Source organism: Streptomyces sp. NPDC043680 (genome assembly GCF_056436685.1).
In genome coordinates this window covers 57,672-113,437 of the sequence record NZ_JBWKCE010000015.1, presented here as the reverse complement: position 1 = coordinate 113,437, position 55,766 = coordinate 57,672, and the positions used below count along the sequence as shown (strand labels likewise).

At 73.8% G+C, this 55,766-nt stretch carries 49 protein-coding genes (2 of these 49 cut by a window edge); 22 read left to right on the top strand and 27 right to left on the bottom strand.

Annotated features, from left to right (window positions below):
* A protein-coding gene (locus AC0666_RS25725) for a class I adenylate-forming enzyme family protein (protein ID WP_478708370.1) crosses the window boundary here: on the bottom strand, positions 1 to 774 show its 5' end (the start). Its footprint begins 900 nt before the window's first position; 774 of the gene's 1,674 nt are visible here — the first part of the coding sequence; its start codon is at positions 772 to 774; its stop codon lies beyond the left edge, outside the window.
* Positions 759 to 1,532: an SDR family oxidoreductase gene (locus AC0666_RS25720; RefSeq protein WP_468585934.1), complete on the bottom strand. Its 774-nt coding sequence runs from the start codon at positions 1,530 to 1,532 to the stop codon at positions 759 to 761. The genes AC0666_RS25725 and AC0666_RS25720 overlap by 16 nt, the downstream gene beginning before the upstream one ends.
* 82 nt (positions 1,533 to 1,614) lie before the next feature.
* On the opposite strand from AC0666_RS25720, the gene AC0666_RS25715 reads away from it, so the two are divergent.
* The 4 genes from AC0666_RS25715 to AC0666_RS25700 all read left to right on the top strand — a co-directional run bounded on the left by AC0666_RS25715 (position 1,615) and on the right by AC0666_RS25700 (position 6,082).
* On the top strand, positions 1,615 to 2,964 hold the full coding sequence (locus tag AC0666_RS25715; protein ID WP_478708369.1) for an exo-beta-N-acetylmuramidase NamZ family protein: 1,350 nt from the start codon (positions 1,615 to 1,617) through the stop codon (positions 2,962 to 2,964).
* 76 nt (positions 2,965 to 3,040) lie between these two features.
* On the top strand, positions 3,041 to 4,447 hold the full coding sequence (locus AC0666_RS25710) for an alpha/beta fold hydrolase (protein WP_478708368.1): 1,407 nt from the start codon (positions 3,041 to 3,043) through the stop codon (positions 4,445 to 4,447).
* Positions 4,448 to 4,595: 148 nt separating this feature from the next.
* Positions 4,596 to 5,219, top strand: coding sequence for a hypothetical protein (locus AC0666_RS25705; protein WP_468972229.1), 624 nt, complete (start codon positions 4,596 to 4,598; stop codon positions 5,217 to 5,219).
* A gap of 155 nt (positions 5,220 to 5,374) precedes the next feature.
* On the top strand, positions 5,375 to 6,082 hold the full coding sequence (locus AC0666_RS25700; RefSeq protein ID WP_478708367.1) for a 3-keto-5-aminohexanoate cleavage protein: 708 nt from the start codon (positions 5,375 to 5,377) through the stop codon (positions 6,080 to 6,082).
* On the opposite strand, the gene soxR is transcribed toward AC0666_RS25700, so the two are convergent.
* Complete coding sequence (gene soxR / locus AC0666_RS25695; protein WP_468585930.1) at positions 6,063 to 6,506, bottom strand: redox-sensitive transcriptional activator SoxR; 444 nt, start codon at positions 6,504 to 6,506, stop codon at positions 6,063 to 6,065. The genes AC0666_RS25700 and soxR overlap by 20 nt on opposite strands.
* Positions 6,507 to 6,611: 105 nt before the next feature.
* Here soxR and AC0666_RS25690 point away from each other — a divergent pair, with 105 nt between their 5' ends.
* Positions 6,612 to 7,073 carry a MaoC family dehydratase gene (locus AC0666_RS25690; protein ID WP_468972225.1) on the top strand — a complete coding sequence of 154 codons (462 nt, stop codon included), beginning with the start codon at positions 6,612 to 6,614 and terminating at the stop codon, positions 7,071 to 7,073.
* A gap of 19 nt (positions 7,074 to 7,092) precedes the next feature.
* Here the strand turns inward: AC0666_RS25690 and AC0666_RS25685 are convergent, their stop codons facing one another.
* The 3 genes from AC0666_RS25685 to AC0666_RS25675 form a co-directional block, all read right to left on the bottom strand.
* Entirely contained in the window at positions 7,093 to 7,749 is a 657-nt protein-coding gene (locus AC0666_RS25685; RefSeq protein ID WP_468972224.1) for a TetR/AcrR family transcriptional regulator, read from the bottom strand.
* 85 nt (positions 7,750 to 7,834) lie between these two features.
* A complete protein-coding gene (locus AC0666_RS25680; RefSeq protein WP_468585927.1) occupies positions 7,835 to 8,125 on the bottom strand; it encodes a YiaA/YiaB family inner membrane protein in 291 nt (96 codons plus the stop codon).
* A gap of 59 nt (positions 8,126 to 8,184) precedes the next feature.
* Entirely contained in the window at positions 8,185 to 9,336 is a 1,152-nt protein-coding gene (locus AC0666_RS25675) for an acyl-CoA dehydrogenase family protein (protein ID WP_478708366.1), read from the bottom strand.
* 97 nt (positions 9,337 to 9,433) lie between these two features.
* On the opposite strand from AC0666_RS25675, the gene AC0666_RS25670 reads away from it, so the two are divergent.
* Entirely contained in the window at positions 9,434 to 10,081 is a 648-nt protein-coding gene (locus AC0666_RS25670) for a TetR/AcrR family transcriptional regulator (RefSeq protein ID WP_361715217.1), read from the top strand.
* A 73-nt stretch (positions 10,082 to 10,154) separates the two neighbouring features.
* Here AC0666_RS25670 and AC0666_RS25665 read toward each other — a convergent pair whose 3' ends face one another.
* From AC0666_RS25665 to AC0666_RS25630, 8 genes are all read right to left on the bottom strand, one after another.
* The gene (locus tag AC0666_RS25665) at positions 10,155 to 11,234 is read right to left on the bottom strand and encodes a Zn-dependent alcohol dehydrogenase (RefSeq protein ID WP_478708380.1); all 1,080 of its coding nucleotides are present in this window, start codon (positions 11,232 to 11,234) and stop codon (positions 10,155 to 10,157) included.
* A gap of 26 nt (positions 11,235 to 11,260) precedes the next feature.
* Positions 11,261 to 12,673, bottom strand: a complete 1,413-nt coding sequence (locus AC0666_RS25660; RefSeq protein ID WP_468972220.1) for an aldehyde dehydrogenase family protein — start codon at positions 12,671 to 12,673, stop codon at positions 11,261 to 11,263.
* Positions 12,674 to 12,773: 100 nt separating this feature from the next.
* Positions 12,774 to 14,273, bottom strand: coding sequence for a CitMHS family transporter (locus tag AC0666_RS25655; RefSeq protein ID WP_478708365.1), 1,500 nt, complete (start codon positions 14,271 to 14,273; stop codon positions 12,774 to 12,776).
* Positions 14,274 to 14,346: 73 nt separating this feature from the next.
* Positions 14,347 to 16,599: a molybdopterin-dependent oxidoreductase gene (locus tag AC0666_RS25650; RefSeq protein WP_468972216.1), complete on the bottom strand. Its 2,253-nt coding sequence runs from the start codon at positions 16,597 to 16,599 to the stop codon at positions 14,347 to 14,349.
* Positions 16,600 to 16,787: 188 nt separating this feature from the next.
* A complete protein-coding gene (locus AC0666_RS25645) occupies positions 16,788 to 17,408 on the bottom strand; it encodes a TetR/AcrR family transcriptional regulator (RefSeq protein WP_468972287.1) in 621 nt (206 codons plus the stop codon).
* 36 nt (positions 17,409 to 17,444) lie between these two features.
* A complete protein-coding gene (locus tag AC0666_RS25640; protein WP_468972286.1) occupies positions 17,445 to 18,764 on the bottom strand; it encodes a hypothetical protein in 1,320 nt (439 codons plus the stop codon).
* Between the two features lie 65 nt (positions 18,765 to 18,829).
* The gene (locus AC0666_RS25635) at positions 18,830 to 19,675 is read right to left on the bottom strand and encodes a cupredoxin domain-containing protein (protein WP_478708379.1); all 846 of its coding nucleotides are present in this window, start codon (positions 19,673 to 19,675) and stop codon (positions 18,830 to 18,832) included.
* A gap of 179 nt (positions 19,676 to 19,854) precedes the next feature.
* On the bottom strand, positions 19,855 to 21,942 hold the full coding sequence (locus tag AC0666_RS25630) for a right-handed parallel beta-helix repeat-containing protein (RefSeq protein WP_478708364.1): 2,088 nt from the start codon (positions 21,940 to 21,942) through the stop codon (positions 19,855 to 19,857).
* 136 nt (positions 21,943 to 22,078) lie between these two features.
* On the opposite strand from AC0666_RS25630, the gene hmgA reads away from it, so the two are divergent.
* Both hmgA and AC0666_RS25620 read left to right on the top strand, forming a co-directional pair.
* Complete coding sequence (hmgA, locus tag AC0666_RS25625; RefSeq protein WP_468972213.1) at positions 22,079 to 23,398, top strand: homogentisate 1,2-dioxygenase; 1,320 nt, start codon at positions 22,079 to 22,081, stop codon at positions 23,396 to 23,398.
* Positions 23,399 to 23,452: 54 nt separating this feature from the next.
* A complete protein-coding gene (locus AC0666_RS25620; RefSeq protein ID WP_361715196.1) occupies positions 23,453 to 24,202 on the top strand; it encodes a GntR family transcriptional regulator in 750 nt (249 codons plus the stop codon).
* Between the two features lie 51 nt (positions 24,203 to 24,253).
* Here the strand turns inward: AC0666_RS25620 and AC0666_RS25615 are convergent, their stop codons facing one another.
* Positions 24,254 to 24,418 (bottom strand): hypothetical protein, encoded by a 165-nt coding sequence (locus tag AC0666_RS25615; protein WP_361715193.1) that lies wholly within the window; start codon positions 24,416 to 24,418, stop codon positions 24,254 to 24,256.
* A 139-nt stretch (positions 24,419 to 24,557) separates the two neighbouring features.
* Here AC0666_RS25615 and AC0666_RS25610 point away from each other — a divergent pair, with 139 nt between their 5' ends.
* Complete coding sequence (locus AC0666_RS25610) at positions 24,558 to 25,685, top strand: type ISP restriction/modification enzyme (RefSeq protein ID WP_468972284.1); 1,128 nt, start codon at positions 24,558 to 24,560, stop codon at positions 25,683 to 25,685.
* A gap of 301 nt (positions 25,686 to 25,986) precedes the next feature.
* Here AC0666_RS25610 and AC0666_RS25605 read toward each other — a convergent pair whose 3' ends face one another.
* A complete protein-coding gene (locus AC0666_RS25605; RefSeq protein ID WP_468972211.1) occupies positions 25,987 to 26,715 on the bottom strand; it encodes a TetR/AcrR family transcriptional regulator in 729 nt (242 codons plus the stop codon).
* Positions 26,716 to 26,783: 68 nt separating this feature from the next.
* On the opposite strand from AC0666_RS25605, the gene AC0666_RS25600 reads away from it, so the two are divergent.
* The 3 genes from AC0666_RS25600 (at position 26,784) to AC0666_RS25590 (ending at position 29,878) form a co-directional block, all read left to right on the top strand.
* Positions 26,784 to 27,749 (top strand): ATP-binding cassette domain-containing protein, encoded by a 966-nt coding sequence (locus tag AC0666_RS25600; RefSeq protein WP_478708363.1) that lies wholly within the window; start codon positions 26,784 to 26,786, stop codon positions 27,747 to 27,749.
* Entirely contained in the window at positions 27,746 to 28,534 is a 789-nt protein-coding gene (locus AC0666_RS25595; protein ID WP_468972207.1) for an ABC transporter permease, read from the top strand. Before AC0666_RS25600 ends, AC0666_RS25595 begins: the two co-directional genes overlap by 4 nt.
* Positions 28,535 to 28,657: 123 nt before the next feature.
* Positions 28,658 to 29,878, top strand: a complete 1,221-nt coding sequence (locus tag AC0666_RS25590) for a CaiB/BaiF CoA transferase family protein (protein ID WP_468972205.1) — start codon at positions 28,658 to 28,660, stop codon at positions 29,876 to 29,878.
* A 36-nt stretch (positions 29,879 to 29,914) separates the two neighbouring features.
* Here AC0666_RS25590 and AC0666_RS25585 read toward each other — a convergent pair whose 3' ends face one another.
* On the bottom strand, positions 29,915 to 30,184 hold the full coding sequence (locus tag AC0666_RS25585) for a hypothetical protein (protein ID WP_030870537.1): 270 nt from the start codon (positions 30,182 to 30,184) through the stop codon (positions 29,915 to 29,917).
* Positions 30,185 to 30,455: 271 nt separating this feature from the next.
* Here AC0666_RS25585 and AC0666_RS25580 point away from each other — a divergent pair, with 271 nt between their 5' ends.
* Positions 30,456 to 32,132, top strand: a complete 1,677-nt coding sequence (locus AC0666_RS25580) for a serine/threonine-protein kinase (protein ID WP_478708362.1) — start codon at positions 30,456 to 30,458, stop codon at positions 32,130 to 32,132.
* 6 nt (positions 32,133 to 32,138) lie between these two features.
* Here the strand turns inward: AC0666_RS25580 and AC0666_RS25575 are convergent, their stop codons facing one another.
* Positions 32,139 to 32,945, bottom strand: coding sequence for an SGNH/GDSL hydrolase family protein (locus tag AC0666_RS25575; protein WP_478708378.1), 807 nt, complete (start codon positions 32,943 to 32,945; stop codon positions 32,139 to 32,141).
* 206 nt (positions 32,946 to 33,151) lie between these two features.
* Here AC0666_RS25575 and AC0666_RS25570 point away from each other — a divergent pair, with 206 nt between their 5' ends.
* Entirely contained in the window at positions 33,152 to 34,249 is a 1,098-nt protein-coding gene (locus tag AC0666_RS25570) for a DUF5925 domain-containing protein (protein ID WP_468585915.1), read from the top strand.
* Positions 34,250 to 34,413: 164 nt separating this feature from the next.
* A complete protein-coding gene (locus AC0666_RS25565; RefSeq protein WP_468972201.1) occupies positions 34,414 to 34,956 on the top strand; it encodes a heme-binding beta-barrel domain-containing protein in 543 nt (180 codons plus the stop codon).
* A gap of 52 nt (positions 34,957 to 35,008) precedes the next feature.
* On the opposite strand, the gene AC0666_RS25560 is transcribed toward AC0666_RS25565, so the two are convergent.
* The gene (locus AC0666_RS25560) at positions 35,009 to 35,386 is read right to left on the bottom strand and encodes a GntR family transcriptional regulator (RefSeq protein ID WP_478708377.1); all 378 of its coding nucleotides are present in this window, start codon (positions 35,384 to 35,386) and stop codon (positions 35,009 to 35,011) included.
* An 80-nt stretch (positions 35,387 to 35,466) separates the two neighbouring features.
* On the opposite strand from AC0666_RS25560, the gene AC0666_RS25555 reads away from it, so the two are divergent.
* The 3 genes from AC0666_RS25555 (at position 35,467) to AC0666_RS25545 (ending at position 38,148) form a co-directional block, all read left to right on the top strand.
* Positions 35,467 to 36,411, top strand: a complete 945-nt coding sequence (locus AC0666_RS25555; RefSeq protein WP_468972200.1) for a GNAT family N-acetyltransferase — start codon at positions 35,467 to 35,469, stop codon at positions 36,409 to 36,411.
* Entirely contained in the window at positions 36,408 to 36,902 is a 495-nt protein-coding gene (locus AC0666_RS25550) for a ribonuclease FAU-1 family protein (RefSeq protein ID WP_468972198.1), read from the top strand. The genes AC0666_RS25555 and AC0666_RS25550 overlap by 4 nt, the downstream gene beginning before the upstream one ends.
* A gap of 232 nt (positions 36,903 to 37,134) precedes the next feature.
* On the top strand, positions 37,135 to 38,148 hold the full coding sequence (locus AC0666_RS25545) for a lytic polysaccharide monooxygenase (RefSeq protein WP_468585911.1): 1,014 nt from the start codon (positions 37,135 to 37,137) through the stop codon (positions 38,146 to 38,148).
* A 38-nt stretch (positions 38,149 to 38,186) separates the two neighbouring features.
* On the opposite strand, the gene AC0666_RS25540 is transcribed toward AC0666_RS25545, so the two are convergent.
* The 3 genes from AC0666_RS25540 to AC0666_RS25530 all read right to left on the bottom strand — a co-directional run bounded on the left by AC0666_RS25540 (position 38,187) and on the right by AC0666_RS25530 (position 43,817).
* A complete protein-coding gene (locus AC0666_RS25540; RefSeq protein WP_468972194.1) occupies positions 38,187 to 39,053 on the bottom strand; it encodes an esterase/lipase family protein in 867 nt (288 codons plus the stop codon).
* Positions 39,054 to 39,192: 139 nt separating this feature from the next.
* Entirely contained in the window at positions 39,193 to 40,194 is a 1,002-nt protein-coding gene (locus AC0666_RS25535; protein WP_361715155.1) for a DNA polymerase Y family protein, read from the bottom strand.
* Complete coding sequence (locus AC0666_RS25530; protein ID WP_478708361.1) at positions 40,191 to 43,817, bottom strand: DNA polymerase III subunit alpha; 3,627 nt, start codon at positions 43,815 to 43,817, stop codon at positions 40,191 to 40,193. Before AC0666_RS25530 ends, AC0666_RS25535 begins: the two co-directional genes overlap by 4 nt.
* A gap of 157 nt (positions 43,818 to 43,974) precedes the next feature.
* Here AC0666_RS25530 and AC0666_RS25525 point away from each other — a divergent pair, with 157 nt between their 5' ends.
* Entirely contained in the window at positions 43,975 to 45,069 is a 1,095-nt protein-coding gene (locus tag AC0666_RS25525) for a DUF3533 domain-containing protein (RefSeq protein WP_468972189.1), read from the top strand.
* Between the two features lie 545 nt (positions 45,070 to 45,614).
* On the opposite strand, the gene AC0666_RS25520 is transcribed toward AC0666_RS25525, so the two are convergent.
* Positions 45,615 to 46,490, bottom strand: coding sequence for a S1 family peptidase (locus AC0666_RS25520; protein WP_356849781.1), 876 nt, complete (start codon positions 46,488 to 46,490; stop codon positions 45,615 to 45,617).
* 624 nt (positions 46,491 to 47,114) lie between these two features.
* Complete coding sequence (locus AC0666_RS25515; protein WP_478708360.1) at positions 47,115 to 48,446, bottom strand: DUF5685 family protein; 1,332 nt, start codon at positions 48,444 to 48,446, stop codon at positions 47,115 to 47,117.
* A gap of 283 nt (positions 48,447 to 48,729) precedes the next feature.
* Between AC0666_RS25515 and AC0666_RS25510 the strand changes: the two genes are divergently transcribed.
* The gene (locus AC0666_RS25510) at positions 48,730 to 49,179 is read left to right on the top strand and encodes a cell division protein SepF (protein ID WP_468585904.1); all 450 of its coding nucleotides are present in this window, start codon (positions 48,730 to 48,732) and stop codon (positions 49,177 to 49,179) included.
* 9 nt (positions 49,180 to 49,188) lie between these two features.
* Here AC0666_RS25510 and AC0666_RS25505 read toward each other — a convergent pair whose 3' ends face one another.
* Complete coding sequence (locus AC0666_RS25505; protein ID WP_468972184.1) at positions 49,189 to 50,358, bottom strand: acyl-CoA dehydrogenase family protein; 1,170 nt, start codon at positions 50,356 to 50,358, stop codon at positions 49,189 to 49,191.
* A gap of 102 nt (positions 50,359 to 50,460) precedes the next feature.
* Positions 50,461 to 52,233 (bottom strand): MFS transporter, encoded by a 1,773-nt coding sequence (locus tag AC0666_RS25500; RefSeq protein WP_468972182.1) that lies wholly within the window; start codon positions 52,231 to 52,233, stop codon positions 50,461 to 50,463.
* A gap of 295 nt (positions 52,234 to 52,528) precedes the next feature.
* Here AC0666_RS25500 and AC0666_RS25495 point away from each other — a divergent pair, with 295 nt between their 5' ends.
* Positions 52,529 to 53,653: a hypothetical protein gene (locus AC0666_RS25495; protein ID WP_478708359.1), complete on the top strand. Its 1,125-nt coding sequence runs from the start codon at positions 52,529 to 52,531 to the stop codon at positions 53,651 to 53,653.
* A 358-nt stretch (positions 53,654 to 54,011) separates the two neighbouring features.
* Complete coding sequence (locus AC0666_RS25490) at positions 54,012 to 55,103, top strand: phosphatase PAP2 family protein (protein WP_468972178.1); 1,092 nt, start codon at positions 54,012 to 54,014, stop codon at positions 55,101 to 55,103.
* A 379-nt stretch (positions 55,104 to 55,482) separates the two neighbouring features.
* On the opposite strand, the gene AC0666_RS25485 is transcribed toward AC0666_RS25490, so the two are convergent.
* Positions 55,483 to 55,766: the 3' portion of a helix-turn-helix transcriptional regulator gene (locus tag AC0666_RS25485; RefSeq protein ID WP_478708358.1), read on the bottom strand. Its footprint extends 682 nt past the window's final position; 284 of the gene's 966 nt are visible here — the last part of the coding sequence; its start codon lies off the right edge, out of view; the stop codon is at positions 55,483 to 55,485.

The window sequence follows — 55,766 nt, the reverse complement described above, 5'->3', positions numbered from 1 at the left end:
GAAGAGCGGTGCGAGGGCGAAGTAGGCGGCCCCCTCGGGGAGTGGGTGGGCGGTGACCTGCCGGACTGCGTTGTGGGTGAGCGCGCCGTGCGGGTTCATGGCGCCCTTGGGGGTGCCGCTGGTGCCGGAGGTGTAGCTGATGAGCGCGGTGTCGGCGGCGGTGAGGGCGGGATCGGGCGGCGCCGGGCGGCCCTGGCGGGCCACGGTGGCGAGGTCGGCGGTGTCGCCCGGGTCCGGACCCGGCCCGGCGGGGAGGACCCGTACGTCGTTGCGGGTCTGGAAGTCCGTGTCGCGGGCGGTCAGGGTGGCCCGTACGCCGGTCCCCCGCGCGGCCTCGCGCAGGTACGCGGTCCATGCCCGGCCGTCGCAGACGAGCGCGACGGCGCCGGAGTCGCGCAGGATGTGCCCAGACTCGCCGGCCTTGTACATCGGGTTGAGCGGGACGACGACCGCGCCGGCCTTCCACGCGGCCAGGACGGCGAGCACGAAGTGCGGGGTGTTCTGGAGCATGACGGCGACCCGGTCGCCCCGGCCGACGCCCTGCTCGGCCAGGTGGCCGGCGAGGGAGTCGGACAGGGCGTCGGCCTCGGCGTAGCCGATCCGGCCGTCGAAGTAGGCCAGCGCCGTGCGTCCGGGGGCGCGGGCGGCCGCCGCGCGGAAGCAGTGGAGCACGGTGGGCGGCGGGGAGACGGGTGTGCGCTGGGCGGGGCTGAGCAGCCCCAGCCACGGCTGGGCGGCGTAGCGGGAGGGGGCCGCGCTCACCTGGTCTCCCATTTCTGCTGGAGGTGGTTCATGCTGCTCAGCCAGCGGTCCGGTTCGGTGGCGCGGGCCGCGTAGTAGTCCGCCACGTCGGGGTGCGGGAGGATCAAGAACCGGCCCTTCTCCATGCCGTCGAACAGTGCGTCAGCAACCGCTTCCGGCTCGATCGCGGTCGGCGCGAGGACGAGTTCGCCCGCCGAGCCCGCGGCCGTCAGCATGTCGGTGCGGACCCCCTGCGGGCAGATGGCGTGGACCTGGACGCCGCGGTGGCGGTAGGTCAGCGAGAGCCACTCCGCGAAGGCGAGCGCACCGTGCTTGGTGACACTGTACGGCGCGGCCCCGATCATGGTCAGCAGCCCGGCGGCCGAGACGGTGGACACGAAACGCCCGCTCTCCCGCTCCAGCCAGTCCGGCAGCAGCAGCCGCGCGGCCCGTACGTGCGCCATGACGTTGACGTCCCAGGCGGCTTCCCAGACGGCCTCGTCGGCGGACGCGTCGCCGCCCGAGGCCAGGCCCGCGTTGGCGCAGTAGACGTCCACCGTCCCGCCGAGGGCCTCGCGGGCCGCCTCGACGACCGACGACGCGTCGCCGGGGACGGGGATCGCGCGGGGGCCGATCTCGCCCGCCACGGCCGCGGCCTTGGCGGGATCGAGGTCGTTGACCACCACCGTGGCGCCCTCGGCGGCGAAGCGGTGGGCGAGGGCGGCGCCGATGCCGCCCCCCGCGCCGGTGACGACGACTCGCTGGTCCTGGTACGCGCTCACGGGGATCACCTTTCGTGGCCTGCTGCGGATCCCGGCAGACTAACCGGTCGGTATGTCGGGGCGGAAGGGGGCCGAGGGCTAGCGTGGCGCGATGAGTCTGTCGCGACGGGGGCTGCTGGGACTGGTGGGGACGGCGGGGGCCTTGGGCGCGGCGGCGGCCCCGGCGGGTGCGGCTCCGTCGGGTGCTGTTACGTCGGATGCTGTTGCGTCGGGGGCGGCTGCGTCGGGTGGGGCTGTGGCCGCGGCGGCGCGGGCCCCCGCGGGTACGGCATCGGCGGCGCCGCGCGCCGACCGGGTGCGCACCGGTTTCGAGCAGCTCGCGGCGGACGGGTACGGGCTGCTCGCCGGCCGGCGGATCGGAGTGGTCACCAATCCCACCGGGATCACCGCGGACGCCCGCCACCTGGTGGACGTCCTGCACGCGGACCCGCGGGTGGACCTGGTCGCCGTCTTCGGCCCCGAGCACGGCTTCCGCGGGACGGCCCAGGCCGGCGGCTCCGAGGGGGCCGGCCGGGACCCGGCGACCGGGCTCCCGGTGTACGACACGTACGGCAAGAGCGGGCAGCAGCTCGCGGACGTGTTCACCGCGGCCGGCGTCGACACCGTCGTCTTCGACATCCAGGACGTCGGGGCCCGCTTCTACACCTACATCTGGACCCTGTACGACTGCATGCAGGCGGCGGCACTGGCCGGCAAGGCGGTGGTGGTCCTGGACCGGCCGAACCCGGTGGGCGGCAGGCGGGCCGCCGGGCCGGTGCTGGAGCGGCCGTACGCGAGTTTCGTGGGCCGGGAGCCGATCGCGCTCGCGCACGGGATGACGGCCGCCGAGCTGGCGCTGCTGTTCAACGGAGAGTTCCTGGCCGCCCGGCCCGTGCGGCTTCAGACGGTGGCGATGACCGGCTGGAGCCGGGGCTGCCTCCACGCCTCGACGGGCCTGCCCTGGGTGCCGCCGAGCCCGAACATGCCCACCGCCGACACGGCCCTGGCGTACGCCGGGACCTGCCTGTTCGAGGGCACCAACCTGTCCGAGGGGCGTGGGACGACCACCCCGTTCGAGGTGCTCGGCGCGGAAGGGATCGACCGGCGGTGGGCGGAGGCGGCCGACGCCCTGGGGCTGCCGGGAGTGTGGATCCGGGAGGCGTACTTCACGCCGACCTCCTCCAAGCACGCCGGGAAGGTGTGCGGTGGCATCCGGCTGCTCGTGCACGACCCGGAGGCTTTCGATCCGGTCCTGACCGGGGTCGGGCTGCTGGTCACCGCGCGGCGGACGTGGAGCGGCTTCGCGTGGCGCACCGACCACTGGATCGACCGGCTGACCGGCTCCGACCGGGTCCGGCGGATGGTGGACGCGGGGGCGGGAGCCGAGGAGATCGCGGCCGACTGGGCGGCGGGCCTGGCGCGGTTCGCGACGGTGCGCGAAAAGTACCTGCTGTATCCGTAGGTGCACGGGTCTGGCCGGGCGGCGGGCGCAGCAGGATGCTGGACGGCACCGGAGGCGCGGCACGGAGGGGGACCCCATGTCGGACGGAACGGTTGCGGGTGGCGGGAGCGGTGGCGGGGGCGGGGCCGGGGGTGGTGGCGGGCGCAGAACCGCCGCCGCGGCCGGGGTGGGCGTCCGGCCGTACGCGGAGCTGACCTTCGACGCCGAGGGCGACGTGGACCGAGCGACGCGGGAGGCGGTGGCCGCGATGGAGGCCACCGACCTGCTGGTCTTCGCGCACGGGTGGAACAGCGACCGGTCCACCTCCACCCGCCTCTTCGACCGCTTCTACGCCCCCTTCCCCCACCTGGTGGGGCCGCGGACACGGCTCGGCTACGTCGGGGTCGTGTGGCCCTCGATCCGGTTCTCGGACGAGCCGATCCCGGACTTCGAGCTGCCCGCCGCACTGGCCGGGGACGCCGCCGCGACGGGGCTGGACCCCGAAACCCGTCGGGCGCTCGGGGAGTTCTGGCCGGGCCGCGAGGAGGAGCTCGACCGGATCACCGAACTGCTGCGGGAGCGGCCCCGCTCGACGGCGGCCCTGGTCGAATTCGGCGCGCTGGTCAGGGAGGTGGCGGGGGTGGCCGTCGCCGACGGGACGCCGGGCGCGGTGCCCTCGGCGGAGGTGCCCGCCATCTTCACGCGGGACGTACTGGAGGTCTGCCGGGCCTTCAACGACGCGCTCGCCCGGGCCGGCGCACCCGTCGGCCCGAGTCCCGCGAGTACCGCGAGCCCCGCGGGCAGCGCCGGCGTGCGGGCCCCCTCCCCCGGCGCGGGCGACCCTCAGTCGCTGTGGAACGGTGCCAAGGAACTGCTGCGCCAGGCCACGTACTACCAGATGAAGCGCCGCGCCGGGGTCGTCGGCGAGCACGGCCTCGGGCCGGTGCTGGCGGATCTGGCCGGAGGCCGGCCGGGGCTGCGGATCCACCTGATCGGACACAGCTTCGGCGCGCGGGTGGTGTCCTTCGCGCTGCGTGCGGTCCCGGACGGCTCCCGGTACGTGAAGTCCGCGACCCTGCTGCAAGGCGCCTTCTCGCACTACGCTTTCGCGGACCGCCTCCCGCACGCCGGGAACAGCGGCGGCGCCCTGCGCGGTATGCAGCGCAGGGTCGACGGCCCGGTGGTGGCCTGCCACTCCCCGCACGACACCGCGCTCGCGGTCTTCTACCCGCTGGCCTCCCGGATGGCAGGGGATTCAGCCGGTCTTCTCGGCTTCGACGAGCGGTGGGGCGCGATCGGGCACGACGGGGTGCAGGCGGTGCCGGGCGCCGCGCGGCTCACCCTGGACGCGGCGCTGCGCGAGGGGGTCCCGGCGGCCGGTTGCGTCAGCGTGGACACCGGGTCGGTGGTGCGGCGCGGGGGTCCGCCCTCGGGGGCGCACAGCGACGTCTGCCACGAGGAGCTGGCCCGCGTCGTGGTGGCTGCGGGGCGCATGGGGCGCTGACTTTTGGCCATGTGCCACCCACACGCCTCGACCGCCCCCGCATGCGCCCGCACCTGGCCGGGCATGTTGGGCACATCTCGCGGTGCGTCGTCGTTCGATCCAGTACGACGCGCTGATGCCGGCGTGGCGCGACGGAGGTGAAGGTGTGATGGCGGGGTTTCGGAGTCTGGCCTACCAGGTGCGGGACGCACGCAATGACCGTGCCCTGCGGCGCCATTCGCTGCGCCGCTGCCTGGAGCGGTTCGCTCCGTACGGGCATCGGGCGACGTGGTGGCATCTGTGCGACCGGCACGGGATCGCTCCCGAGGACCGGGCGGCGGATCCGCAGCGGCTGGTCGCGGCGTTGGAGGAGCTGGAGGAGGCGCGGGGGGTCTGGCTGGAGTACGAGCGCCAGTTCGCGGAGCGGCGCCGCCGCGAGAAGCACCACGGGCTGCGCCGGCCGGAGTGGGCGTGGGGCGGCAGCGGGGACGCGGTGGTGCGGTGCGCGGATCCCGGCGTGCGCCCCGAGGGCACCCTGGGCGAGGTGTTGCGGCGCCTCGTGACGGCGCTGGAGTCCGAGCCGGGGACGGGCTGTCCGGTGTGCGGGGAGCAGGAGCTGCACTGGCGGGCGCCGGCGCCGGGCCCGAGACGGGGGCGCCGGGCAGGACGTGGGCCCTGGGAGGGGGCCTGGGCCTGGGACGGGCCGGTGTGCGCGGGCTGCGGAATCGTCGTACCCCGACCGGCTCTGGCGGAGTCGACCGTCTTCCCGTCGCTCTCGGCGGGGGCCGCGTGAGGCTGCCCGGAGACGGTGCGGGGGCCGCGTGAGGCTGCCCGGTGACGGTGCGGGGGCCGCGTGAGGCTGCCCGGAGACGGTGCGGGGGCCGCGTGGGGCTGATCCAGGTGTCGTTGAACGGGGCGCGGGCGGCCGCGGCCGGTGTTGCCGTGCCCATGAGCCCGCGGGATCTGGCGGAGGCGGCCCTGGGGGCGGTCGCCGCGGGGGCCGGGGAGGTGCTGGTGCATCCGCGGACTCCGTGCGGCCGGGAGAGCCTGTCGCCGCGGGTGGTGGGGGCGGTGCTGGAGGCGTTGCGGGGCGCGGGGGTCCCCGTACCGCTCTCGGTGTGCGCGAGCATCGCGGCCGAACCGGATCCGGCGGGGCGAGCGGCGCGGGTGCGGTCGTGGGTGATGCTGCCAGAGCGGGCGGCGGTGCACTGGGCGGAGCCGGGGGCGACGGAGCTGGTACGGGCTCTGCTGGAGCGGGGCGTGGCGGTGGACGCGGTGGTTCCGGCGGGGTGGGACGCCGGGCCGGTGCCGCGGGATCCGCGGGTGCGGCTGGTGGTGGAGGCCCCGGCGGCCGGCCCGGAGGCGGGGTCGGGGCAGGGGCCGGAGTGGGGTCGGGGGCCGGAGCCGGTCCCGGTCCCGGTCCCGGGTCGGTGCGCTCCGGGTCAGGTGCTGCTGTTCGGGCGGGAGGCCGCGGCCTGGCCGGTGCTGCGGCTGGCGGCTCGGCGCGGTGCCGGGATGCGGACCGGGGTGGGCGACGTACTCCACCTGCCGGACGGACGGCCCGCGCGGTCGAATGCGGAGCTGGTGGCCGCCGCCGTACGGGAGGCGGCGGCGCAGGCGTGCGGAGCCGGCTTCGCTACAGCCGGGAGCCGGTGAGCTGTTCACCGAAGACGTCGTCCGGATTGGACAGCGCGCAGTTCTTCAGCGAGAGGCAGCCGCAGCCGATGCAGTCGGTCAAGTGGTCGCGCAGCCTCATCAGTTGGCTGATCCGCTGGTCGAGCTCCGTGCGCCAGGCCTCGGAGAGCTTCGCCCAGTCCTCGCGGGTGGGGGTGCGGCCCTCGGGGAGCTGGGCCAGCGCGTCGCGGATGGCGGCGAGCGGGATGCCGACGCGCTGGGCGGCGCGTACGAAGGCGACCCGGCGCAGCGCCTCGCGGGTGTAGCGGCGCTGGTTGCCGGAGGTGCGGCGGCTGCTGATCAGGCCCTTGGCCTCGTAGAAGTGCAGCGCGGAGACGGCCGCGCCGCTGCGGGCGGACAGCTGGCCGACACTGAGCTCGTGGATGTTCTCGGGAATCTGCGGCACGAGGCCGAGGGTAGTCGGCCGGTCCGCCATCCGTTGACAGATACATACGGCCCGAGCATGCTGAGCAAGCGCTTATTCGTCGGAGCGCCAGGGAGAGGGAGACGCATGGCCGAGCCGAGGATCTTCACGTCCGCCGAGGAGCTGCGCGCCGGGATCGGCACCCGGCTCGGCCCGAGCGACTGGCTGGAGGTGGACCAGAAGCGGATCGACCTGTTCGCGGACGCGACCGGCGACCACCAGTGGATCCACGTGGACCCGGAGCGCGCGGCGGGCGGACCCTTCGGTTCCACCATCGCGCACGGCTATCTGACGCTCTCGCTGCTGCCGAGTCTGGTACCGCAGATCATGCGGGTCGAGGGCATGCGGATGGGCATCAACTACGGGACGGACAAGGTGCGTTTCCCGGCTCCGGTGCCGGTCGGCTCGCGGCTGCGGGCCACCGCCGTGATCACGGACGTCACCGAGGCGGGTGGCGGCGTGCAAGTCACGGCGACGGTGACCGTCGAGCGCGAGGGCGGCGAGAAGCCGGTGTGCGTGGCGGAGTCGGTGTCCCGGTACTACTTCTGAGCTCCGGGCCTCCCGGGCTCTACCCCTGCGGGGCGTCGGGGGCCGGTACGGCGGCCGGAGTCGCGCCCACCATGCGGAGCACGAGGTCGGCATAGAGCGCGCCGACCTCGTCGGGCGTGCGTCGGCCGTCGACGCTGAACCAGCGGGCCACGTCGATGCACAGGGACAGGACGGCGAGGGTGGTGCCGGGCACGTCCGGCACGTCGAATTCCCCCGCCGCGACCCCCTCGGCGAGGATGCGGCGTACGGCGGCGTCGCTCTGGCGGCGCAGCGCCACGATTTCGGAGCGGTGCTCCGGAGCGAGAGCATCGAGCTCGTACTGGACCACCCGTGCCGTGGTGTGGTGCGCCGCGTGCCAGAGCACGAAGGACCGTACGGCCGCGTCGAGCCGCTCGGCGGCGCTGCCGGGGCCGGAGGCGGCACTTTCCAGGATGTCGAGGGCCTTGTCGTGGCCGATGCGGCTGATCCGGTGGAGCAGCTCTTCCTTGGTCTTGTAGTGGATGTAGAGCGCGGCGGGGCTCATACCGGCGCGCCCTGCAATGTCACGTGTGGTGGTGGCGTGGTACCCGCGCTCCGCGAACGCGTCGACCGCGGCGACGAGCAGCCGTCGCGCGGCGTCGGGGGTGACCTCCGACCACGGCTGGTAGCCGCCGGTCGCCTCTCCCGCGGTGTCCATCGCTTGCTCACCCTCTCCATCCTGTAGGAATGCACACCTTACCGGAGGGTGAGCAAGCGCTTAGAGGACCTGGACGCTCCCTCGGTCAGACCTTCGGCTGGAAGGGGTCGTAATCGGCCATGATCTTCTCCATCCGGGCCTGGTCGACCCGGGTGACGATCTGGGTGAGCTCCTGGCGGTCGCGGATCACCTTGGCCAGGGTGAAGGCCGAGGTCGTGAGGTAGAGGACGGCGATGCCGAGGAAGGCGCGGACCCAGCCGTCGGCCTCCAACTGGTAGATCCCGAGGGCCACCGCGCCGATCGCGATGGCGAAGGAGGCCACGGCCTGGCCGTAGTACGCCCCCGTGTTCTTCTGCTTGACCGGTGTCTCGTTCATGGCCCCAGCATCGGCCGCAGTGACCGGTGCCACATCCGCGCAGATACTCAGGCGCGTACTCAGAACGCGGAAACCCCGGTGTGGGCGCGGCCGATGAGCAGCTTCTGGATCTGGCTGGTGCCCTCGTACAGGGTCATGACGCGGGCGTCGCGCAGCAGTTTGCCGGCCGGGTACTCGTCGATGTAGCCGTACCCGCCGTGCACCTGCAGGGCGTTGCTCGCGGCGCGCACGGCGGCCTCCGAGGCGAAGAGCTTGGCGGTGGAGGACTCGGTGGCGAAGGGCCTGCCGCGGTCGATGAGGTCGGCGACGCGCCAGGTCAGCAGCCGGGCCGCGTCCACGTCGACCGCGATGTCGGCGATCAGCTCCTGGACCAGCTGGTGATGGGCGATGGGCTTGCCGAACTGCTCGCGCTGCGCGGCGTACGAGACGGCCGCGTCCAGCGCCGCCTGCGCGATGCCGACGCACCCGGCGGCGACCGACATCCGGCCCTTGGCGAGGGCGGACATGGCCACCGAGAAGCCCTTGCCCGCGGGACCGAGCAGGGCGGAGGAGGGGACGCGCACGGCGTCGAGGGTGATCTCGGCGGTGGCCTGGCCGCGTAGGCCGAGCTTGCCGTGGATCTCGCGGCGGGTGAGCCCGGGGGTGTCGGTGGGGACGAGGAAGGCGGAGATGCCGCGGTGGCCGGCCTCCTCGCCCGTGCGGGCGAAGAGCAGGACCACATCGGCCCAGGTGCCGTTGGTGATGAACATCTTGCTGCCGCTGAGGACGTACGCGTCTCCCCGGCGCACGGCGCGGGTGGTGAGGCCGGCGGCGTCGGAGCCGGTGCCGGGCTCGGTGAGGCCGAAGCAGCCGAGCGCGTCGCCGGAGCAGAGGCGCGGCAGCCAGCCGTGCCTCTGCTCCTCGGTACCCCAGGCCGCGATGGACTTCGCGACCAGGCCGAGGGAGACGGAGACGATGCCGCGCACCGCGGAGTCGCCGCGTCCGAGCTCCTCGGTGACAAGCACGTAGGACAGGTGGTCGCCGCCGGAGCCGCCGTACTCCTCGGGGACGGTCAGGCCGAGGAAACCGAGCGCGCCGAGCTTCTTCACGATGGCCCGGTCCACGCTTTCGGCGCGGTCCCACTCGGCGGCGTACGGGACCACCTCGCGCTCGGTGAACGCGCGGGCCAGGTCGCGTACCGCGGCCTGCTCCTCGCTGAGTTCCAGATTCACCGGGCACCTCCGGGCGGGACGGGGGACGGGCCGGGCCGGGGCCGGCGCTTTAACTAGCACCGGTAGTTTATTCGGGCCAGGCCCTACTATGTGGCGCATGGCCAGACCGCGCAAGCCCCTCCTGAGCAGAGACCGCATCGTCGAGGCGGCGGGCGCACTGGTGGACGCGGAGGGGCTGGAGGCGGTGTCGACGCGGCGGCTGGCCGCTGCACTGGGGGTCAGCGGGCCCTCCCTGTACAACCACTTCCGCACGAAGGACGAGATCCTGGACGCGGTCGCGGACGCGGTGAGCGCGCGGGTCGACCTGTCGATGTTCGAGGCGGGAGCCGGGCGGGACTGGCGGGGTGCCCTGCACGACTGGGCGCACTCCTACCGGGACGCGCTGGCCGACCACCCGAACATCGTGCCGGTGCTGGCGCGGGGCCCGGGGCGCCGGCCGGCGGGTCTGAGGCTGGCCGACGCCGTGTTCGGTGCGATGACGGCGGCCGGGTGGCCCCCGGCGCAGGCGACCCGGATCGGCGCGCTGATGCGGTACTTCATCCTGGGCTCGGCGGTGGGCTCGTTCGCCCGCGGTTTCGTGGACGACGAAGCGGCGTACGACCCCTCGGACTATCCGCACCTGGGCCAGGCCCACCTGCTGGCCGAGCGTCAGCGCGAGGTGGACGAGGGTGCCTTCGAGACGGGCCTGGCCGCCCTCCTGGACGGGCTGGCCCTCCAGTACGAGGCCCTGAAGGAAACGGCCTGACGAGACGTGGCGGGCTCCCCGGCCCCCACGCGCACCCCGCCGAGAACGGAGACGTGCGGGAGCCGGGAGCGGGTCAGAACACGACGAGTGAGCGGCCGCCCTTGCCCGCCAGCATGGCCTCGAAGGCCCCCGGGATGCCGTCCAGGGTGATGCGGTCGGTGACCAGGGAGGCGAGGTCCAGGCGGCCCGCGCGGGCGTGCTCCGCGAGCACCGGGAGATCGCGGGCGGGGTCGCCGTTGCCGTACACGCAGCCGGTGAGGGTGCGGGCGTAGTGGAAGATCTCCAGCGCGTGGAAGGCGACCTGCTGGTCCTTGCCGCCGATGCCGACCACGGTGGTGCGGCCGCCGCGCCGAGTGGAGTCCCAGGCTCCGCGGATGGACTGCGCCCGGCCGACGCATTCGACGGCCACGTCCGCGCCGTGGCCCCCGGTGAGCGCGCGGATCTGCTTGGCGGTGGTGTCGGAGGCGAGCACGAACGCGCTCGCCCCGGCCGCGCGGGCGAGGTCCTCCTTGGCCGGTGAGACGTCGACGGCCACGATCGGGCCGGCCCCGGCGATCCGCGCGGCCTGGAGGGCGGCCAGGCCCACCCCGCCCACCCCGAAGACGGCGACGGACTCGCCGGGGCGGACCTGGGCGCTGTGGTGGACGGCGCCGTAGCCGGTGAGGACCGCGCAGCCGAGGAGGGCGGCCTCGGCCAGCGGGATCCCGGCGGGCGCGGGCAGCACGCAGTTGGCCGCGACGACCGTCTCCTCGGCGAACGCTGCCACGTTCAGTCCCGGGTGCAGGGGCGTTCCCTCGGCGTCGTGGGCGTAGACCGCGCCGACCCCGGTGAGGGCGTTGGCGCAGAGCCAGACCTCGCCGATCGAGCAGTGGTGGCACTGCCCGCAGGACGGGGACCAGTTGAGCACCACGCCGTCGCCGGGGGCGACGTGGGTGACGCCCTCACCGACGGCGAGGACCGTGCCGGCGCCCTCGTGGCCGAGGACGGCGGGGACAGGGACCCGCATGGTGCCGTCGGTGAGGGAGAGGTCGGAGTGGCAGACCCCGGCTGCGGCGAGCCGCACCCGGACCTGCCCGGGGCCGGGATCGGGCAGCACGATCTCCCGTATCTCCAGCGGTGCTCCGACGGCGGGCAGAATGGCGGCGCGGACCATGGTCGTCGTCTCCGTCAACTCGGAACTCAGAACTGCAGGGACTTGGTCTGGAGGTACTCGGCGAGGCCGTGCGGCCCGAGTTCGCGGCCGACTCCGGACTGCTTGTACCCGCCGAAGGGGGCGAGCGGGTTGAAACGGCCGCCGTTGATGTCCACCTGGCCGGTGTCCATGCGGCGGGCGAAGGCGACGGCGGTGGCCTCGTCCGCCGCCCAGACCGCGCCGCCGAGCCCGTACACGGTGCCGTTGGCGATGCGCAGGGCGTCGTCCTCGTCCTCGTACGGGAGGATGGACAGCACGGGGCCGAAGATCTCCTCCTGGGCGATGGCCATGTCGGGGGTGACGTCGGCGAACACGGTCGGGGCGATGAAGTATCCCCGCTCGTGCGGTGCGTCGGGGCCGCCCGCGACCAGGCGCGCGCCCTCCTCGACGCCCTTGGCGATGTAACCGCGCACGCGGTCGCGCTGCTTGGCGTTGACGACCGGGCCGAGGCGGGTGCCCGGGTCGCGGGGGTCGCCGGAGGGGTACTTCGCGACGGCGGCCGCCGCCAGCTCGACGGCCTCCTCGTACTGGCCGCGGTGGACGAGCATCCGGGTGAGCGCGTTGCAGCTCTGACCGCAGTTGTTCATGACGTGGCCCACGCCTGCGGCGACGGCCTTGGGCAGGTCGGCGCCGGGCAGGATGACATTGGCCGATTTGCCGCCCAGTTCGAGGGCGACGCGCTTGACGGCGGCACCGGCCGTGGCACCGATCTGCTTGCCGACTGCGGTGGAGCCGGTGAAGGAGACGAGGTCGACGCCTTCGTGCGCGGCCAGCGCCTGGCCGGCGACCGGGCCGGTCCCGGTCACCAGGTTGAAGACTCCGGCCGGGACACCCGCCTCGTGCACGGCTTCGGCGAAGAGCTGTGCGGTCAGCGGGGTGTCCTCGGCCGGCTTGAGGACGAGGGTGCAGCCGGCGGCGAGAGCGGGCGCCACCTTGGCAACGATCTGGTGCAGCGGGTAGTTCCAGGGCGTGATGGCCCCGACCACGCCGACCGGCTCCAGGAACACGGTGGAGTTCCCGATCCGCTCCTCGAAGGCGTACGTGGCGGCGAGCTCGGCGAACGAGGAGGACACCGCGATCGGCGCCCCGACATGGACCATCTCCGAGAAGCCCAGCGGGGAGCCGAGTTCCGCGGTGATGGTCTCCGCGAACTCGGACTTGCGCGCCACGAGCACATCGCGCAGCGCGGCGATCCGGGCGGCCCGCGCGGCCGGGGCGGTGGCCGCCCAGCCGGGGAGGGCCGCGCGGGCCGCGCGTACCGCCGCGTCCACGTCGTCGGCGCTGCCGGCCGGGACCCCGGCGATGACCTGTTCGTCGGCCGGGTTGACGACCTCGATCCGGTCGCGTCCGGCGGCGGGCCGCCATGCGCCGCCGATGTACATCCCGTCGTGGGCCTTCATGGCATTCCTCCCGAGCACGCACGAGCGCGTAGACCTGACCTCGCGTGAACACCCTACAAACTAGCGTCGGTAGTTTTCGGCCCGCCAGGGGTCCCGGGCATCAGATGATGCCGAAAAGCATCCCCGCCCCCAGCACGACGAGGGAGGTGAGAGCCGCCCATTTGACCGTGAAACGGGTGTGGTCGCCGAACTCGACCTTGGCCATGCCGACCAGGACGTAGACGGCCGGAACCAGCGGGCTGGACATGTGCAGGGCCTGCCCGACGAGGGAGGCGCGGGCGATTTCGAGCGGGGACACGCCGTGGGCGGCGCCCGCCTCGGCCAGGACGGGCAGCACACCGAAGTAGAAGCCGTCGTTGGACATGAAGTAGGTGAGCGGGAGGCTGAGCAGGCCGGTGACCAGGGCCATGTGCGGGCCCATGCCGTCGGGGATGGCGCCGACGAGCCAGTCGGCCATGTGCTTGACCATGCCGGTGCCGCCGAGGACGCCGGTGAAGACGGCGGCGGCGAAGACCATGCCGGCGACGTTCAGGACGTTGTCGGCGTGGGCGGCGAGCCGGGCCTTCTGGTCCGGCATGTGGGGGAAGTTCACGGTGAGGGCGAGGGCGGCGCCGAGGAGGAACAGCACCGGAATGGGCAGCAGCTCCGTGATCATCGCGGTCAGAAGGGCGACGGTCAGGGTGGCGTTGAACCAGTAGAGCCGGGGCCGGAGCGTGGCGCGCCGGGGGTCGAGACCCTGGAACCCCTCTTCGCCCCGGGACCCCTCTTCCGCGGGGGCCGGGACGGGGACGGCCGGTGCGGTGCCGGCGCCCGCGTCCGCGTCCGCACCGCCGGTGCCCGGACCGGCGCCCGAACCGGCCTCGGCCCCGGCCCTCTCGGCACCCGTGGCAGTGGCAGTGGCAGTGGCAGTGGCCGGGAACGTGCCCGAACCGGCGGCGACGAGGTTCTCCTCCGCGGACTCCGGGTCCTGCTCCGGGAGCACCAGCGTCCCCAGGCGGCGGCGCTCCTTGAGGCCGAGGACATACGCCAGGCCGAACACGAAGACCAGGCCGACGGCGAGGGCCGGGATCATCGGGACGAAGATGTCGGCGGCGTCCAGCTTGAGGGCGGAGGCGGCACGGGCCGTGGGGCCACCCCAGGGCAGGGTGTTCATGACACCGTTGGCCGTGGCGGCGACCCCCGTCATCACGACGAGGCTCAAGCCGAGCCGCTTGTAGAGCGGGTACATCGCGGAGACGGTGATCATGAAGGTGGTCGATCCGTCGCCGTCGAGGGAGACGATGGCGGCGAGAACGGCGGTACCGACCACCACCCGCACCGGGTCGGCCTTGCAGAAGCGCAGGATGCCGCGCACGATCGGGTCGAAGAGACCGACGTCGATCATCACGCCGAAGTAGACGATGGCGAACATCAGCATGGCGGCGGTCGGCGCGAGTTTGCCGACCCCGTCGATGACGTAGTCGCCGAGGTGGGCGCCCTTTCCTGCGAAGACGCAGAAGAGCGCGGGGATCAGGACGAGCGCCGCGATGGGCGACATTTTCTTCATCATGATCAGCACCAGGAAGGTGGCGATCATGGCGAAGCCGAGGAAGGTCAGCATGCAGGGAACGTAGGTGCCTCCGTTCCCCGCCAACAAGACGTCGAGCCGTGAGCAATACGAGCAAAACCCCAGCTCAGGGCAGGGGTGTCAGCTCCACCGGGAAGCCGTTGAGCACCGCCGTGCCCGACAGCGGGTCGAGCCGCGAGCCGTCGAGGAGCTGGTTGACGTTGACCCCGGGGTCGGCGGAGGCCACCGAGAGCCGGGCCCCGTCACGGTCGTGGCCCCAGCCGTGCGGGAGGCTCACCACGCCCGTCCGGACGGTGTCGGTCACCTCGACGGGGACCTCCAGGCTGCCGCCGTCGGCGGTGATCCGGGCCCGGCCGCCCTGGGTGAGGCCGATCCGGTCGGCATCCTCGGGATGGACCTGGAGGGTGCAGCGGTTGGAACCTCCGGTGAGGGCCGGGACGTTGTGCAACCAGCTGTTGTTGGACCGCAGGTGGCGGCGGCCCACGAGCACCAGGGAGGCGGGGCGGTCTGCGAGCGCCGCGCGCAGCCTGGGCAGCTCGGCCGCGATCGGGTCCGGCAGCAGCTCGATCCTGCCGCTGCGCGTCCTCAGCACGCCCGGGAGCCGGGGCCGCAGCGGGCCCAGGTCGATGCCGTGCGGGTGCGCGAGCAGCTGTTCCAGGCTGAGAGCCGCCTCCGCCCCCTCCGCGGCGGGCTCGGCGCCGAACCGGTCTCCGTACGGGCCGAGTCGCAGCATCAGGTCGAGCCGCCGCTCGGGGCCGCTGTCTCCCGTGAGGAGCCCGGCGAGGCGTGCCGGGTCCTGCCCGTGCAGTGGGGAGTGCGGATCGGCGGTCTCCTTGGCGAGGGTGGCGCGGATGACCGATTCGTCGACGGCGGCGGCTGCCTCGGCGGTGGTGCCGTGCGTGCCGGAGACGGCCAGCAGGAGCCGGGCGTGGATCTCGCACTCGTCGAGCCGGCCGGCTTCGAGGGGCACGGCGGCGCGGGTGTAGCGCGCCTGGTTGCGGATGGCGAAGCCGTTGAAGGCGAAGTCGTGGTGGGCGCTTTGCGAGGGCGGCGGCGGAGGCAGTACGACGTGGGCGTGGCGCGAGGTCTCATTGAGGTACGGGTCGACGCTGACCATGAAGTCGAGCCCGGCCAGCGCCGCGTCGAGGCGTCGGCCGTCGGGGGCGGACAGCACCGGATTGGCCGCGATCGCGATCAGGGCGCGGATCCGCCCCTCCCCCGGGGTCTCGATCTCCTCGGCCAGGGCCGTGATGGGCAGTTCGGCCTTGGCCTCCGGGTGGCCGCCGACCCGGCTGCGCCAGCGGCCGAGGGCGAAGCCCTTGCCGGGCCCGGCGGGGCGCGGCCGCGGACCGGCGGCGGGCAGCGGGAAGAGGGCTCCGCCCGGCTTGTCGAGGTTGCCGGTGAGGATGTTCAGGACATCGACGAGCCAGCTGGCGAGGGTGCCGTACTCGACGGTGCAACTGCCGATCCGTCCGTAGACGGCGGCGGTGGGCGCGGCCGCGAGGGCGCGGGCGAGGTCGCGGATCTCGGCGGCCGGGAGGTCGCAGGCGGGGGCCACGGCCTCGGGAGTGAAACGCGCGAGGGCCTGGCCGAGTTCCCCCAGTCCTTCGGTCTGTTCCTCCAGGTGGGCGGGGGCCGCGAGCTTCTCGGCGAGCAGGGTGTGCGCCAGGGCGGCCAGCAGCAGGGCGTCGCTGCCGGGGCGCGGTGCGAGGTGGCGGTCCGCGAGGCGGGCGGTGCGGGTGCGGCGCGGATCGACGACGACCAGCGTGCCGCCGCGGGCCCGCAGCGCCTTGAGCCGGCCCGGGAAGTCGGGGGCCGTGCACAGGGAGCCGTTGGACTCGACCGGGTTGGCGCCGAGGAGGAGCAGGAAGTCGGTGCGGTCGAGGTCGGGCACCGGGACGGCGAAGGGGTCGCCGAACAGGAGCCCGCTGGAGACGTGTTTGGGCATCTGGTCGAGGGTGCTCGCGGTGAAGAGGTTGCGGGTGCCGAGGGCCTTGAGGAGCAGCGGGGGGTAGAGGGCTCCGGCCATGGTGTGGACGTTCGGGTTGCCGAGGACGACGCCGACCGACTGATTGCCGTACTCCTGCACGAGGGCCGGGACGGCGGAGGCGATGGCCTCGTAGGCCTCGTCCCAGGTGGCTTCGCGGAGTTCGCCGTCGCGACGGACGAGGGGGGTGCGGAGCCGGTCGGGGTCGGCGTCGAGCGCCCCGAAGGCGGCTCCCTTGGGGCAGATGAAGCCGCGGCTGAACACGTCCTGCCGGTCACCGCGGGCGCCGGTGACGGCAGTGCCCTCGATGGTGAGGGTGAGGCCGCAGGTGGCTTCGCAAAGGGGGCAGATGCGCAGGGCGGTGCGGGGCATGGGCCCTCCAAGGCGGCAGGCTGCGGCACGGACACGCGGGCGCCCCGAGCATACCGACCGGTAGGCACGGAGGGGAGGGGGTGCGCGCCTCGGAGTGCGCGGGGACGGCCCTGCCGGGAGCGTGGCCGGTCAGCCGGTGACGGTCAGTCCGCGGCCGGTCGGCCCGCGGCCGGTCGGCCCGCGGCCGGTCAGTCCAGGACGCGGGCGAGATACGCGTGCATCATCGCCCGCGTCTCGGCCACGATGCCGGGATCGCCGACCGGGTCGGCCCGGAAGGCCAGGTTCGTCAGGGCGTCGGTGGCCTCGACGGCGACCAGGACGGCGCGTTCCAGGGCGGGGTCGGGGGTCAGCCCGAGGTGCGCAGCGAGCAGTTCGGTGAGGCGTACGGCCACCAACCGGTTGGGGTCGGCGCCAGGGCCTTCGGGGGGCGGTGCGGGCACCCCGAAGTCGATGAAGGCGAAGCCGGGGACGGTGCGCTTCATGGCGAGGTACTCGTCGAGCACGGCGTCGACGACGGGCCGCCAGTCGGTGGCGGGGAGCGCGGCGAGGCGGTCCGTGATGCCTTCGACGTACCGGTCGAGGTTGCGGTGGGCGAGGGCGAGTGCCATGGCCCGCTTGTTGCCGAAGAAGCGGTAGACGGAGCCGATCGGCACGCCGGCGCGCAGGGCGACGGCCCGCGTGCTGAGGTTCTCGTAGCCCGTCTCGTCGAGGACTTCGGCGCAGGCGTCGAGGATCCGGGCGAGCCGGTCGGCGCTGCGCTGCTGGATCGGCGTACGGCGCAAGGGGTGGGCGGGGGGCACGGGGTCCATCATGCCGGTCCTGGCGTCGTGGTCCAGCAGCCGGTCTCAGTTCAGCAGGAGGCCGATGCCTCCGAGGGTGTAAATGACCATCAGCGCCAGCAGGGGCAGCTGGCCTGCGACGGCCTTGGCGGGTGGGAAGAGGCGTACACAGCGGTCGTGGGCGGCGATCACGCCGAGTACGTGACCGCTGACGACGGCGAGGACCTGGAGGGTGGCGAGACCCCCGGGACCCAGTGGGGGCAAGGGTTCGGGGGCGTTGTCAGTGCCGAGTGCCATGATTACTGTGCGTGGTCCTTCGGTGACGAGAAGGGAGAAGTAGTGGGCGGTGAGATAGCCGAGCGCGATCGGCACGAGTGAGTGCGCGAAGGCGGTCAGCGGGCCGGGGAGCGGGCCGCAGGCGAGGCGGGTGGCCGCCGCGCACAGGCAGTACAGGGTGGCGACGAGGGCGATGGAGCCGAGGAGTCCGAGCGTGGCCGTGGGGGTGCGCCCGAGGGGGGAGGTCTGGATGGTGTTGATCCACGACGGGCTGTCGGAGTAGCCGTCGTAGGCGGTGGAGCCGAGCAGGACGCAGACGGTGGCAACGAGTCCGGGCCGCTCGGGCGTCGCGTCGAGTCCGTCGAAGGGGTTGCGCAGGACGAGCCGGCCGTCGCTGCGGCGGCCGAGGGGGGAGAGCCGGGCGAAGAGGGCGGAATACGCCTCGAAGGCGTCCGCTTCGGCGAACCAGCGCTCGCCGAAGCGGGCGGCGAGCCCGAGGTGGGCGGTGCCGTAGACGGCGAGGGCGATCAGGAGGGTGGTGGTGGATGCGGGATCGGGGGCGACGAGCTCCAGCCAGGTGAAGGCGAACAGTCCGGCGGCGGCAGGCCACTGCCCGAGCCGGACGGGAAGGGGGCGCGTAGCCGCAGGCCGGCGGCGGGACGGCAGGCGGTGCAGCAGGCGGGACGACAGGCGGTGCAGTGTCCGGAGCGGGTTGAGCAGCCGCCAGATGGGGCCGAGCAGAAGGGAGGTGGGGACGAGGCCGACCCAGAGGAGGACGTAGACGGCGCCGGGAGCGGGGTTGCGTGCGGGGTCGTCGGGACCGAGGAGGAGGTGGAGGAGGACGGCGAGCGCGGCGGCCAGGCCCAGCCCGCGCAGGCCGGTGCGGGTGGCTGGCGCGTCGGCCACCTGCTGGAGGGCGGCGGGCAGGGGGTGGCCCGCGCGGTCGCCGCGGAAGCGGGAGGACGACCAGAGCAGGCCGAGCGCGAGGAAGGAGACGAACAGGGCGGCGAAGGCACCGGCGAATGCGTAGAAGGGAGAGATGGGCAGATCGTGCTGGGACCCGATCCCGTGTGCGAGGACGGTGAGCGGATCGGCCGGGTGAAGGACCACGCCCTGGCCGCCGCCACCGCCCCCGGCGCCCGGGGCGGCCCCGGCGGGGATCGGCGCCGGCAGGCTCATCGGACGAGGAGCTGGGTCAGGACGAGGTGGGACTCATGGGTCTCGACCTCGAAGAGACCCGTACGGTCGGCCGTCAGGACCAGGGTGGCCTCCCGGCCTGCGGGCAGGGCGAGTTCCTTGTCGTAGCCGTGGACGTGCAGGGTGTCGGCGCGGTCGCTGGTGACGCGCAGGGCCACGCGCTCGCCGCGCTTCACTTCGGTGCGGCCGGGGGCGGGGGTGACCTTGCCGTCGCGAACGGCGAGGGTGACCGTGCGGTCGGCCCGTGCCTCCGGGGACGGGGCCTGCGCTTCCGGGGAGGTGGGCGGGGCGTGGCTGTGGTCCGCCCCCGGGGCCGCGCCGGTACTGGGGCCCGCGCCGGCGGCGGTGCCGGTGAGTCCGGTCGCGGCTTCGACCGGCTTTCCGGCGACGGCCCAGGCGGTGTGGTCGTCCGCGTAGAGGCGGACGGTCAGGGTGTGCGCGCCCTCGGGGACCTGCGCCGCGGGCAGGTGGAACCAAGGGCCGTACAGCCGGGCAAGGGTGCGGCCGTCGAGCTCCAGGTGCGCGTGGCCCGCGCCTGGGAGGGCGGCGCCGCCGGTGCTGTCGGGGGTGAAGCGGAAGTTCTTCACCGTCAGGCGGAGGTTCCAGCCGTCCTCGGAGTCGGGGCGGGCGGCGAGCTGGATCTCCGGCGCACCCTCGGCCGGAATTTCGCGGAGCCGGTGACCGGCGCCGTCGCGGGTGTCGAGCAGGGTGCCCGCGGTGCCGGTGGCCTGCTCGTGGGTGGTGCCGGGCTTGTGGTGGGTGGTGGCCCGCCCGCCGCAGCCCGCCGCCGCGCCGCCCACGAGCAGCAGAACGACCCCGAGCAGGGCGGCGGCCCGGGCCGCCCGTCGGGACCCGGCGCTCCGGCGGCCACCGCTCGGCGCCGGGGCCGGCCCGCCGACGCCGGGCGGCGGCGGGACCGCCTCGCGGGGGTGGGGTGGCGTCGGGGCCGGCTGGCCGACGCCGGGCGGGGTCGGGGTCGGGGCGCGGGGGGTCGGCCGGTTGGTCACTGCGGGCCTCCGGCTTCGGCGTGCAGGGCCGGGGTGGGGTCGGCCGGGACGGGGCTGCGGTCGCCCGAGGGGTCGCCGGGGCGGGCCGAGGCGATGACGGCCCACAGGGTCCATACGACGGCCACCACCGCGCGGATCCAGGCGGGGCCGACCGGGGTCCAGGGGATCATCAGCACCCCCTTGTCGAAGGCGTCCAGCAGGGTCAGGGCGCCCAGCAGCAGGCTCAGCCGCGCCAGCCAGGGGCGGGTGGGGCGCAGGGCGAGGCCGGCGCCCGTCCACGACAGGCCGAGCAGGAGCAGGGCCAGCGCCGGGACCGGGGTGGCGGTCAGCGGCATGGTGGAGCCCGCCACGTCCAGGACGAGTCCGGCCAGGCCCAGCAGCGACGCCGCCGTTCCCAGGCGGGAGCCGCGCAGGCGGCGCCACCACAGCACCCCGCCCACCAGCAGCAGCACCGCCGCGACGGCCAGCGCGATCTGGGTCTCCACCCGCTCAAGACCGCGTGCGCCGTACCAGTCACAGCCGGCCGGAAGCTTGCGGGCCTGTACGTTGTAGTCCGCGCAGACCAGCAGCTGGGCCAGTTTCACCGGCTCGCCCACCAGGCGCGCCGAGCCGCCCGACACCGCTCCCCGGCGGTCTCCGCACTCGGGGAGGGTGCCGGGGGTGGAGCCGTCCGGTCCGGCCTGCCAGCAGTTTCCACGGCCCTGGCCGTCCCACCACACGTCCATGCCGTTCGGGCGGGCGGCGCCGGAGCGGTCCTTGCCGAGCACGTTGCCCGCGTACCGGTTGTGGTGCGAGGTGTCCGCCTGCTTGGACCACTCCTCCTCGCCACGGATGAAGGCGGGTACGGCCGAGAGGAAGAAGCCCGCGCGGCGGTGCCCGTACACCCAGTTGTTCTCGTAGACGTTCCAGTTGCCGCCCGCGGTGATGATGCCGGTGCCCGGCGGCATGGAGATCTGCGGGCAGACGACGCCCTGCTCGTAGCCGCGCTCGATCGGCGGTTTGGCGCAGGTGCCGTCGGCGACGTGGTGGTAGTAGTCGGCGTTGTTGTCGTGGATGAGGTTGCGTTCGAACTTGGCGTGGTTCTGCGGGAGTCCGGGGTGGCCGGGGAAGGCGCTGTCCATCGAGGCGCCGCCCATGTTCTGGTCGAACTCGTTGTCGTGGACCCACACGGAGTCGCCCGCGGTGCCGGAGTAGCCGACCATGTTGTGGTGGCTGTGGCAGCCGGTGATCTCGATCGAGTAACGGGGCACGTCGTAGCCGCGGCCGTCGTTGATGTCGGAGGCACTGCCCGGGTAGATGCCGGAGTCGCCGTTGCCGTAGGACTCGCAGTTCTTGTAGAGCCCGTGGTCGCTGGCGAAGGTGAGGAAGCCGTACTCGTCGTTCCAGCGCGTCAGCACGTCGTCGATGACGAACCCGTCGCCCGCCAGCACGTACAGGGAGTTGAAGGTGGTGCGCTGCGCGGTGAAGTTGCGGAAGTAGATGCCGTTCGACCTGTCCGCGCGGATGGCGTTCAGCTTCTGGTACTTCGCGTCGATGACGACGTCCTGCCGGGAGGCGCCGGTGCCCTCGATCTGGAGGTCGGTCTTGCCGAGGACGGCGACGAGGTTCTGGTTGTGCCGGCACTGCACCTGCTGCTCGTAGGACAGGATCTGGTAGCCGAGCGAGGAGTTGGGGGCCCTCAGCCTCGCGCACTCCCCCGTGGGCGGTGGCAGCGAGGGCTCCTCCTCGTAGAGGCCGGGAAGGATCGCGATGTTCATGCCGGGGCGGTCGACGGCGTCCACGGCCTCCTGGAGGTGCCGGTAGCCGCTCTTCTCGCAGCGTTCGTACAGGGCGAGGTTGCGCTGCTTCAGCTCCTGCGGGAACGCGGATATCCGGTGCTCGAAGGCGGCCCGGTCGGTCTTGCAGACCAGCAGTTCGGGCTCGGTCGTCCGGTGGCGGGGCACGGACCCGGAGCCGTCCGGGAGGGCCACCGGGCGCTCCTCGTGTGCGCGGGCTGCGGGCGCGGAGGCGAGCAGCGACAGGAGGGCGAGGAGGGCGGCGAGGAGCGCCGCCGGCACGGCAGGGAACCTGCGGGTCCACGACATGCGCGTGAGAGTAGAGCAATGTTCATCTTTTTGGAGCCCCCGCGGCACGGCGAATACCGGCAGGGGGCCATTGACGCGGGCGGCGCAGAATCCTACTGTCGAGCATAGGATTCCTTCGACAGAGCGGGAGCACCCCATGAGCGAGCAGGCCAGGAAGACGGCGGAGGCGCTGGAGTACCTCACCGGCTTCGGCAACGAGCACAGCTCGGAGGCCGTCCCCGGCGCGCTCCCGCCCGGCCGGAACTCGCCCCAGCGCGCGCCCCTCGGGCTGTACGCGGAGCAGCTCAGCGGCAGCGCCTTCACCGAGCCCCGCCGCCACAACCGCCGCTCCTGGCTCTACCGGATCCGCCCCTCCGCCGCCCACCCGGCCTTCACCCGCACCGACAACGGATCCCTGCGCACCGCGCCGTTCACCGAGGCTCCCGCCGACCCCAACCGGCTGCGCTGGAACCCGCTCCCCGACCCGGCCCCCGGCACCGACTTCCTCGCCGGGCTGTGGACCCTCGGCGGCAACGGCGACGCCACCCAGCGCGCCGGCATGGCCATCCACCTCTACACCGCCAATGCCTCCATGACCGACCGGGTGTTCAGCGACTCCGACGGCGAGCTGCTGATCGTCCCCGAGCGCGGCGGCCTGCTCCTGCGCACCGAGTTCGGCCTGCTCAGCGCCCGTCCCGGCGAGGTGGCCCTGATCCCGCGCGGGATCCGCTTCCGCGTGGAGCTCCTCGACGACGACGCCCCCGCCCGCGGCTACGTCTGCGAGAACTACGGCCGCCCCTTCGAGCTGCCGGACCTCGGCCCCATCGGCGCCAACGGCCTCGCTGCCGCGCGCGACTTCAAGGCCCCCGTGGCGGCGTACGAGGACGACGAGCGCCCGACCGAGGTGGTCAACAAGTTCTGCGGCAACCTCTGGTCCGCGACCTACGACCACTCCCCGCTGGACGTCGTCGCCTGGCACGGCACCCACGTCCCCTACGTGTACGACCTGCGCCGCTTCAACGTGCTCGGCTCGATCAGCTACGACCACCCCGACCCGTCGATCTTCACCGTGCTGACCTCGCCCTCCGACACCCCGGGCCTGGCCGGCGTCGACTTCGTGGTCTTCGCCCCGCGCTGGCTGGTCGGCGAGGACACCTTCCGCCCGCCGTACTTCCACCGCAACGTGATGAGCGAGTACATGGGCCTGATCGAGGGCGCCTACGACGCCAAGGCCGAGGGCTTCGTCCCCGGCGGCGGCTCCCTCCACAACATGATGTCGGCCCACGGACCGGACCGGGAGACCTTCGACCGGGCCAGCGCCGCCGAGCTGAAGCCCCAGAAGATCGACGACGGTCTGGCCTTCATGTTCGAGACCCGCTGGCCGATCACCACCACCTCCCAGGCGGCCGGCGCCGACCACCTCCAGCGCGGGTACGACGACGTCTGGCAGGGGCTCGAACGCCACTTCCGCGCCTAGGATGCGGTGGCAGCCCGCCGCACGCCCCCGCGCCTCCCGTACGGAGAACCACCCGTGACCGCCTTCGCCCCCGACTCGCTCGTACTCAACCGGAAGCTGCCGCTCTGGTACCAGGTCTCGCAGTCACTGCGCGCCTCGATACTGGGGCGCACCCCGGACGCCTCGCTGCGCCTGCCCACCGAGGAGCAGCTCGCCGAGCACTACGGGGTGAGCGTGCTGACGATGCGGCAGGCGCTGAAGGAGCTGGAGGGCGAGGGGCTGATCAGCCGGCACCGGCGGCGCGGCACGTTCATCGAGCCGGGGGCGCGGCGCGGGGCTCCGGTGCGGCTGCTCGGTTCGGTCGACGCGATCGTGGCGCAGCAGTCGGGCGAACGTACGACGATTCTCGGCCATGCGCGGACGGGTGTGCCCGGGGAGCTGCTGGAGCACTTCCCGGACATTCCCGAGGTCGTCACGTACCGCAGGCTGCGCCACGACGGGGAGAGCGGCGAGCCGACCAACTGGGCGGAGAACGCCGTGCGGCCGGAGATCGCGGACGCCGTGGATCTGGCCGATCTCGCCCGCTGGCCGATGACGAAGGTGCTGCGCGACGTGGTGGGCGTGCGGATCAGCCGGATCACGGACACCGTGGAGGCGCGCCTCGCCGACCCGGAGACGGCCGAGCTGCTCCAGGTGCCGCTGCTCAGCCCGATCCTGCACTACACGGGCGTGACGTACGACGAGGACGGCCGGGTCGTGGACGTGGCGCGGATCCGCTATCGCGGTGACCGGTTCTCGTTCACGGTCACCGTCGACGCCCACTGAGCCGGAGCGGGGACGGGGCCGCTTGCGCGCCCTTCCGCTTCCGCTTCGTCGTCACTTCTTCTCGTCGTCGTCCGCGCCGCGCTCGCCCTCGGCCTGGGACGGGGTGGTGCGCATCGTCTCCGCGTGACGCTGCTTCTTCTCCTTCTCGTCCATGTCCTCGTCGAGCCGCTCTCCCTCGGCCTGCGACGGAGTCGAGTATTCGTCGTACTGACTCATGGCCGTCTCCTCGAATCGGTGGGCCGCGGCGACTGATCGCCGCACATTCCACACGTTCCGTACATAAGGAGCGTAGCTCCGGGACACCGTCGCTACCATCTGCCGGGTGAGCGAAGACGTACCCCTGCTGGACGATCTGATGCCCTGGGCCGTGGGCTCCCTGCGCCTGGGCCGGGCCTGGGTCGCGGCTCCCGACCCGGCCGCCCTCCGTGCCCGCTGGGCGGCCCTGACCAGCGCCGAAGAACGGGAGCAGGAGCGGTTGTTCCGCCCGAGCCGCGCGCGTACGCCCGCCGCCGGGGCGGCGGCGCTGCCCGGCCGGCGCTCCCCGTCCACCGCCCGCTTCGCCGACGCACCGGGGCCCTGCCCGGAGCCGGTACGGGTGCTGCGCGAGCCGTTCGACGAGCAGTGGCTGCTGCCCGACCAGCGGCTCATCGACCTGGCCCGCCCCGAGCTGTGGCGGGTCCTGGACGAGCACCAGCTCTTCGCCGTCGAGACCCCCGAGCTGCTGGTCACCGCGCACCTTCCGGTGGGCCGCCTGGGCCGGATCCGCCCCCTGCACCGGCGTCCCGGGAGCGCGGAGCCCAATCTCGCGCCGGGCCTGCTGCCCCTGCTCGGTGAGCGCTACGGCGGCCGGGTCGCCCCGGAGGACGTGCTGCGCTGGGTCCTCGCCGCCGGCCGCCCGGGGCCCCGGGGGTACGAGGTCCCGCTCACCGCCGACCCCGGGCGCTGGCGGGCCGGCCTGGAACTCGGCCACCGCATCCTCACCGTCCAGCTGCGCGGCGGCCCCGGGGGCGAGCCGCCCCGACTGCCCGGCGGGCGCCGCCCGTACGTCCGCTCGGCGATCCCGGCCTGGCCGGACGGGCTCGCGTACGACCCGCAGAGCGAGACGCTGAGCCTGGGCACCGGGACGATCTCCCCGGTCCCCGCCGGGGCCTGGGAGTACGAGGCGCCCGACGGTACGCGGGTGCTGGAGGCGTGGTTCGCCGCCCGCGCGGCGCACCGCGACCCGGAGGCCGAGGGGCTGGAGGCGATCGGACCCGCGGCCTGGCCGCAGGCCTGGACCTCGGAGCTGCTGGCGCTGGTCACCACCCTTGCCCTGCTGGCCGATCTGGCGCCGGAACGGGCGGAGTTCACGCCCGGGCCGCTGCTGCCCGCCGCCGCCCTGGGCGCCGCGGGCGTACTGCCGCCGCCGCGCTGGTCGCGCCGCCCGGCCTCCGTACTGGACCACCAGGAGGAGGGCCCGGGCGGCCAGTTCGCCCTGCTCTGAGGCCGGCCGGCGGGGGCCCGCCGGGCCGGCCCGGGCCCCGCGCCCGCGCCCACGCCGACCCGGGCCGCCCCCGGGCCTGCGCGCGAGGCCCACGCCGGGCCCGCGCGGCCGCCCCCGGGCCGGCCGCGCGGGCGTCTAGTGCTGTGGCCGGGAAGGTTTGCCGGGTTGCGTTGTCCGGTGCGGTGCGGTGCATCGCAAGGCGGAGGCCCGCGGCTCGTACTGGACGTACTTGCGCGGTCCGACAACGCAGCGAGGTGCCGTGCCGGGCGGCGCGACCCGGTGGACCTTTCCGGTCACAGCACTAGGCCGGGTCCCAGGCTCCCAACAACCGGGACACCCAGCGGGCGAACACCGCGTCCGGCTCTGCGGCCGCCGCCGCGACCGGATGGCTCGCACCGAAGGCGGCCGCCAGCCTCGGGTACTGCCCGGTCGCCAGGCACGAGCCCAGGTAGGCCGCTCGTACGTCCTGTTCGGCGGCTTCGCTCCAGGGCAGCGACCGGGCGCGCTCGGCCATGGCCAGTTCGCTCGCCACGTAGGTCGCCACCGTGCCGTTCACCGCCGCGACGAGCTCCAGCTTCTCCCCGTCCGGCACCTCCAGGGGCGCCAGGCAGTCCAGGCAGTGCTCCAGGTAGCGCAGGGCGTTCGGGCTGAAGCCGTGGACGGGCGACAGCAGCCGCGGCAGCCAGGGGTGGCGGTGCATCAGCGCGCGGGTCTGTCGGGCCAGCGCGAGCAGGTCGGCCCGCCAGTCGCCGGTCGGCGGGTGCAGTGCGTACTCGCCGCTGACCGCGTCGACCATCAGCTCGTACAGGTCCTCCTTGCGCGGCACGTAGTTGTAGAGGGACATCGTCCCCGCGCCGATCCCCGCCGCCACGCGGCGCATCGAGACGGCCTCGATCCCCTCCGCGTCGGCGATCCGCACGGCCTCGGCCGCGATCGACTCGCGGCTGTGCGCCGGCCGGGGGCCGCGGCCGGCCCGCTGCGGGCGGGCCCAGATCACCTCGGGTTGGGCGGGTCGCCCGCTGGCTGTCATCGCTCATCACCTCGTCCTCGCCTCCATGCTAGTTACGTACACCGTACGTAGTGGGGTAGGGTGCCTCCATGACAACTACGTACGGTGTACTTAGTGAGCGACTGGAGAAGCGTTTCGGCGAGGTGCACGCCCTGCGCGGTCTCGATCTGGCGGTGCCCGAAGGCACGGTCTGCGGACTGCTCGGCCCCAATGGCGCGGGAAAGACCACCGCGGTCCGGATCCTCACCACCCTCACCCGGCCCTCCGGCGGGCGCGCCCTCGTCGCCGGCCACGACGTGACCCGCGACCCCGGTGCCATCCGCCGCGCCATCGGGGTCACCGGCCAGTACGCCTCGGTCGACGGCGATCTGACCGGCCGTGAGAACCTGCGGCTGTTCGCCCGCCTCGCCGGGCTGCGCGGGCGGTCCGGCCGGGCCCGCGCCGACGAGCTGCTGGACCGCTTCCGGCTGGGCGAGGCCGCCGACCGGGTGGCCTCCACCTGGTCGGGCGGTATGCGCAGGCGCCTGGACCTGGCCGCCGCGCTGATCACCCGCCCCCGCGTGCTCTTCCTCGACGAACCCACCACCGGCCTGGACCCGGCCGCCCGCGAGGACATCTGGACGGCGGTGCGGGACCTGGCCGCGGAGGGCACGACGGTCCTGCTCACCACCCAGTACCTGGAGGAGGCCGACCGGCTCGCCGACGACATCGTCGTGGTGGACCACGGCCGGGCCGTGGCCACCGGCACCCCGGCCGAGCTCAAGGCCCGGATCGGCGCCCGCGCCGAGGTCACCGTCGCCGAGGCGGACGCGCTCGCGGGCGCGGCCGTCGTACTCGACCAGCTCACCGGCGGCCGGCCCGTGCTCGACGAGGAGCGCCTGACCGCCGGGGTGAGCGTGCTGGACACCGGGCTCACGCTGCCCCGGATCATCCGCGCGCTGGACACCGCCGGGGTGGCGGTCACCGATGCCGCCCTGCGCCCGCCCACCCTGGACGAGGTGTTCCTGCGTCTCACCCAGGTCCGTACCGCCACCCCCGAGGAGCACGCGGCATGAGCACCCTGCTGTCGGACGGCGGCGCCGTCCTCACCCGTCAGCTGCAGAAGGTCCGGCATGCTCCGGCGCTGCTGGTCCTGACCCAGACCATGCCGATCGTCATGCTGCTGTTCTTCGGCTACGTCTTCGGCAGCGCGCTCGCCATGCCGGGCTCCGACTACCGCGAGTTCCTGGTGCCGGGGCTGCTGGCCGCCACCGCCGCCAACGGCCTGATGACCGGCATGTTCACGGCCGCACAGGACGCCCACCGCGGGGTGACGGACCGCTTCCGGACCCTGCCGATGAGCCGCGCGGCCGTCCCGCTCGGGCAGACCGCCGCCGATCTGCTGACGACCACGGTGTCGATGGTGCCGCTGATGCTGGTGGGGCTGGCGATGGGGTGGCGCATCGAGAACGGGCTGCCGGGCGCGCTGGGGGCGTTGGGCGTGCTGCTGCTGTTCCGTTTCGCCGCCGCGTGGGCGGGGACGTACCTGGGCCTGCTCAGCAAGAGCGAGGAGGCGGCGGGCCAGCTCGGCAGCGCCACCTTCGTCCTGCCGATGCTGTCCAGCGCGTACCTGCCGACCGCCGGGCTGCCCGGGTGGCTGCGGACGGTCGCCGAGTGGAACCCGATCAGCGCGGTCGCGACGGCGGTGCGCACGCTGTGCGGGAACGCGGGCGGCGAGCCCGCGCCGGGCGCCGCCTGGCCGGCCGCGCATCCGGTCGCGGGGGCCCTGCTCTGGTCGCTGGTGCTGTTGGCCCTGTGCGCACCTCCGGCCGCACGCCGGTTCGCACGCGGCCGGGACTGAGCGGGACCGGGCGCGGGGCCGGGCGCTCCGCCGTACGGAACACTGCGGACGGGCCACACCCGTGATCGGAATGCGACCCCGTGTCCGATGACAGGGCGGGGTGGGAACCGGTAGGCAGGCTGTATGTCTGTCACTCCTCCCGCCCCGCAGCCCGCAGAGCCCCTCCCCCTCGACGGCGTCACCGTCGTCGCGGTGGAGCAGGCCGTCTCGGCCCCCTTCGCCACCCGCCAGCTCGCCGACCTCGGGGCCCGGGTCGTCAAGGTCGAGCGGCCCGACGGCGGTGACTTCGCGCGGGACTACGACACCGCCGCCCAGGGACTGGCCTCGCATTTCGTGTGGGCCAACCGGGGCAAGGAGTCGATCGCGCTCGACCTGAAGGATCCGCGCGGCCTGGAGATCCTGCACGGCCTGCTGGACGGTGCCGACGTGTTCGTACAGAACCTGGCGCAGGGCGCGGCCGCCCGGCTCGGGCTGGACTCGGCGGCCCTGTGCGCGCGGTATCCACGACTGGTCGCCGTGGACATCTCCGGCTACGGCGCCGAGGGCCCGTACGCGCACAAGCGCGCCTACGACATGCTCGTGCAGTGCGAGGCGGGGCTGGTCTCGGTGACCGGCACCCCGGAGCAGCCCGTCAAGGCGGGCATCCCGGCGGCCGACATCGCCGCGGCCATGTACGCGTTCTCGGGAGTGCTCGCGGCGCTGCTGCGCCGCGGGACCACGGGACGCGGCGGCCGTGTGGAGGTGTCGATGCTGGACGCGCTCGCGGAGTGGATGGGGCATCCGCTGCACCACACGATGCACGGCGGGGACCAGCCCGTGCGCACGGGTCTGGCGCACGCCGTGATCGCCCCGTACGACGCCTACCCCACGGCGGACGGGGACCGGGTGCTGCTGTCGGTGCAGAACGACCGGGAGTGGCGGCGGCTGGCCGAAGGGGTGCTGCGACGCCCCGAGTTGGCCGATGATCCGGCGTACGCGACGAACGCGGCACGCACGCGGGGCCGGGAGAAGACCGATGCGGTGGTCGCGGAGGCCCTGGCCCTGCTGGACGCCGGTGAGGCGATCGAACGGCTGGAGGCTGCGGGCATCGCGTGTGCGCGGCTGAACTCCGTGGCCCAGCTCGCGGCCCATCCGCAGTTGGCGGCCCGGGACCGGTGGCGTGAGGTGGGGTCACCGGCCGGTCCGCTGCGGGCGCTGCTGCCGCCGATCGGACTGCCGGATGGCGCGGCACCGCGGATGGGAGCGGTGCCCGCGCTCGGCGAACACACCGAGGCCCTGCTGCGCGCCCTGGGGATGACGGGCGCGCAGATCACGACACTGCGCCGGGATGGTGTGGTTGCGTAGGGCCGGGGGCGAAACTTCCGGGGGGTCGGGGACGTTTTACGAGCGGCGGCTGCCGAAGAGCGTGCGACGCAGACGGCGCAGCGGCGCGAAGAGCGAGACGCGCGCGCTCCGGCTCCGCAGGCGGTGCGTGTGGTCGCGGGAGGTGAGCTCGCGCATCAGCAGGGTCGCCTCGGCGACCTCACGGTGCGGGACGGCGGGTCCGCCCAGCACGGCGAGGTGGCGGTCGAGGCGCGAGCTGGTCGCACTGCTGCCGCAGGTGATGGCAGGCACGCGAGGCGGCCTGCTGCGCATTGCTATCTGTTCCATGATCTCTCCCCACCCGTACGAGGGCACCCGGCCCGGGCAGGGTAACCCTATCGTCCCCACATCGCCCTCGGGTATCCCGGTGGTGTGAATTACCCCTATGGAGACGGGGAGTTGACGATTACTCAGCGGAGTCGACCGTCACTCTCCGCACGGACCGCGGGGGTTGGGGGAGGGTCGGGCGGTGTTCTGCCGCTGCAGGGGCCACGTGGCGCACGCTGCGCTAACGTGGAGTGATCGCCCGGTAACACGCGGATGCGCCTGGGGGGCTCGTATGAGTGACGACATGCGTGGCAGGGACGGGGAATCGGACGCCGGGTCCGGGCGTGTCCTGGCCGACCGCTACCGGCTGCTCGGTCCGCTCGGCCGGGGCGGCATGGGCATCGTGTGGCGGGCCCGCGACGAACTGCTGGGCCGCGAGGTGGCGGTCAAGGAGGTCCGGGCACCGGCCGGGCTGGACGGGGCCGAGGTGGGCCGGATGTACCGGCGCCTGGAGCGGGAGGCCTGGGCCGCGGCCCGGGTCTCGCACCGCGGGGTCGTCACGGTCTACGACGTGGCGACCGAGGACGGCCGGCCGTGGATCGTGATGGAGCTGGTGCGCGGCCTGTCGCTGGCCGACGTGCTGGAGGCCGAGGGGCCGCTCACCCCGCAGCGGACCGCGCACCTCGGCGAGCAGGTGCTGGCCGCGCTGCGCTCCGCGCACGAGGCGGGGGTGCTGCACCGGGACGTGAAGCCCGGCAACGTGCTGGTGGCCAACGACGGGCGGGTGGTGCTGAGCGACTTCGGGATCGCGCGGCTGGAAGGCTCCGCGGCGATCACCATGACGGGAGAGGTGGTGGGCTCCCCCGAGTTCGTCGCACCGGAGCGGGCCGCGGGACGTGAGCCGGGGCCCGCATCGGACCTGTGGTCGCTCGGGGTGATGCTCTACACGGCCGTCGAGGGGGTCTCGCCCTTCCGGCGCGATACGCCGCTCGCGACCCTGCGGGCCGCGGCGGACGAGGAGGTGCCGCCGCCGCGCCGCGCGGGGCCGCTGGCGCCCGTACTGGAGGGGCTGCTCCGGAAGGACCCCGACGAGCGGCTCCCCGCGGCGGAGGCGGCCCGGATGCTGCGGATCATCGGCGCGGGCGGGACCGTACGGGACGCCGGCGGGCCGGTGTCGGGGCCGGACGCCCCCACGGCCGTCGTGCAGCACCGGCACGAGGGGGCGGGGGCCACGCGGCGGACGGCGCCCTTGGCGGCCCCACTGCCGGGCCCGGCGCCGGCCCCGGCCCGACAGGGACACGCTGGGGTGGTGCTGGTCCTCGGGATCGTGGTGCTGCTGCTGGCACTGGCCGCGCTGGGATGGCTGCTGCTGAGGGACCGGGACGCCGCGGGCCCGGGAGACGGGCGACCGGCGGGCGGGGGCTCCGCGTCCACGCGAGCGACGGGAGCGGCCTCCCCTTCGGCAGCCCCCTCGGCCTCCGCGTCCGCCTCGGCGTCGGCTTCGGCCTCCGCGTCACCTTCGGCCACACCCGTCCCGCATGCCACGGCAGCCGTCCGTGCCGTCCGCGACAGCTACAGCGGGAGCTGCCCGCCGGCCGCCTCGGCGGCCCCGGCCTTCACCGCCGACCTCACGGTGGACCGTACGCCCGCCACCCTGGAGTACCGGTGGGTGACGCGGAGCGGGCTCACTTCCGGCCCCGGCTGGCGGACCGTCACGTACGCGGCCCAGGAGGCCGCCGTACGCCGGCTCGACCACACCGAGCTCACCCACTTCCCGAACGCGACCTTCCGCGACGCGGTCCGGCTGGAGGTACGGGGCCCGGCGGCGACGGCCTCGGACTGGGTGGAGTTCTCCGTGACGTGCGGGAAGGAGGCCCCGACGGGCGGGGCCTCCCCCGGTTCGAGCACGTCGCCGAGCGCCTCACCGGGTACGGCACCGCCGGACCCGGCGCCCGCTCCGGAGCGGTGACGGCGGTCAGGCGGCGTTGGTCAGGACCGGCAGGTACCCGCCGGACTGTCCGGCGGCGGTCGGGTGGTACGACTCGCCTATGTTGAGCCAGTTGACGCTGTGCAGCCACGCGTCGCCGGAGCAGATCTCGTGGCCGGTGAAGGCGCCGGCGACCGAGGCGAAGGTGAACCCGTGGTCGGCGGCGCGTTTGGCGATGGCGGCGTTCAGGTAGTCGGCCGCGCCGTTGATGGCGGAACGCTCGCCCTCGGTGAGGCCGGTGACGCAGGTTCCGTTGAGCTTGTAGAAGCGCGGGTAGCCGAGGACCACCACGCGGGCACCCGGCGCCCTGCCGTGGATGGCGTTGTAGACCTGGTCGAGCTGGCCGGGCAGCGTGGAGTCGACGTAGGCCTTGGCCTGGTTGACCCTGCTGATGCAGGTGGATTCGGACTGGAGCACACAGGTCGTCATGACGTCGGAGAATCCGGCGTCGTTGCCGCCGATGGTGATGCTGACGAGGTCGGTGCCGGAGTTCAGCGGACCGAGCTGCCCGGAGAGGACGTCACCCGTGCGGGCGCCCGAGCAGGCGGCGAAGGAGAAGGTCTGCGGGGAGTGGGCGGCGGCCCAGAGGGCGGGATAGGCGCGGCTGGTCCGCTTGCAGGATCCGCTCGCGCTGTCGTAGTTGCCGGCGCCGACGCCCGAGGAGTACGAGTCTCCGAGGGCGACGTAACCGAAGTCGGCCGAGGCGGCGGCCGCCTGTCCGGCGCCGAACAGGGCGGCGCCTGCGGCGAGTAACAGGGAGGAGGTGAGGGCTGCGAAGCGACGCGACATTCTCATGCTCATGTGTGCGGCTCCTTGTGGGGGTTACTCCTGAGTCCGTGGTACAAGGAGCCGAGGATGGCTGGAAGTGTCCATGCCAAGAATATTCGGGGCAGGGTTACCTCCCGAACCTTCACGGGCGGTGCGTTTGAAGAGGGAACTTGGGCACCCGATCCGGCGAAACACAGGTGCACGGGGCCACTTCGTGCCGGATCATGGGCGCCATGCCATCCCAGCCGCACGACGCACTGCCGATCCGGCTCAACGTCGACGACAGCGATTCCCCGTCGGATGTCGTGGACGCCCTGTTCCTCGGCCGGTTCGCGTCCGGCGAGCAGCCCTACTCGCACAGCGTCTCGATCGAGCGGGTGAAGGCCGAGGCGACCCTGCTTCCGCCCTCGGCCACCGTGCTGCGTTCGGCGCGCGACTCCGACCGCAGCGCCGTCCTCGCGGAGGGCGAGGGCTGGACCGTGCTCGTGTCCCGCTGGAGCCGGGGCGCGGACGTGACGGTGACGGCCGTGAGCGAGGAACTCGCCGCGGGCGTGCTGGGCGAGGCCACCGAGGGCGCGCAGGACGAGCCCGAACCGCAGCCGGAGAACGTCACGATGGGGTTCTGGTACGTCTCCCCGCGCCGCGGCCCGTACCGGACGACCCGCCAGATCGCGGCCGGCACCTGGGCGGAGGTGCGGCAGAACTACACGGCGCCGGTGGCCGGGGCGATGGACCGCCTGATGAAGGTCACCCCGGACGACATCGCCGGCCGGCTGCTCCTGCTGCACGGGCCGCCGGGCACCGGGAAGACCTCGGCGCTGCGGACCCTGGCCCGGTCCTGGCGGGACTGGTGCCAGGTGGACTGCGTCCTGGACCCGGAGCGGCTGTTCAACGACGTGGGCTACCTGATGGACATCGCGATCGGCGAGGACGAGGGCACCTCGAAGGGCCGGTGGCGGCTGCTGCTGCTGGAGGACTGTGACGAGCTGATCCGCGGCGAGGCCCGCCACACCGCCGGGCAGGCGCTGTCCCGGCTGCTCAACCTGACGGACGGTCTGCTGGGGCAGGGCCGCAACGTGCTGGTGGGGGTGACGACCAACGAGGACCTGGAGCGGCTGCATCCCGCGGTGGTCCGCCCGGGGCGGTGCCTGGCCCGGATCGAGGTCGGGCGGCTGACGCACGGGGAGGCGGTGGAGTGGCTCGGCTCCGAGGAGGGCGTCTCCCGGGAGGGCGCCACGCTGGCCGAGCTCTTCGCCCTGCGCCGGGGCGCCGGTCCGGCGTCCCTGCTGCCGCCGCAGGGCCAGGGCGCGGAGGCGGGCCTCTACCTGTAGTCGGGCCTGTACCTGTAGGCGAGCCTGTACCTGTAGTCGGGCCGGTCCTCGCCAGCCGCGGGGCGGTGCCGAGGACAATGGGGCCCGACGAGAAGCCCGGGCGCGGGGCTGCCCGGGCAGCCGGGACCGCCGCGCCCGGGACACACCGAACAGGAGAGTGCCCCGTGTTCGAAGCGGCGCAGGACAATCCGTACCCCGACAGCCACGTCCTCGGCGAGGGCCCCGAGCCGCACCCGCAGCTGGAGCCGGTCCTGCCCCTCCTGGGACGCTGGCACGGCCGCGGGCGCGGTGAATACCCCACCCTGGAGCAGGGTTTCCGGTACGAGCAGGAGATCACCTTCAGCCACGACGGCAGGCCGTTCCTGCGCTACGAGTCGCGCGCCTGGCTGATCGACGAGTCGGGGACGGCCCTGCGCCCGTCCGGGCGGGAGTCGGGCTGGTGGCGGATCATGCCGGACGCCTCCCTGGAGGTGGTCCTCGCCCATCCCACCGGCATCGTGGAGACGTACGTCGGCCGGGTGTCCGGCACCGCGATCGAGCTCACGACCGACCATGTGGCGCGCACGCCCCGGGCCAAGGAGGTGACCGCCATGCGGCGCCGGTACACCCTCCGGGACGGGGAGCTGGAGATCGCGCAGGACATGGCGGCGATGGGCCGGCCCCTCCAGCACCACCTCGGCGCCCGCCTGCGCCCGCACAAGGCCTGACCCGAAGGGATCGGCCGGCGCGGGCCGCCCGGCCTCGCGGCCCCGCGCGCGGCTACCCGCCGAAGCGGGCCCGCAGGGCGTCGAGCACGGCCGCCGTCGCCTCGTCCGCGGTCAGACCCAGCCGCTGCGCCCGCTCCGCGTAGGCCTGGGCGGCGGCGGCCGCCTCCCGGGCCGCCCCTTCACCGGCCGCCGCGACGAACGTGCCGTTGCGCCCGCGCGTCTCGATCACCCCGTCCCCCTCCAGCGCCCGGTACGCCTTCGCGACGGTGTTCGCGGCCAGCCCCAGCTCCTCCGCCATCCCGCGCACCGTCGGCAGCTTGTAGCCCACCGGCAGCCTGCCCGTCCTCGCCGCCTGTGCGATCTGCGCGCGCAACTGCTCGTACGGGGCGGCCGCACCGGCCGCACCGTCGATCCGGATCTTCAGGTTCATCGGGGTCACGCCGCCGATTCTCCCCCATCGGGCGGGAAATTCGGAGGCGTCCGCCCCCGCCCCGCACCTACGGTCGGCCCATGACCGCACTGATCCGCGACCTGCACCGGGGTGACCTCCCGGACGTGGAGTCCGTCGTACGCGTGCGCCGCGCGGCGCTGCCCTTCATGATCACCACCAGCGCCGGCGTGGCCTTCGAACTGGCCTCCGCCCACCCCGCGAAGCGCTACCGGATCCTCGTCGCCGAGGACGCCGACGGCCGTGTCGTCGGCACCGCCCAGGTCGGCATCGCCCACGAAGCCCTCCAGCCGGGCCGGGCCTTCGTCAACGCCTACGTGGACCCCGCGCACCGCGGCCTCGGCGCGGGCACGGCACTGCTGCGCGCCGCCGAGGAGTACCTGGCCGCCCAGGGCGCGGTGCAGGTGTACGCCTGGGTCCTCGACGAGCCCGCCCACCGCGCCTTCGCCGCACGGCACGGCTACCGTCCCAGCCGTTCGGCGCACTTCCTGCGCCTGGACCTGGCCGACGCCGCGCTGCCGCCGTACCCGGCCGACCTTCCCCCCGGTGTCGAGCTCCGCTCCGGCTCCGCCTTCGCGGCGGACCCGCGCCCGCTGTACGAGGCCGACGCAGCGGTCAGCGCCGACGAGCCGGGCGACGTACCGGTGCTGCTGGACGACTACGAGGACTGGCTGCGCAGCACCTGGGACGACCCCCAGCTCGACAAGGACCTGACCACGGTGGTCCTCGTCGACGGTGCGGTCGCCGCCTTCGCCGCCGCCCGCACCGACGGCGCCACGCGGTACGGCTCGGCGATGACCGGCACCCTGGAGGCCTTCCGCGGCCGGGGCCTGGCCCGGCTCGCCAAGACGGTGTCCCTGCACCGGGCGCGCGCCGCTGGGTACACCGAGGCGTTCACCGGCAACGACGCCGGGAACGGGCCGATGCTCGCCGTCAACCGGAAGTTCGGGTACGCGATCTGCGCGACCGAGACCCGTTACACCAAGGCACTGGAGCAGATGCGATGACAGACCGCCCCGCGGACCGGGTGACCGTGGCCCTGACCAAGGCCGGCCGCACCAAGATCCGCTATCCCGCCACCCTGGTCGCCGACACCGGCGACCGCATCTGCGTCCGGGCCCCCTGGGCGGCCGAGGGCGTACGGGACTTCGGCTTCGTGCGCTTCGAGCCGGGTGACGTGTTCACCGAGCACTTCTGGCGCGGACGCTGGTACGCGGTCAAGGAGGTCCGTACCGGCGGGGGCGTGCTCAAGGGCTGGTACTGCGACGTCACGCGCCCGGCGGTGGTGCGGGACGGCGAGATCCTGGTGGAGGACCTGGACCTCGACCTGTGGGTCTCCGCGGACGGCAGCAGCGTACTGCGGCTGGACGAGGACGAGTTCGCGGCGAGCGGCCTCGCGCGGTCCGACCCGCAGGCGGCGGCCGAGGCGCTGCGCGTCCTCGACGCCCTGGCCGCCCAGGCCCACTCCCCCGCGGGCCTGACCGCCCTCCTGGCCTGAGCCCGGGCCTCTTTCTGTGGGCCCGCTTAGTGGTTCCTTAAGCGGAGCCTAAGGATCTCCGCCAGGGGGCTCCATCGGACGAAACCGGTGGTGCGGAGGGCTAGTTTGGCGAGGCCAGGGAGGGCCTGGTGCGGCGCCGGACCTACGGGGGGTCGGCGCCGCGCAGGCTGATTCCGCCGGTGTGCACCGCGACCAGGTGCCCCGGCCCGCCGCCGCCGAAGGAGATCCGCCCATGTCCGTACGCCGTCGCTCCGTGACCCGTATCGCCGCAGTCGGCCTCGCCCCGCTGGCGGTGGCCGCGTACGCGGTCGTGCCCGCGGCCGCCCACGGCTCGATGACGGACCCGGTCAGCCGGGTGGCGGCGTGCTACGCGGAGGGGCCGGAGGCGCCCAAGTCGGCGGCGTGCAAGGCGGCGGTGGCGTCGAGCGGTGCGCAGGCGTTCTACGACTGGAACGCGGTGAACATCGCCAATGCCGCCGGGAACCACCGGGCGTTGATCCCGAACGGCCAGCTGTGCTCCGCCGGGAACGACAAGTACCGCGGCCTGGATCTGGCCCGGGCCGACTGGCCCGCCAGCCCGATGACCTCCGGCCCGCACACCTTCCGCTACAAGGGGACCGCCCCCCACAAGGGCTCCTTCGAGCTCTACCTCACGAAGGACGGCTACGACCCGGCCAAGCCGCTGAAGTGGTCCGACCTGGAGCCCGAGCCGTTCGCGAAGGCCACCGACCCGGGCCTGCAGAACGGGGAGTACGTCTTCTCCGGCACGGTCCCGGCGAAGTCCGGCCGCCACCTCGTCTACAGCATCTGGCAGCGCTCCGACAGCCCGGAGGCCTTCTACACCTGCTCGGACGTGGTGTTCGGGAAGGACAGCGGAGGCGGCAGCGGCGGGGGCACCGGTGGGGGTACCGCGCCGACCGTGAAGCCGAGCGGCAAGCCCTCGGCGCGGCCCTCGCAGACGCCGCCCAAGGCCCCGACGGACGAGCAGATCGCCGACGGCGAGAGCAAGTCCACCGTGGAGCACAACGGCCACGGCGACAACGACCCGAAGACGAACGGCAGCACCGACCTCGCCCCGGTGTCCTCGTCGCCGGCCCGGACGGCCGCCGACCTCGCCGAGACGGGCGCCGACAGCGCCACCCCGGCGATCGCGATCACCGGGGCCGGCGTCCTGGCCGCCGGTTCGGCCGTGCTGTTCGCGGTGGCCCGGCGCCGCGCGACGGCGCCGGGCCGCCACGGCCGCTGACCGGCGACGGCCGTCGATGCCCTCCGGACCGGCTGCGCCTACTCGAAGACCGAGGCGCAGGTGGTCCGTTCGGCGTGCGCCGGGTCGAGCGCGTTCAGTGCCTCGTGCCAGGCGATGCGGTCGGTGAGTCCGATGGCGACGTGCTCGGAGAGGTCCAGGGGGCACAGGTCCTGGAGCACGACGTTGCGCACGTTGGAGCCGGTCCCCTGGAGGAACGCGGACCGGTACGGCGTGACCACCTCGTCGTACTTCGTCGCGATCACCGTGTACTGGACCCCGGGGACGGTGTCCCCGCCCGCGTTCAGTTTGGTGACGAAGGCGGATCCGGCGATCTGGTCGGCCAGGCCCGGGGTGGCGGAGCTGATCAGGTCCTCGGCACCGGGGAAGTACGGGAGCAGCTGGGTGAGCCCGTCCAGGGTGGTCCCGTGGTTGTCGGGGGCGAGGCCGATCAGGGCGTTGACCTTGGGCGCGCCGCCGAGGAACTTGAGGTAGTAGTTCGGCATCATGCCGCCCTGCGAGTGCCCGACGATGTCGGTCTTCGGGGCCCCGGTGGAAGCCAGCACCTTGTCGACGAAGACGCTGAGCTGGCCGGCCGACTTGTCGATGGGGCCGAGCCCGTTGAAGAAGGGCACGCCGGGCAGCTGCCCGTAGTCGAGCGAGTAGACGCAGTACCCGCGGTGGACGAGGTAGGGCGCGAGGCCGAGCCAGTTGTCGACGGAGTTGCCGAAGGTGCCGTGCACCAGGACGACCGGACGCGGATGGGCGGTCGAGGGTTTGCAGGACCAGTTGTTCCAGCCGCTGCTGGGCGCGGTAGCGGCCTGCGCCCCGCCGGTGGGGGCGACGAGGGCGGCGGCGGTGAGGGTGAGGACGGCCAGCGGGCGGAGCAGGCGTCGCCAGGGCAGCATCGAGTGATCTCCTTGCGGGTCATGGGGATACGTGGGGGTTCGTCCCGTGATCCGGATCACAAGGGGGAGCTGCTGCCGCCAAATTACGGGCGGGTAGTAAGACAGGGAAGTTACGCGTTGGTAAAAAGCTGCCGTGTCGCTACGCCGCGAGTGTGCCTCTGGCGATGACATGGGGGCCGAAGCGCGCCCGCACCCGGTCCGTGACGGCCTCCAGCCGTCGGGCCTTCTCGTCCTGCGGGTCGAAACTCAGCTGGTGCACGGCCCGTTCGGCCGGAGTGAGGTCCTCCAGGCGCAGTGCCAGCGCGCGCACCCGCGCCCGCTGGAGCCCGAGTCCCGCGTACAGCCGGTACGCCGCGGAGGTCAGGGCGGCCGAGTGCGCGGTGGGTTCGGCCAGGGTCCTGGTACGGGTGAGGGTGGTGCGGTCGGAGCAGCGGACGGTGAGGGAGACGGCCCGGCAGACCTGCTGCTGCGTACGGAGCCGGGCGCCGAGCTCCTCCGTCAGCGAGAGCAGCGCACGGCGGTGCCGTACGGGATCCAGCTCGTCGAGGCCGAAGGACCGTTCGGCGGCCAGCGAGCGCGCCGCGGCACCCGGCCGGACCGGGCTGCGGTCGATGCCGAGGGCGCGCTCGTGCACCTCCCGCCCGGCCCGGGCTCCGAGGATGCGGCGCAGGGTGGCCGGCGGGGCGGCGGCGACCCGGCCGACCGAGTCGAGGCCGTACGAGCACAGCGTCCGGGCGGCCTTCGGGCCGACCCCGTCCAGGGCGGCCACGGGCTTGGCGGCCAGGAACTCCCGTACGGCGGCGGGCTCGTCCGGGATGACCAGGGTGCGCCCGGGCCGGGCCTCGCGGACCGCCATCCGGGCCAGCAGGGGGTTCCCGGCGGCGCCGATGGCGCAGTCCACCCCGTACAGCGCGAGGCAGCGGACCCGGATCAGGGCCGCCAGCCGGGCCGGGCCGCAGCCGAAGTAGCGCAGAGCGCCGCGGACATCGGCGAGGACGGTGTCGGGCGGGAGGGCCTGCACCACGGGCGTGAACCCGCCGAGCAGTGCGAGCACGCCCGCGTACGCCTGCGCGTCGAGCGGTTCGCCGTCGACGCGTCGCAGCCGCAGGCACAGCACCGTGGGGACGGCGGGGGCGTTCATCCCGCGCTCCCCGGACTGGAGTGCCACAGCTTGCGGCCGGTCGCGGCCCGGTCACCGGCCGGCTGGAGGTCGGCCCACGGGTTCATCTCGTACCCGGTGGGCAGGTGGATGCGGCGGCCGGAGTCCCCGCGGGCCCCGGGCGCACCGGTGGCCGACCCCGGCTCCGCAGCCGCCCCGGGCCCCGGCATCGGCTCCGTCAGCCGCGCCGCGACCGCGTCCAGGCCGCCCGCCGCCCGCAGTTCCACCAGCTCCGCCAGGTCCCAGGCCGCCGCGCCGACCACGCTCAGGCTCTGTGGTCCGCGCCGCTGCACGACCCCCCGCACCAGCAGCAGGAACGAGTGGAAGATGGTGTGCGCGCACGCCTCGTGGCTGTCGTCGAAGAAGGCCAGGTCGACCAGGCCTGTCCCGTCGTCCAGCGTCGTGAAGATGACCCGCCTGCCCGATCGGACGGGCGGAGTCTGGGTGGCCGCCTTGGCCCCCGCGACCAGCACCGTCCGGCCGTGCTCGACCTCGCGCAGCCGACGGGCCGGGGTCACCCCGAGCTCCGCCAGGAAGTCGTGGTGGTCCGCCATCAGGTGCCGCGAGGTGTCCATGCCGAGGACGCCCAGCTCCGCGCTGAGCCGTTCCGCCTCGTTCAGGTCGGGCAGGCCGACCGAGGCCGTGGACCGGCCTCCGTCCAGCGGGAGTTGGGGGGTGCCGCGGACGCCCGCCGCGCGCTGGGCGCCGTGCAGCTCGGAGACGTGCAGCAGCAGGTCCCGCCGGTTGGCGCCGAAGGCGTCCAGGGCGCCCACTTGCGCGAGCCGCTCCGCCACCGGCCGGCCCGGCCGGGCCCGGTCCCAGAAGTCGCGCAGCGATCCGTACGGCTGCCCCTGCTCGATCCGGGCCGCCTCCGCCTCGCTGATGCCGTGGACGTCGGCCAGGGCGAGCCGGAGCCCCCACACCACAGGCGTCTCGGACACCAGTTCGATGCGGTGGGCGACCGCCGAGCGGTTCACGTCCAGCGGCAGCACCGGCACCCCGCGCCGCCGCGCGTCCGCCAGCAGCAGCCGCTTCGGGTACATCCCGGGGTCGTGCGTGAGCAGTCCGGCGTAGAAGGCCGCCGGGTGGTGCGCCTTGAGCCACGCCGACTGGTAGGTGGGGACGGCGAAGGCCACCGCGTGCGCCTTGCAGAAGCCGTACGAGCCGAACGCCTCCACGATCTCCCAGGTCCGGCCGATCACCTCCGCCGTATGGCCCCGGGCGGCCGCCTTCGCCGCGAACCACACCTTGATCCGCGCCTGCGACTCCGGGTCGGACAGGCCGCGCCGCACCCGGTCCGCCTCGTCGCGCCCGCAGCCGGTCATGACGTGCACGATCTCGATGATCTGCTCGTGGAAGACCACCACCCCGTACGTCTCGCGCAGCGCGGGCTCCAGGTCCGGGTGCGGGAAGCGGACCGGGGCCCGGCCGTGCCGGGCCTCGATGAACGGACGCACCATGTCGGCGGCCACCGGCCCCGGCCGGAACAGCGAGATGTCGACGACCAGGTCGTGGAAGGTCGACGGCTGCAGCCGCCCCACCAGGTCCCGCTGACCCGGGGACTCGATCTGGAAGCAGCCCAGCGTCTCGGCCGAGCGGATGAGCTCGTACGTCGCCCGGTCGCCCGGCGGTACCTGCGCCGGGTCGTCGAGGTCGAGCTCCTGCCCCGTGCCCCGCCGGATCTCCGCGACCGCGTGCGCCATCGCGGACTGCATCCGCACGCCCAGCACGTCGAGTTTGAGCAGCCCGAGGTCCTCCACGTCGTCCTTGTCGAACTGCGACATGGGGAAGCCCTCGCCGCTGGTGGGCACCACGGGGGTGCGCTTCAGCAGCGAGGCGTCGGAGAGCAGCACCCCGCACGGGTGCATGGCGATCCCGCGCGGCAGCCCGTCCAGCGCCTCCACCAGCTCCCACAGCCGGCCGTGCTCCTCTTCCCGTACGCCGCGCAGCTCGGGCAGCTCCGCCAGGGCCGCGCGGGCGTCGCGGGCCCGGATGTGCGGGAAGGCCTTGGCGAGCCGGTCGACGACGGCCGGATCCATGGACAGGGCGGCGCCGACGTCGCGGACGGCGTGCCGGACCCGGTAGGTCTCGGGCATGGACACGGTGGCGACCCGCTCGGTGCCGAACCGGTCGATGATCCGCCGGTAGACCTCCAGCCGGCGGGCCGACTCCACGTCGACGTCGATGTCGGGCAGGACGCGGCGGCGCTTGGACAGGAAGCGCTCCATCAGCAGGCCGTTCGCGACGGGGTCGGCGTGGGCGATGCCGAGCAGGTGGTTGACGAGGGAGCCGGCGCCGGAGCCGCGGGCGGTCACGCGGATGCCCATCTCCCGTACGTCGTCCACGACTTGGGCGACCGTCAGGAAGTAGGAGGCGAAGCCGTGGTAGGCGATGATGTCGAGCTCGTGCTGCATCCGCTCCCAGTACGCGGCGTCGCCGGCGTAGCCGCGCAGCACCATGGCGGCGGCGGCACGGGAGGCGAGGACCCGCTGCGCGGTGCGGTGGGCCGCACCGACGAGGTGCGCCTCGGGGAAGTGCACGGAGCCCATGCCGAGATCGTCCTCGGCGTCCACCGCGCAGGCCTCGGCGGTGTTCCGGGTCTCGGCGAGCAGCCGGCGCGCGTCGGCCGGGCGCAGTCCCGCGGCCTGGGCGATCCGGTCGGCGGCCGCGGCCATGGCGGCCGGGTCCTTGAGCCAGCGTTCACCGCTGTCCAGGGGCCTGCGCGGGTCGATGGGGACCAGCCGGCGGGCCGCGTCGAGGATGTCGGCGACCGGGCCCTGCCCGGGGTCGGCGTACCGGACGGCGTTGGTCAGCACGGCCGGGATCCCCTGCTCGGCGGCGAAGCCGAGGGTACGGGCGGCCAGCCGCAGCGAGCCGGGGCCGGTGCCGGTGCGGCCGTGGTGGACGACCTCCAGGCGCAGGGAGTCCCCGTAAACCTCCCGCCAGGGTGCGAGCAGCCGGGTCGCCCGGTCGGGGCGTCCGGCGGCGAGTGCCCGCCCGACCTCGGAGTCGGGTCCGAGCAGGACGTACACCCCTTCGCCGCGCAGGTCCGCCCAGGGCAGCACGGGCAGGGCCTCCCGGCCGGCCCCGGCCGCCGCGTGGGCCGCGGTGACCATCCGGCACAGCTCGGCCCAGCCGGTGGCGCCGTCGCGGGCCAGGAAGACGGCCCGGGGCGCGGACTCGTCCACGAAGGCGCCGCCCTTGACGGGGGTCCGCCGCCGGTAGGACGCCTCGCCGGAGCCGGGACCGGACCCCGAGCCGGAGGAGCTTGAGCCGGAGGAACCGGAGCCGGAGGAGCTTGAGCCGGAGAAACCGGAGCCGGGAGAACCGGAGCCGGGGAAGCCCGAGGCGGAGGAGCCCGGTCCGCCCGGCCGCGCCGCGCCCGGCGGGGACGCCACCGCCAGGTCCACCCCGAACAGGGGGCGGATCCCCGCATCCGCGCACGCCTTGGCGAACCGCACGGTCCCGGCCAGGCTGTCGCGGTCGGTCAGCGCCAGCGCGTCCATGCCCCGCTCGGCGGCACGCTCCGCCAGCCGTTCCGGGTGCGAGCCTCCGTAGCGCATGGAGAACCCCGAAACGGTGTGCAGATGCGTAAACCCAGGCACCCGCGGCCTCCTGCTTCGCTCGATTCGCCCAAGACTCCTTCGACCTCCCCTGTCCCCACCATAGAGCAATTCGAATACCCGTGCGAAACGTTTGTTCGATCATCCATTCGGTCCTCCCCTGCTGCGTCGGACCCCCGGTCGGCCGAGCGTGTGAGACATGACCCAGACCCCCAGCCCAGGTCCCGCCGGCGGTTTCCTCGCCGAGATCAAAGACGCCGTGACCCTCCGGGCCGCTCTGCTGGTCCTCGGCGTACTGGCGCTCCAGCTCGCCTTCATCACCTCGTACATCGGGGCCTTCCACCACCCCGGGCCCAGCGGGATCCCGCTCGCCGTGACCGCCCCCGCCGCGCCGGCCGCCGGGCAGGCCGTACAGCAGCTGCGGTCCCTGCCCGGCAAACCGCTCGACCCGCACGCCGTCAAGGACGAAGCCGCCGCGCTCGCCCAGATCAGGAACCGGACCGTGGACGGGGCGCTGATCATCGACCTGTCCGGCCCGACCGACCGGCTGCTCGTCGCGAGCGGCGCCGGAGCCTCGCTCTCCCAGGCCCTCGAACAGGTCGTCGGCCTCGCCGAGAAGGCCCAGGGCCGCGGCCTCCGGGTCACCGACGTGGCACCGGCCGACGCGGGCGACGCCCGCGGGTTGAGCTCCTTCTACCTCGTCATCGGCTGGTGCGTCGGCGGCTACCTGTGCGCCGCCATCCTCGCCATCAGCGCCGGCGCCCGGCCCGCCAACGCCGCCCGCGCCGTCGTCCGGCTGGGGGCGCTGCTGCTGTACGCGATCGCCGCCGGGCTGCTCGGCACGGTGATCGCGGGCCCGGTCCTGGGCGCGCTGCCCGGCAGCGTCATGGGGCTGTGGGGCCTGGGGACGCTGGTCGTCTTCGCCGTCGGCGCGATCACCCTGGCCTTCCAGGGCCTGGCGGGGGTGGTGGGCATCGGCCTGGCGATCCTGCTGGTCGTGGTGTTCGGAAACCCGAGCGCGGGAGGGGCGTACCCCTACCCGCTGCTCCCGCCGTTCTGGAAGGCCATCGGCCCGGCCCTGCCGCCGGGCGCGGGGACGTACGCCGCGCGCTCGATCACGTACTTCCGGGGCAACGGCCTGGCCGGGCCCATGCTGGTGCTGGCCGCATGGGCCGCCCTCGGCTCGGCGGTGACCCTGGCGTGCGCGGTCTTCCGCCGGGGCCGCCCGGGGCCCTTCGAAGAACCGGAACCGAGACCGGAACCGGAGCCGGGCCGGGAGGCGGCGGGCCTGTGAAAACGCCCCGGGCGTGGCGGTCCGACGAGGACGCAAGGCCCGGGCGCGCCCGGCGCGTCGGCCCGGCGGCTCGAAGAGCCGGTCGGCGTGGCGCAGGGCGTGACGGCCGGCCTGGTACCGGCGGGAGTCGAGCGCGGGCGGCGGCCCGATCCGGTACCGGGACGGGGAGTCGAGCAGGAACGGCCTGGCGGTGCGGTTGCCGTACTGGGCGGCGGGGGCGTACCCGTCGGGTGTCGGCTGCCGGCCCCCGGGCGCGGTGTCGAGCTGCGGTGCGCGGGCGGGGGCGAGGGCCACGAGGGCGTCGTGGACGGCGGAGACGACGGCCGCGTCCTGGAACGGCGCACGGTCGCACCCGGCGGGCGCTCCGCGGGCGGCGCGGGCGGCGGCGAGCCGGCTGATCGCCCAGGTACGGCTGTCGGCGGAGACGCCCGTCCCCTCGGGACGTGCCGAGGAGACTCGTCAACGCCGAGCTCCCGCTCGGTGGTTCGGGCGGGAGCTCGGGTTCGTGCCGTGCGTGCCGGGCGGGTACTACCCGGCCGGTGGCGTCAGTAGACGCTCACCCCGTAGGCGTTGAGGGCTTCGACGACGGGCTGGAAGAAGGTGGTTCCGCCCGAGGTGCAGTTGCCGCTGCCGCCCGAGGTGAGGCCGATGGCGCGGGTGCCGGAGTACAGCGGGCCGCCGCTGTCGCCGGGCTCGGCGCACACGTTGGTGCGGATCATGCCGTAGACGATGTCTCCGCCGCCGTAGTTGACGGTGGCGTTCAGGCCGGTCACCGAGCCGCTGTGGGTGCCGGTGGTGGAACCGCGCCGGGTCACGGACATGCCGACGGTGGCGTTGGCGGCGCTGGTGATGTCCTGGCTGCCGACGGTGCCCGCGTGGGCGAGGGAGGTGTTGTCGTAGCGGATCAGGCCGTAGTCGTTGGTGGGGAAGCTGGAGCCCACGGTGGCTCCGATGGTGGTGCTGTGCGAGGAGTTGGTCCACCAGGTGCCGGCGCCGTCGGTGCAGTGGCCGGCGGTCAGCACGTAGTAGGTGGTTCCGCTGCGCACGTTGAAGCCGAGCGAGCAGCGCCAGCCGGAGGCGTAGATGGCGTCGCCGCCGGAGATCAGCTTCCTGAGCTTGCCGGGGATGCGCTCGATGCGCAGGGCCGCGGCGTCCGCTCCGGCCTCGCGCTTGATCTTGGCGATGTCGGTGGCGGAGACCGTGGAGTCGGCCGTGACCACGAGGGTTCCGCTGGCGGGGTCGGTGTACCAGGCGGTGCCGGCGACGTCGGCACGCTGGACGGAGGCGCCGGCGGCGGCGAGCCGGGCCGCGCTGAAACCGCTGTCCGCGCTGGCGGCGGTGGGGGCGGCGAGCCCGGCGACGGCGGCCAGGCCGGCTGCCACCGCGAGCAGCCTGGTACGGGTAACGCTCTTGATCCTCACTTCTCGTCCTCCCGGGAGGGATCGGGGGCCCGGCGGACGTGGGGGCGCCGGAGCCCGTGAGGCGCAGCCGGGGGTACGGCGGGCGCACTGAGATTTCGTCGTGCTCCTGACAAGCCCCCGAATGGCGCTGTCGGGAGTGTCCCGGCGTCAGATACGGGCGGCAAGGGCATCTTTCAGCCTCCGCGCGCCCGCTTCCACCGGGAACGGCAAGGCGTTCCCGGGCAGCGGGAACGGGCAGGTGAAGTGATCGGCGAAGGCGTCGTCACCGGTGCAGGGCCCGCCGTCCGGACGGAGGCCGCCCCGGGCACGCGCGGCCGGCCGCACTCCGGCGCCGGTGGCGCGCCACTGCCCGGGAACGGCCGGAATTCGCCCCTCCGGGTGATCGGCGGGCCCGGGGAGCCTCCCGGTCGAGGTCCGGGAGGAGGCGCCGGTGGAGGAGGGCGGGCCGTACGGGGCGCGCACAGCCGCCCTCCGATGCTCGTGCCGGGCCCGCCGCGCGGTCTTCGGATCGTCTGCGTCACCGCTGGTATCGCTGATATCACTCATGCCGCTCACCCCTTCCACACCGGTCGGGACGGGAACCGTTCAGTAGGCCGTCCGGACCTGTGCGGGTACGACAGGGGCTCAGCAGCCGTCGCAGGGGCAACAGCAGCAGCCGTCGCACCCGCAGTCGCAGTTGCCGCAGCCCGGGTCGCCGCAGTCGCAGGCATCGCACCAGGCGTCCCGCTTCTTGCGGGACCACGGACCCTCGTAGTCGGTGCAGCACAGCTGGCAGGTGCAGAACAGCCCGATGGCCACGGCGCATCCCGCGAGCAGCCCGCGGCGCGGCTTCTGCGGGGGCACCCCGCCCCCCGGACCCGTGGGCGGCGGCATCCCGGGGCCGCCGGGCCCGCCTGCGCCGCCCCCGTACGGGTTCCCGCCGTGGGCGCCCCCGCCGTACGGGTTCCCTCCGTACGGGGTCGAACCGTACGGGGCCGAGCCGTAGGGAGCCGAGCCGTACGGGGCCGATCCGTACGGGCTGCCCGGCCCCGGGCCGTAGCCGGGCGGCGGGGCTCCGTGACCGCCCTGCCCGGCGGAGTTCACGCCCGTGTGCCCGCAGCCGGAGACCCCGAAGGCCCGGTCCACCGAGGTGCGCAGCTCGTGCACCAGCAGCCGGTGGGCCAGCCCCGCGTCGGTGAACTCGACCTCCCGCAGCGCCAGCCGGATGCCTTGCAGGGCGTCGTCGCACAGCCGCCGGGCCTCGGCGAGCGGGGTCCCGGTGGCGGTCAGCGGGTTCCAGGCGCCCGCCGCGGCGTCGGCGGCCTGGTCCTCCACGGCGTCGAGCAGGTGCGCGAGCCGCCCGAAGTAGCGGCCCGCCTCGGCGAGCGGGGCGGCGTTGCCTGGACGTCCGGCCAGCTGCGCGGTATGGGCGAAGGCGGCGGCCGTCGCGGTCTCCGTGGGCTCGGTCACCACGAGCACCGAAGTGCCGGGGCCGGCGAGCGTCTCGATGCCCGCCTGCCGGTCCACCGCGTCGACGAGGACCGCCGTGTCGAAGCCGAGCGAGGCCCCGGTGCGGGCGCCGGCCCGGTCCCAGCCGCGGGCCACCTTCCGGGCGGCGGCGGCTATCGGGGCGCGGGCCAACAGCCCGTCCCGGTCGGCGACGTGGTCCCGTACCTTCGCGGAGGCCAGGACCAGCGAGACGGCGGCCGCGAGCCGCGCCCCCTCCCCGTTGGCCACCGAGGCCGTCCGCATCCCGCGCAGCGGGCAGGGCCCGGCGGTGCGCCGGGAGCCGGGCGCCGGTCCCGACTGAGCGTCCGTCAGAACGGAGACGAGCAGCCCGTCGTAGTTGGTGACGATCCTCGCGAACTGGCCGTGGTCCCCGCGAAGTGCCAGGCAGAGCCCGCACAGATGAGCCATCCACTCCGTCTTGAACCGCTCGCCCAACCGGTGCGTGCAAGGCCTGACGATGCCGAACAATCTGGCTCCCCCGTGTGTCGTGCGCGTGATGGACGGGCATCGTATCCAGCCCGGTCGTTCACCCGTACGCCCCGGCTGCTCACCCGGAAGACGGCACCGGTCGTATTTTCACTCACTCAGCAGCCGTAGCCATCAGCAACCTTGACCGTGCAACGGATGTTCTGCACCAGTACCGTCACGAAAGCCGTGCGCGGCAGCTATCCACTTGGCGCGTTGTCAGCATCATGGACGACCATAGGGGCAGCGGAGAGAAGACAACTGACCGCGGTGAAAGGAGGCGTCCATGGGTTCGGTACGCAAGGCGAGTGCCTGGTTGGGTCTCGTGGAGGACAGCGACGACGAGCGGTACTACGACGACGACTACGCGGAGGCGGCCCAGGGTTCCGTCGCGGGACCGGGCGACCAGTGGGCCACCGATCCCCGGGTCAGGGTGGCGTCGGAGTCGGCCGTCGAGCAGGGCCGCCGGATCGCGACGGTCACCCCGGACGGCTTCCGTGACGCGCGCGGCATCGGCGAGCTGTTCCGCGAGGGCGTCCCGGTGATCGTGAACCTGTCGTCGATGGAGCCCGCCGACGCCAAGCGCGTCGTCGACTTCGCGGCCGGTCTGACCTTCGGCCTGCGCGGCTCGATCGAGCGGGTGGCGACCAGGGTCTTCCTGCTGACCCCGGCCGACACCCAGATCGTGAGCGGCGAGCCCGCCGGCCGCTCGCGCGACTTCTTCAACCAGAGCTGAGCAGGGCTCTCACCGGAAGGCGTCGAGCCCGGTGAGCGCCTTGCCCAGCACCAACTGGTGCATCTCGACGGTGCCCTCGTAGGTGAGGACAGATTCGAGGTTGGTGGCGTGCCGCATGACGGGGTATTCGAGCGAGATCCCGTTGGCGCCCAGGATGGTCCGCGCGGTGCGGCAGATCTCGATGGCCTCGCGGACGTTGTTGAGCTTGCCGAAACTGATCTGCTCCGGCCGCAGGGTGCCCGCATCCATCCGCCGGCCCAGGTGGTGGGCGAGCAGGATGCCCTTGTGGAGCTCCAGCGCCATGTCGGCGAGCTTCGCCTGGGTGAGCTGGAAGCCGCCGATCGGCTTGCCGAACTGCTCCCGCGTCTTCGCGTAGTCGAGCGCGGACTCGAAACTGGCGCGCGCCGCGCCCATCGCCCCCCAGACGATCCCGTACCGGGCGTGGCTGAGACAGCCCAGCGGTCCCTTGAGCCCGGTGACGCCCGGAAGCACCGCGTCCGCGGGCAGGCGGACGTCGTCCATCACCAGTTCGCTGGTCACCGAGGCGCGCAGCGACCACTTGTGCTTGATCTCCGGCGCCGAGAACCCGGCGGAGTCCGTGGGGACCGCGAAGCCGCGGATGCCCTCGTCGGTCTGCGCCCAGACCACGGCCACCGAGGCGACGGATCCGTTGGTGATCCACATCTTGCGGCCGGTGAGCACCCAGTCGCCGCCGTCGCGCTTGGCGTACGTGCGCATCGCGGCCGGGTCGGAGCCGATGTCGGGCTCGGTGAGGCCGAAGCAGCCGATCAGCTCGCCCGCCGCCATGCCCGGCAGCCAGCGCTGCTTCTGCTCTTCGGAGCCGTACTTCCAGATCGCGTACATGGCGAGCGAGCCCTGCACGGAGACCAGGGAGCGGATGCCGGAGTCTGCGGCCTCCAGTTCCAGGCAGGCGAGCCCGTACTGCACCGCGGTGGCGCCGGCGCATCCGTAGCCCTGGAGGGACATCCCGAGCGCCCCGAGCGCGCCGAGCTCACGTGCGATCTCCCGGATCCCGGGGAGCTCGCCGCGCTCGTACCAGTCGGCGATGTGCGGCAGGATCCGGTCGGCGGCCCAGGTGCGAACGGTGTCGCGGATGGCGAGGTCCTCGGGGCTGAGGAGCTCGTCGAGCCCGAGCGGATCGGTGGGTACGAAGGACACGGGGCCTCCCGGCGGGCCTGAGCGGTAAACCTAGCGGTGCAAGTTTGTCCGTCCTTTAGCCCCGGGTCCACCCCCCGCCGCCTGCGGCGGAGCGGGAGGGGATCAGCCGGTGCGGCGGCCGAGCGCCGTGTCCCGTTCCGGCTGCGCCGGGCCGGGGACCCTGGCCCCCGCCGGGGCCGGCACGCACGGGGCGGCGGGTACGGCCGCCTGCGCGGGGAGGCGTACCTGCCCGGGCTCGGCAAGGGCCGCACCGGCTTCGGCCGCGCCGGCCTCGGTGGCGCAGTCCATGGCGCGCGGCAGCTTCAGCGCCATCACCGCGCCCGCGAGCAGCAGTCCGGCACTCACCAGCAGCGTGACGTGCAGTCCGTGGACGAAGGAGTGCCGGGCCGCGGCGAACAGCGCCGCTCCGGCGCCGCCCCCGAGATGCCCGGCGATCTGGTAGGCCTCGCCGAGCGAGTTCGCCGCATGCGCGGAGTCCGCCGCCGAGACCCCGGGCACGTGCAGCAGCCCCGGCGCGTAGGCCGCGTTCATGACGCTGCCGAGCAGCGCGATGCCCATGCCCGCGCCCAGCTGGTACGAGGTCTCGCCTATGGAGGCCGCGCCGCCGGCGGTGGCCGCCGGAGCCTCGCTCAGCATCGACTCGTACGCCGCGAACAGCGTGGTCTGGAGGCCGAAGCCGAGCACGACGAAACCCACCGTGAGCAGCACCGGCCGGTCCTGCTGCCCCATGAGGGTCAGCAGCAGCACGGCGAAGGCCGTCAGGAGGAAGCCGAGCGACACCATCGTGCGCGGCCCGATCCGGGCCAGCGTGTACGAACCGGTGGCGCCCGCGGCCATCGCGGCGAAGGTCAGCGGCAGCAGCCGCAGGCCGGTCTGCAGCGGGCTGAGGTCCAGCACCAGCTGGAGGTACTGGACCGCGATCAGCTCCAGGCCGACCAGCGCCAGCATGGCGAGCACGATGCACCCGACGGACGTCGAGAAGGCCGCCCGCGAGAACATCCGCATGTCGATGAGGGGGTGGGGGCGCCGCTTCTGCCGCCGTACGAACAGGATCAGCAGCGCCGCGCCGAGCGCCAGCGGCGCCAGCGCGTACGGGTCGAGGAGGGCGCGCTCGGCGCCGAGCCGCTTGACCCCGAGGACCACACCGAGCACGCCGCCGGCCGCCGTCAGGGCGCCGAGCACGTCCCACGGCCCGTCGCAGGAACCCTTGGACTCCGGCAGCAGCCAGCGCCCCAGCGGGAGGATCAGCGCCATCAGCGGGATGTTGATGAGGAAGACCGACCCCCACCAGAAGTGCTGGACGAGGAAGCCGCCGAGCACGGGTCCGCTCGCCGCGCCGATGGCGGCCACGGCCGTCCAGATGCCGATGGCCAGGGCCCGCTCGCGCCGGTCGGGGAAGACCTGGCGCAGGATCGACAGCGTGGCGGGCATGATCATCGCGCCGCCGATGCCGAGCAGCGCGCGGGCGGCGATGAGCACCTGGGCGTTGTCGGCGAGGGCGGCGACGGCGGAGGCCGCGCCGAACAGCCCGTAGCCGAGCAGGAGTATCCGGCGCCGGCCGACCCGGTCGCCGAGGGTGCCGAAGAGGATCAGCAGCGCGGCGCAGACGAGCGGGTAGGCGTCGACGACCCACAGGAGCTCGATCGGACCGGGGCGCAGGTCCTCGGTGATGGAGGGGACGGCGACGTGCAGGATCGTCGCGTCGAGCGCGACGAGGACCAGGCTGACGCAGAGGACCGCGAGGACGACCCAGCGGTCGGCCCCGCCGGACACCGTGGCCAGCCTCCCCCGGACACCGTTCGGGGCTGCCGACGGCCGGAGGGAGGCCGCGTCGCTGTCGGCGGTCCTGCGGCCGGACGCGTTCGTCCCCGACATGCATGTACCTCCAGATGATCGCTCGCACTCGGCGGACCAGCGTCTTGTGAGCCACGGTGGTGGTGCGCCGTACGGCTTCCTTCGGGGGTCCGGCATCGACACGCGAGTGAAGGGTCAGCGTACGCGAGTTCGCCTGCCCGCCACGTGGCCAAGCTCTCATCGCGGCGGCGGCCGCACTGTGGGGTACGCCACTCGCCCCCCTCCTCCGCCGCCGTCGCGCGCCTCCGACTGCGTACACGCGTGGTCGCCTGCCACGGTTCTGGGCCCGTCGGCCGCTGAGCCGCCACCGATAATCATGCCTGTGGAAGATCTTGGATTTCGCCGGGCCGCGCCCGCACTCGCCGTCTTCGCGGGCGTCCGGCTGCTCGGTCTGGCGGTGCTCGCGGTGTGGGGTGCGGCCGTCGGCAGCAGCCCGCACACGCTGCTGTCGGCGCGCTGGGACTCGCTCTGGTACGCCGGCATCGCCGCGCGGGGATACGGGTACGAGGTGGTCCTCCCGAACGGGGACGTCCACTCGAACCTGGCGTTCTTCCCGCTGCTGCCCTGGCTGGAGCGGCTGGTGGCGGCGCCGACCGGGCTGTCGTACGGCTCCGCGGGCCTGGTGGTCTCGGCCATCGCGGGGCTGGCCGCGGCCTGGGGGATCTTTGCCGTCGCCGATCTGCACCACGGCCGCCGGGCGGGGGTGTGGGCCGTGGCGCTGTGGGCCGCGCTGCCCGTCGGCATCGTGCAGTCCATGGCGTACAGCGAGTCGCTGTTCACCGCCCTGGCCGCCTGGGCGCTGTACGCGGCGCTGCGCGGGCGGTGGCTGACGGCGGGCCTGCTCGCGGCCGGCGCGGGGCTGACCCGCCCGGTCGGCGCGGCGGCGGTGGCGGCGGTCTGGGTGGCGGCCGTCCTGGCCTGGCGGCGCGGTGAGCGGTCGTGGCGGACGGCGGCGGGGGCTCTGCTGGCCCCGCTGGGCGCGGCGGCGTACGTGCTGTGGGTGGGGGCGCGGACCGGTGGCGCTCTGCTGGGCTACCTGGACGTGCAGGGAGGCTGGGGCAACGGCTTCGACGGCGGCCGGGCCTTCGCCCGGTTCATCGGGGCGAAGCTCGCCTCGGGCTCTCCCGGCGGCGTCGCCGCCGGGATCGGGCTGATCGCGGGCGTCGCGCTGGTGCTGTGGCTGTACGGGCTGTGCGTACGGCAGCGGCAGCCCGCCGCGCTGCTCGTGTACGGCGGGGTCGTGTTGGCGCTGGCGCTGTGTGCGTCGGCGTACTTCGGCTCCAAGCCGCGGCTGCTCCTGCCCGCGTTCCCACTGCTGCTGCCGCCGGCGGTGGGGCTGGCGCGGTGGCCGACGGGGCGGGCGGCGGCGGTGCTGGGGGCGGTGGCCCTCGCCGCGGCGGGGTACGGCGCGTTCTGGCTGAACGGCTCGGGGCCCCCGTAGGACCTCTTGAGCCCTCGTTGGGGCCGTCGTGGGCGTCGGCGGGCCGCCGTGGACGCCGGTGGGCCGCCGTGGACGCCGGTGGGCCGCCGTGGACGCCGGTGGGCCGCCGTGGACGCCGGTGGGTCCCCACATCACGGAATGGATCATTCCGATCCATCTTTGAGCAAAGTAAATGGGTCGGAGCGATAAATCCCGGGTAAGTGTGCGAAACAATGGCCAGGCCAATGGAACAGGCCGCTCCAACTAATGGCCATATCCCAGGAATTCACGCCGCGTGAGACCAACTCCACATCACATGGTCATCACAAAGCCCGCGATTCGACCGGGCCGCCCATCGGCGCGCGGTAACGTCGATTGAGTGCGTACCGACCAAATCCTGACCCGTCTGGAGCGGGTCTTCGCCCGGCTGGACCGGGAACCAGAGCGACCGGCTCATCTGCAAACGCCGCGGATGAGCCGGCACCGCGTCGTGCTCCTGGGATCGACCCTCGCCTTCTACCTGGCGATCGTGGTGGCCGTGCTGACCACGTCCTGGCTCGTCCGCCTGGACTGGCAGGTCATGTTCTTCCGGCCCTACGAGCAGTGGCCGCAGCTGCACGCCTTCCTCGACTACCTGGTGGTCCTGGGCCAGCGCGGACCCACCGCGGTCATGGTCGCCGCATGGCTCGGCTGGCGCTCCTGGCGGCAGCACACCCTGCGCCCGCTGATCACCCTCGGCGTGTCGCTGCTGCTCCTCAACATCACGGTGGGCTCCGTCAAGCTCGGCCTCGGCCGCCTCGGCCCGCACTACGCCACCCGCATCGGCTCGGCCGAACTCTTCGCGGGCGGCGATATATTTCCTTCCGGCCACACCGCCAACGCCGTCGTGACCTGGGGCATCCTGGCCTACCTGGCCTCCACGGTGCGGACCCGGCGGGTCCTGTCCGTCTTCTCCGCGGTCGTCTCGCTGAGCGTCGGCGCCACCACCGTCTACCTGGGCACCCACTGGGTCAGCGACGTGCTGCTGGGTTGGTCCGCGGGCCTGCTGATCATGCTGGCGCTGCCCTGGTTCGAACCGCTCATCGCCGGGGTGGAGGCCTGGGTCTTCGAGATGCGCGAGCGGCAGCGCCGCCGGCTGGAGGCCGGCACGGTGCCCGCCCCGCTCGCCGCCCTGCTCACCCCGCTGCTCTCGGCGGGCGGCAAGTGGCAGCTGCGGCCCGTGGCCGCAGCTGCCGGAGCCGGCGGAGACCGGGAGCCCGTCGCCGTGCCCGTCGCGGCGTCCACGCCGGCATCGGCGACCCCGGCCGGCCACACGCCGACGCCCCGGCCGGCCGCACACCTGCCCGGCCGGCCGCACCTGATCCGGTCCGAGCGGACGCCGCTCACCCCGGCAGGCAGCCGCCGGCCGGCCCACACGGAGCGGGCCGCGGCCGCCCGGGGGACGGCCGCCCGTCCGGCGACCGGGGGCTGAGCCGCTCCCGTACGCGAGTGCGCGGGGCCGGTACGCACCACCTCTCCCCGCACACCGGACGAACCGTGGCGGGCCGAGCCACCACCCGGCCCGCCCCGGTCGTCCGTACCCCGAAATCTCCGGAACGTCAGCGCGGCGCCCGGACGTTCCTCCGAACCGGGTCACGCTTGGGTCACGGAATGTCGACAGTTCTTTGACAGGCCCGACTTCGGCCGACCCGCCCGGAAGGACGGCGCAAGCCGCCCCTTCCCATTCTTTTTCCGGCCGCGACACGCCCGGCGGACATACCGTTTTCGTATTCCTTCCCGAAGCCCGGGAATTCCGCTGGAGGATTGCGTTGGACCACCACGCGCCCGCCCGTGAGTCCCCCTCAGTTTCCTTACATCTTCTCCACGGCCCGCCCGAGAAGGTCCCGGGCGGCCCGGATCCGATCGGTCAGCTCCGGCGGCTCGACCACCTCGAACTCACAGCCGAGCAGCATCACGTGAATGACGAGTACGTCCAGGTTCACGGCGCCCGTGCGCAACAGGCAGCTCTCCTCGTCGAGCGGCTCCACGGCGCCTTCGCTCGGCCCGATGATCCGGGCCGCCTGCTGGGCGGGAAGCTTCAGGCGCAGCACCGCCCGGGCGGCGTAGGCCGCCTGCGACACGCCGCGCGAGACGT

Excerpts from the sequence above, each read along its gene's own strand:
- AC0666_RS25575 (WP_478708378.1), bottom strand. The coding sequence starts at position 32,945 with ATGAGAATGTCGCGTCGCTTCGCAGCCCTCACCTCCTCCCTGTTACTC.
- AC0666_RS25555 (WP_468972200.1), top strand. The coding sequence starts at position 35,467 with ATGACCGCACTGATCCGCGACCTGCACCGGGGTGACCTCCCGGACGTG.
- AC0666_RS25510 (WP_468585904.1), top strand. The coding sequence starts at position 48,730 with ATGGGTTCGGTACGCAAGGCGAGTGCCTGGTTGGGTCTCGTGGAGGAC.
- AC0666_RS25655 (WP_478708365.1), bottom strand. The coding sequence starts at position 14,273 with ATGCTGACCTTCCTCGGCTTCGCCATGATCGCCACCTTCCTGGTGCTG.
- AC0666_RS25670 (WP_361715217.1), top strand. The coding sequence starts at position 9,434 with ATGGCCAGACCGCGCAAGCCCCTCCTGAGCAGAGACCGCATCGTCGAG.
- AC0666_RS25500 (WP_468972182.1), bottom strand. The coding sequence starts at position 52,233 with ATGTCGGGGACGAACGCGTCCGGCCGCAGGACCGCCGACAGCGACGCG.
- AC0666_RS25680 (WP_468585927.1), bottom strand. The coding sequence starts at position 8,125 with ATGAACGAGACACCGGTCAAGCAGAAGAACACGGGGGCGTACTACGGC.
- AC0666_RS25600 (WP_478708363.1), top strand. The coding sequence starts at position 26,784 with ATGACAACTACGTACGGTGTACTTAGTGAGCGACTGGAGAAGCGTTTC.
- AC0666_RS25610 (WP_468972284.1), top strand. The coding sequence starts at position 24,558 with ATGCCCTGGGCCGTGGGCTCCCTGCGCCTGGGCCGGGCCTGGGTCGCG.
- AC0666_RS25645 (WP_468972287.1), bottom strand. The coding sequence starts at position 17,408 with ATGGACCCCGTGCCCCCCGCCCACCCCTTGCGCCGTACGCCGATCCAG.
- AC0666_RS25540 (WP_468972194.1), bottom strand. The coding sequence starts at position 39,053 with ATGCTGCCCTGGCGACGCCTGCTCCGCCCGCTGGCCGTCCTCACCCTC.
- AC0666_RS25585 (WP_030870537.1), bottom strand. The coding sequence starts at position 30,184 with ATGGAACAGATAGCAATGCGCAGCAGGCCGCCTCGCGTGCCTGCCATC.
- AC0666_RS25665 (WP_478708380.1), bottom strand. The coding sequence starts at position 11,234 with ATGGTCCGCGCCGCCATTCTGCCCGCCGTCGGAGCACCGCTGGAGATA.
- AC0666_RS25605 (WP_468972211.1), bottom strand. The coding sequence starts at position 26,715 with ATGACAGCCAGCGGGCGACCCGCCCAACCCGAGGTGATCTGGGCCCGC.
- hmgA (WP_468972213.1), top strand. The coding sequence starts at position 22,079 with ATGAGCGAGCAGGCCAGGAAGACGGCGGAGGCGCTGGAGTACCTCACC.
- AC0666_RS25590 (WP_468972205.1), top strand. The coding sequence starts at position 28,658 with ATGTCTGTCACTCCTCCCGCCCCGCAGCCCGCAGAGCCCCTCCCCCTC.
- AC0666_RS25630 (WP_478708364.1), bottom strand. The coding sequence starts at position 21,942 with ATGTCGTGGACCCGCAGGTTCCCTGCCGTGCCGGCGGCGCTCCTCGCC.
- AC0666_RS25560 (WP_478708377.1), bottom strand. The coding sequence starts at position 35,386 with ATGAACCTGAAGATCCGGATCGACGGTGCGGCCGGTGCGGCCGCCCCG.
- AC0666_RS25580 (WP_478708362.1), top strand. The coding sequence starts at position 30,456 with ATGAGTGACGACATGCGTGGCAGGGACGGGGAATCGGACGCCGGGTCC.
- AC0666_RS25595 (WP_468972207.1), top strand. The coding sequence starts at position 27,746 with ATGAGCACCCTGCTGTCGGACGGCGGCGCCGTCCTCACCCGTCAGCTG.
- AC0666_RS25525 (WP_468972189.1), top strand. The coding sequence starts at position 43,975 with ATGACCCAGACCCCCAGCCCAGGTCCCGCCGGCGGTTTCCTCGCCGAG.
- AC0666_RS25615 (WP_361715193.1), bottom strand. The coding sequence starts at position 24,418 with ATGAGTCAGTACGACGAATACTCGACTCCGTCGCAGGCCGAGGGAGAG.
- AC0666_RS25715 (WP_478708369.1), top strand. The coding sequence starts at position 1,615 with ATGAGTCTGTCGCGACGGGGGCTGCTGGGACTGGTGGGGACGGCGGGG.
- AC0666_RS25710 (WP_478708368.1), top strand. The coding sequence starts at position 3,041 with ATGTCGGACGGAACGGTTGCGGGTGGCGGGAGCGGTGGCGGGGGCGGG.
- AC0666_RS25660 (WP_468972220.1), bottom strand. The coding sequence starts at position 12,673 with ATGAAGGCCCACGACGGGATGTACATCGGCGGCGCATGGCGGCCCGCC.
- AC0666_RS25690 (WP_468972225.1), top strand. The coding sequence starts at position 6,612 with ATGGCCGAGCCGAGGATCTTCACGTCCGCCGAGGAGCTGCGCGCCGGG.
- AC0666_RS25550 (WP_468972198.1), top strand. The coding sequence starts at position 36,408 with ATGACAGACCGCCCCGCGGACCGGGTGACCGTGGCCCTGACCAAGGCC.
- AC0666_RS25570 (WP_468585915.1), top strand. The coding sequence starts at position 33,152 with ATGCCATCCCAGCCGCACGACGCACTGCCGATCCGGCTCAACGTCGAC.
- AC0666_RS25650 (WP_468972216.1), bottom strand. The coding sequence starts at position 16,599 with ATGCCCCGCACCGCCCTGCGCATCTGCCCCCTTTGCGAAGCCACCTGC.
- AC0666_RS25685 (WP_468972224.1), bottom strand. The coding sequence starts at position 7,749 with ATGGACACCGCGGGAGAGGCGACCGGCGGCTACCAGCCGTGGTCGGAG.
- AC0666_RS25705 (WP_468972229.1), top strand. The coding sequence starts at position 4,596 with ATGGCGGGGTTTCGGAGTCTGGCCTACCAGGTGCGGGACGCACGCAAT.
- AC0666_RS25700 (WP_478708367.1), top strand. The coding sequence starts at position 5,375 with ATGAGCCCGCGGGATCTGGCGGAGGCGGCCCTGGGGGCGGTCGCCGCG.
- AC0666_RS25545 (WP_468585911.1), top strand. The coding sequence starts at position 37,135 with ATGTCCGTACGCCGTCGCTCCGTGACCCGTATCGCCGCAGTCGGCCTC.
- AC0666_RS25535 (WP_361715155.1), bottom strand. The coding sequence starts at position 40,194 with ATGAACGCCCCCGCCGTCCCCACGGTGCTGTGCCTGCGGCTGCGACGC.
- AC0666_RS25495 (WP_478708359.1), top strand. The coding sequence starts at position 52,529 with ATGCCTGTGGAAGATCTTGGATTTCGCCGGGCCGCGCCCGCACTCGCC.